Below are 55,613 nucleotides of genomic sequence, written 5' to 3'. Positions count from 1 at the left end.
CGAAGGTTCGATCACCGAATATCGCAGCACCTGCAAGGTGGGGATCGAGCATCCAGCCGGCGACGTAACCGCCGAGTTCGGCCAGCTCGCTCATTGGTGGAAGAACAACGGCACGGTGCCCGCCGTGCTCTATTCCGCCGACGTCCTGCCGCCTGCGATGCCGGACGACCACATGATGTGAGCCGCGCCTGCAGCGAGCAATTTCCAGCATCAGCAACTGAAAACGCGTCCTCGGGCGGTCGCCTGGGGACGTGTGGCCACGGAGCCCTGTCATGACGATGAGTGAACACACGCAACCGACTCGGCTGCGCATAGTGGCTGCCGACAGCTGGCGCTTCGGCCTCGTTGCACTGATAGCGTTTCTCACGCTCGTCGACCTGTTCGCCACGCAGGCAATCCTGCCTTCGTTGGTGATAAAATTCGGCGTCAGCCGCGCGACCATGGGCTTCGCCGTCAATGCCAGCACGTTCGGCATGGCGGTGGCCGGGATCGCGGTCGCTCTGTTCGGGCGCGGCATCGATCGCCGCAATGGCATCTGGATCAGCCTGGCCACCCTCGCCATCCCAACGACGCTGCTTTCGCAAACAGACAGCATTGTCGTCTTCGCCCTGTTGCGGGTGGCGCAAGGCCTTTGCATGTCGACCGCGTTCACGCTGACGATGGCCTATCTGGCCGAGCATTTTTCCGCGCGGCAGACGACCAGTGCGCTCGCCGCCTACGTGACGGGCAATGTCGCCAGCAATTTCTTCGGACGACTGATGTCGGCGGCCGTCGCCGACACGTTCGGCATCTCCACCAACTTCCTGACCTTCGCGGCCCTAAATCTGTCTGGCGCGGCGCTCGTCTGGTTCACGCTGCAAAAGACCTCTGCAACGATAGGGGCCGATACGGGCGGTCAACCTGCCCGCGCGTCCTGGAAAGGCCCGCTGGAGAATGCCGAACTGCGCGCTTGTTTCGTGATCGCCTTCCTGATCCTCTTCGTCTTCATCGGCACCTTCACCTATGTGAACTTCCAGCTCGTCGCTGCGCCGCTATCGTTGTCGCCGATGGCACTGGGGCTGGTGTATTTCGTCTTCCTGCCCTCCATGCTGACCACGCCACTCGCCGGACGTGTCGCTGCGGGCCTCGGCCCACGGATCGGCATCGGCGCTACGCTTGCGCTGGCGATCCTGGGTTTGCTTCTGCTGCTCACGCCCCGCCTGCCGATCGTTCTTGCCGGGATGGCGCTGGTCGCCATCGGCACCTTCCTGGCGCAGGCGTTAGCCACGGGGCACGTCAGCCGGACCGCCTCGCGCGACCGAGCCGCCGCAAGCGGCATCTACCTCGCCTCCTACTATGCGGGCGGGCTCGCCGGCAGCTTTGTCATCGGCCAAATCTACGACCGAATTGGCTGGACCGCATGTGTGGCTGTGCTCGCCGCGGTCCTCGCCGGTGCGATCGTGGTCGCGCGCATGCTGCAAACACCAAAGACCTAGCACCCCGAAATTTGACCATCCAACAAAGGAGACTGACATGACCACTTGCCTCAAAACCTTGCTTGCCGGCGCCGCCATGATCGTGGCGCTCGCCGTCCCGGCTGCCGCTTCGGACGGCGTCGTTACGGTGAAGAGCGACTATTCCGTCACTGAAACCGTCGCCCGCATCAAAAAAGATGTCCTCAAGAAGGGCATCAAATTCTTCGGCGTCATCGACCAGGCAAAGCTTGGCAACAATGCCGGCAACGATGTCAGGCCGTCGCGGCTGGTAATGTTCGGTAACCCGGCGCTCGGCACAACCTTCATCACATCCAATCCCGAAGCCGGTCTCGACTGGCCGGTGCGCGTGCTGGTCTACCAGACTGCGGATGGCGCGGTTTACGCCGCCTATAGCGATTTCGACTGGATCGCCAAGCGTCATGGCATCACCGACCGCACCCCGCAGTTCAAGATGGCAACCGAGGTCATCCAGTCCGTGACCTCGACAATCAGGAAGAACTGAGCGTGTGGACAGGTGCCGGAGGCTCATCGCCCCGGCCTGCGAAAGAACGTCCTGGGGCGCAGAGGCTATTCCGCGGCGGACAACGCCTTTGCGCGCTCGCCGAACCACTTCTTTTGCGTGGCCTCGCGCACGAGTGCGCCAACCGCCGGCGAATGCCTGCGGCCGCGCACCGTGACGAGATTGACCTCGCGCCAGAATTCCGGATCTGTGATCGGCAACGGCACCACTCCGGGGTGCTTGGCGGTATGCTCGGGCATGAACCCAAAACCAAGCCCGGCGGCGATCATAGCGAGTGTCCAATCGTCACGATCGCTCCAGTAGACGGGACTGACCGTGACGCCCTGGTCGGCCAGAATGGCATCAGCATAACCGGCAAACTCGCAATTGTTGCGGTGGATGTAGGTCTCATTGCTCATATCCGTCACCCGCACGCTGCGCTGGTTGGCCAGCCGATGGTTCAGATGAACGGCCATCACCATCTGCTCCTGAAACAGCGGCAAGGAGTGAACCTCCTCATCGGGCACATTTGACGGCAACGCGTAAATTGCTGCCTCTAGATCTCCTCCGAGCAGTCGTTTGCGCAAGCTCACGGCATCGGCATCGCAAAGATGAAGCTCCACGCCCGGATGGTGTGTGCGCACGGACGAGATGAGTTCGATGATTTCGTCCGGAGCAATCGTGCTCATTATGCCGACCCGGAGAGGCGTCTTCTTCAGGTGCACATATTGCTCGGCAATCTGCTTTGCCTGCCGGGAGTTCTCAAAAACGCCTTCGAGATAGGTCTCGACCATGCGACCGAGTTCCGTCAGATGGGTAAAGCGTCGCTCACGGTGAAAAAGCGCGCCGCCGAACTCGTCTTCGAGCAGCTTGATTGCGCGCGACAGTGCCGGCTGCGTAACGTTGCACAGCTCGGCCGCCCTGGTGAAATTCAGTTCCTTGGCGACGGCCAAGAAATACCTGACCTGGCTGATCTCCACTGCGCGCTCCCCCAGCGGCTGGCATACGGCACGACCCGCATTGCCGGGTGATCTTACTAGCTGCCCCAACGTCAAACAACCCGACCCGGCAATTGATATCCCAGGCGACAGTTGGCGATCTGACCGTGGGCTATCGAATCCATGTCTCAACGGCATTTCCGCTGTCCCGAGCCAGCCGCCATACTTGGCCCAGAAGTCGAGACCCGGGTGCTAATGCCCGTTGCTCGCAGCCGTTTGCAGGCCATTTCGGCTGCAGCTTCAACCGTAGGAAACAACGATGCTCAAAGGAAAGACGGCACTGATCACAGGCTCGACCAGCGGCATTGGCCAAGGCATTGCCGAGGCCTTCGCTGCGAAGGGCTGCAACATTGTTCTGAACGGTTTCGGCGATCCCGGCGAGATCGAGTTGCGGCGGGCAAAGCTTGCCGCGGACCATGGGGTGACTGTTCGCTACGACGGCGCGGACATGAGCAAGGGCAGCGCGATCACCGCGATGATGGACAAGGCAATCACCGAGTTCGGCGCGGTAGACATCCTCGTCAACAATGCCGGCATCCAGCATGTCGCACCGATTGACGACTTTCCGATCGAAAAATTTGAAACAGTCGTGGCGATCGATCTGATGTCGTCGTTTTACACGATCCGGCGCGCGCTGCAGGGCATGAAAGAGCGCAAATGGGGTCGCATCATCAATGTTGCATCTGCCCACGCGCTCGTCGCTTCACCGTATAAATCCGCTTATGTCGCTGCCAAGCACGGGGTCGCCGGTCTGACCAAGACGGTCGCGCTTGAAGTCGCTGAGCAAGGCATCACCGTCAATGCGGTCTGCCCAGGATACGTCCTCACCCCATTGGTCGAAAAGCAGATACCCGACACGGCCAAGGCGCGCGGGATCACGGAAAAACAGGTGATCAAGGACGTGCTCCTGGCAGCCCAGCCAACCAAACAGTTCGTCACAGTCGCTCAGGTCGCGGCGCTCTGCCTGTTCCTGGCCTCAGACGATGCGGCTTCGATCACCGGCGCGATCATGCCGATCGAAGGCGGCTGGACCGCCCATTGAATCCGGCAACGAGGAGCTGAACAACCATGAACAAGATCACCAGAAATCCTTCGGCGTCGGAACCTGTGCAAGCGGCCGCCAATGTGGCCGGTGGTTCGGTCCAGCGACAGACCGTGCTGGTCCTGCAGGGCGGCGGCGCGCTAGGCGCGTATCAGGCTGGCGTATACCAGGCGATGGTCGAAGGCGGTATCGAGCCGGACTGGGTGATTGGCACCTCGATCGGTGCAATCAACGCCGCGCTCATTGCCGGAAATGAACTACAAGACCGCCTGCCAAGACTGCGCGAATTCTGGGATGGGGTCGGCCGCAGCAGTCCGCTCGACGAGTTCTTCCGGATGATGGTTCCAAGCAACATTTTTGCCAATATGGGCACGGTGATACGTGGCATACCGGGATTCTTCGAGCCCAACCCAAGCGCCATGTTCGGGGTCAATCGGGAAGTGGGTGTGGAGAATGCCTCCTACTACACCACCGATCCGCTGAAGCGGACGCTAAACAACCTTATCGACTTCGATTGCCTCAACCGCCGTTACACGCGGCTGACAGTCGGCGCTGTCAACGTCAACACCAGCGAACTCAAATATTTTGATAGCAGCCTGATGCCGTTGTCGGTGGCCCACATCATGGCGTCGGGCGCCTTGCCGCCGGCCTTCCCGGCGGTCTGTATCGACGGCGAGCCTTACTGGGATGGTGGCATCTATTCGAACACGCCCATCGAGGTCGTGCTCGACGCGCGTCCGCGGCGCGACGCGCTGATCTTTGCCGTCAATATGTGGCAGCCTCGCGCCACCGAGCCGAAATCGATCTGGCAGGTCATGGGCCGGCAGAAGGACCTTCAATACGCCAGCCGGGGCCGGAGCCACGTTGCTAGGCAGGAGCAACTGCATCGCTTGCGCCACGTCGTGCGCGAAATGGGAAAGTTGGTCCCTGAAGAGCAGCGCGAGGATCCGATGTTCAAGGAGCTTGCGTCCTATGGATGTCCGTCGGTCATGCATCTCGTTCGGCTGCTGTCACCGCGCCTCGACGGCGAGGACCACACCAAGGACATCGACTTTACCCGCGCCGGCATCCGCACCCGCTGGCAGGCCGGATACGAACACGGGCAACGCGTCCTCTCGGAGAAGCCGTGGGAATGCGAAGTCGACATGCTCCAGGGCATCGTTATTCACGAATCGCCAGAGTGAGTTCTTCCAGCGGCGAGCCCGAGGAAAAGACGGAGACTACCGATGCAGATCATCACTCCTGGGATGCGGCTGGTTCCGGAAGCCGTGCTCGCCAACAACGCCGCGCTTTTCCGCACGATACCGGAGACGCCATCTCATGCCGACAGCTCACGGCATCGCGTAGTTATCGTCGGCGGAGGTGCCGGTGGACTCGAGTTGGCAACACGGCTCGGCAGGAAATTCGGCAAGCGGCGGCTTTCCATAACGCTCGTCGATCGCAATCGCACACATGTCTGGAAGCCACTTCTGCACGAGGTGGCATCCGGCACGTTGAATCCGTCGAGCGATGCTGTGGAATACATCGCACATGCCAGCAGGCACCACTATCGCTACCGGATCGGCGAAGTCGTCGGCCTTGACCGCGCCAAGCGCCAGGTTTTTGTGGCGCCGAGCTTCGACGACGACGGCAGACAGATCATTCCGCCGCGGGTGTTGGGCTACGACACGCTTGTGCTGGCCGTGGGCAGCGTCAGCAACGATTTCGGAACGCCGGGGGCGGCACGTCACGCCATCGCGCTCGACACGACCGGTCAGGCCTCCCGTTTCAACAAGCGCATGATCGACGCCTGCCTGCGTGCGAACGCCCAATACGAGAAGCTTTCACCAGGCCAACTCCATTGCGTCATCGTTGGCGCCGGGGCCACCGGCGTTGAACTGGCCGCCGAGTTGCATAAGTCGATGCGAGAAATCGCCTCGCACAATCTGGACAACATCGATTTCGAAAGGCTGATCCGCATCAGCATCGTCGAGGCAGGACCGCGCATCCTGCCGGCTTTGCCGGAACACCTTGCGCGCTCTTCCGCGCGCCGGCTTGTTGATCTCGGCGTCCAGATCCGATGCGGCATAAAGGTCACCGAAGTGACAGAAGACGGTATTAGGCTTGGCGAGAAGCTGTTCGTGCCAGCTGAACTCGTCGTATGGTCCGCGGGGATAAAGGCGCCGGATTTTCTGAAGAGGCTAGACGGCCTTGATACGGATCGCATCAACCGCCTGGTCGTGGATGCGACGCTACGGGCAAAGGGAGATGAAAGCGTGTTTGCGATCGGCGACTGCGCGAGTTGTGTGTTGCCCGGCAGCGAAGATCCCTTGCCGCCGCGCGCCCAGACAGCCCATCAGCAGGCCGATCATATGGTCAAGGTGATCGCGGCACGCCTCGAAGGGCAGGGGGCGCCGGCGTTCCGTTACCGCGACTACGGTTCTCTCGTTTCACTGGCCGACTACGGCACCTTTGGCAGCCTGGTGGGCGGGCTGAAGGTCGAGGGTTTGCTTGCCCGGCTGATGTATCATTCGCTCTACAAGATGCATCTCAAGGCGGTGCACGGGACCTTCAAGACCATGCGGGATACGATCGTGGGAATCCTGTCGCACCGCACCAAACCGCGGGTCAAATTGCATTGAATCTCGGTAGACCGGGACGGTGGAAAAATATGATGTCGCGATCCTCGGTGGCGGTGGTGCGGGGATGGCTGTGACAGTAGCCACACGCGATGCCTGGCTGCCGCTTTCAGACTTCCGCTTCGGAAGTCAGGAAATCTGATGTAACGATTCGAGCTGCAATACCGAACAGAAGATGAATCCGCATAGCTTCGATGCACGCAGGGCATCGACTCCATGCAAGAAAAGCATGGCCGTGCCCGTGGGGCTTCAATGTTAGGCTGCATGGAAATTGCGAAAGTGCAGAAATGGCCGCCGACGACCAGCCAATGACATTTGAACAGTCCGTCCAGGCTGCCATCGAACTCGATGCACCTCTCAACGAGAGGCTGGCGGTGATCGCGAGCGCAGTGCGCCGACTGAACTCGGAGTTCGCTGACGCGGTTGACCGGCTCGTGGCGCGCCTCAAGGAACAGGGAGCTGGTGCAAGTGCTCCCGCCCCCGGCGATGTTATGCCCGCATTCCTGCTGCCTGATGACGAGGGCAGGCTCGTGAGCCTATCTGAAATCCTTAGCCACGGGCCGGCTGTCATTACCTTTCAGCGCGGACATTGGTGTCCCTATTGTCGCTTGAATGCGATCGGCATCGTCGAAGCCCAGCAGGAGATTGCGACTCTCGGCGGCCAGGTCGTGGTGATCATGCCGGAGCGGCGCAAATTCGCGAAGGCGATGAAGGCTTCGGTTGGTGCGCAGTTTCCTTTCCTGACCGATATGGACAATGGCTACGCTTTGTCGCTCAACCTGGCGATCTGGGTGGGAGCCGAGATGGAGCGGCTGATGGGCCTTGGCCTCGATCTACCGAACTATCAGGGCAACAACAGCTGGTTCCTGCCGATCCCAGCCACTTTCGTTGTCGGGATTGATGGCATCATCACAGATCGGTTCGTCGATCCCGACTACCGTCGGCGGATGGACATCGACGACTTGATCGCGGCGCTCAGACGGGCTCGCTGACGCCAAATGTCGACCAGTCGGTTGATCGCAGGAGGTTGAGGAGCGTCATAGCCACCTGCGAGCGATGTCGGCCGGCGACTGCGTAGACGGCGACGATCCGAGAAACATCCAGATCACGCAGCTTGAGTCTGCGGACGTTGGGCGAGCGGGGTGCAGTCACCGAGACAAAGCCAACGCCGGCATTGGCTTCCAGCAGCGCCAGCAGATCCTGGTCGGTTTCAACCTCATGTGCGGTGCGAGGGGTAATTCCTTTGGCCGAGAGACCGCGCGACAGATCTTCGCTCGTTTCCCAGTCGATCCGACTGAGCACGGGTTCTGCGGCCAACTGGCTCAACGCGACGTCCGCCTCGTTTCGGCGAGCAAGAGGGTGATCGGAGTTCACAACCAGTTCGATCGCTTCCTGGAAAAGCGGCCACGTGTCGAGCCGATCCCAGGCCTGTCCCAGCGGGCCGGCAACCGCCAGTTCGACCTCACCCTTCTTAAGGGCTTCGATGACAGCGGTCGGCGAACCGCGACTGATCTTGAGATGCACGCCTGGGTAGGCTCGGAAAAGCTCGGTGAAGGGTGAAACCAGCAGCGCTATGTTGATGCTGTTGGAAATGGTGACGTTAAGTGGAGCGACGTCACTGCTTTGCACCGCCTTGGCAAGAGATTTTGCCGAAGTGGCAGCATCGTAACATTGTTGCAGCAGGGGCAGCATGCGCCGGCCAAGCTCGGTCAGATGGGAATGCTGGCGCTCGCGCCGAAGCAACTCCCCACCCAATTCGTCTTCAAGGGTCATGATTGCGCGCGTCAGAGCCGGCTGCGTGACATTGCACTCTTCCGCTGCTCTTGTGAAATTAAGCGTATTGGACAGGGCCAGAAAATAGCGGACCTGCTGCATCTCCATGAATCTTCGCCCCCTCAGCGAAATCCGATTCGTCAGCGATAGCTAATTTGTGCTCATGCTAACGCAACCGGGGGCCAAGGCAAAGCCGACGCCCAAATTCGTCTTTGAGGTCACAGGCGTCGGTCATTTTGTCGATCGTCACAATGTTACAAAGTATGTCGTAAGTCATTGATTTTGCTGGTGTCATTCAGAGTTCAGTCCTCTCTGGCAACGACCGCGGCAGCGAACCCGAACTTGAGCAAGAATGCTCCAAAATCAAAGGGGCGTTTCTCGAGGCTATCAGGCATAAGCGAAGTTGAGTGGCCGTAACAATTCGTGAAAGTAGCCGGTCGACTTATCGCTATAACCTCAAAGATGTTGAGGTTGCTCACCCCCGCTCAAGCTGCCGAATTGCTCGCCGTCACTCCGAAGCACCTGCTCGAGCTGACGAACGAAGGCGCTTTGCCCTGGGTGAACATTGGTCTTGAGGGCAAGAGGCCCACCCGTCGCTATAAACAAGACGACCTTGCCGAGTTCATTGCAAAGCGGAGCCAAAAAGCATGCCGGTATACCGAAAGCACGGCAAATCAGAATACACCTTTGACTTCCAATTTCACGGTCGTCGATTTTCCGGTCCCACGGGCACGAGCAACAAGCGCCAGGCGGAGCGCGTCCTAGAACTCAAGCGACAGGAAGCGCAAAGCAAGCTGAAGACGGCTGCCAGCTTCACCGCCGAAGGACCAATGACGCTCGAGATAGCTGCTTCTCGCTATTGGCTGGAGGTGGGGCAACACCTGGCCAATTCCGATAACTACTACCGCTTTATCGGGTGGCTCCTCGATCATTTTGGCAAGCACATCACGTTGGATCGGATCTCGGACTCCTTGGTGGCTGCGATGGTATCGCAGAGGCGCAGCGACGGCGTCAGCAACGCCACGGTCAATCGCACCGCTACAGTTCCTCTCCGCGGTATTATGACCCGTGCGAAGAAGACCTGGAAGGTGCCGGTCGGTGATATCGACTGGAGCAGGCATATGCTCAAAGAGCCGAAGGAACGCGTTCGTGAAGCCAGCCTAGACGAAGAGAAGCGCCTGCTGAAAGCGATGCGCGGGGACTACGAACCCGCTGTTCGGTTTGCGCTCCTAACCGGTTGCCGTCGCATGGAGATCGTGGACCTCGCGTGGTCCCGCATTGATTTCTTCGGCAGGACGATCACCGTCACTGGCAAGGGCGATAAGACCAGGGTCATCCCGATGACAGACGCGGTGCATGCCCTCTTGTGGGTCCTGAAGGACCACCATCCGGCGTCTGTCTTCACCTACATTGCCCGAAGAACAAACGAACGTCTCAAACTCGTTAGAGGGACCCGCTACCCGATCACGATGGAAGGCTTCAAGACAGCCTGGCGACGCTACAGAGACAAATCAGGCGTGGAGAACTTCCGGTTCCACGACACGCGCCATACAGCCGCGACGAGAACCCTGCGCAAGGGCAACATGAAGATCGTGCAGAGAATGCTGGGCCACGAGGACATCACCACCACGGCGAAATACGCCCATGCGATGATCGAGGACATGCGTATTGCCATGGAGGCAGCAAATCACACCGGGAGTCACACCGGAATTGAGAAGCGAGCTTCTAAAGCACTGAAAGATAGGAAGAAATTGGCCTGAGCAACCTTGACCCCCAGTCAAGTGCGCTACCGGGCTGCGCTACACTCCGGACCGCGCAAAGCCATATATTTTCAAGGGTTATGGTGCAAGCGCTAAAACGGCGCGTTGGACCGGAAAAGTCGCCAGGCATCCGGCCTTGTCGACGCTACGCCAAGGCGATATGGCTCGCCCATATCGATTAGAAGGATTGTGCGTGGCGAATTCCTGTTTTTTTCTAGCGGCTGACGCCAACTATTTTCCGTATGCATGCTTGGCGGCGCGCAGAATTCTGGACGTTTCGGGAGAAGCAACGCCAGGCTTCATCTTGCATGTCGGTGCACGCGATACCGATATGCGTGTTGCTGATCGCCTGCTGAAGAACGGCCTTCGCATAATGGACGTCTCGGCGTTGTTTGCGCAGGCCGGCCATACTTTCCGGCCGAGCAATGTCGGCACTTTTGTGCGGCTTTTCGCCGACCAATTGCCTCAGTTCACGGACTACGACCGAATCGCCCATGTCGATTGCGATGTTCTGTTCAATCGGGATATCGGTGACCTGGTGGGCCAGACTTTGAATGCGCCGTTGTTGGCCGCCCATGACGATTATATGTATTTCCGCCCTGGCTACCGGCAGAAGTTGTCGATGCAGCCGGGAGCGCCTTACTTCAATGCCGGTATCATCGTCTTCAATATGCCGTTGGTGCGTGAACAGGGCCTCTTGCACCGCGCCAGGGACGTGGCCGTTGCCGGGCAGATGAACGACCAGAACGCGCTGAACATCGTCTTCGAGGGCAAGTGGCAGACGATGCATCCGAACTGGAATTTGATGTCCAACGATACGAAGGAATTTCGGTTCGCCCAAGCCTATGCACGGCATTTCGCCGGCGGCAAGCCGTGGGGGAGCCAGGTCGACGTGGAGCCCGAGGCGCTTGCCGTCTGGCGCGGTCTGGCAAGGGATACGCCCTGGCTTCAGCCCTTTATGCAGCGCATTCCCTTCGAGCGGGGCGTCATGAGGCGCTTCGCCCGCAGGTTCGACGGCATCATGGGGATGCTGCCGAACAAGGATCGGTATCGGCGGCGCGCACGGTATGACGGCAGCAAGGTCCATAAGATGTATGCCGAGCATGCCCTTGCCGGTGCGATGGCCGTGCAATTTCCCGAAGTACTCGGCGGTTTCGCTTGAGATATCCGCGACCTCAATCCGTAAGGCGCAGGGCAGGAGAATTAGACTGTGTCGCAAACGTCATGCTTCTTTTTCGCCGCCGATCAAAGGTATTTTCCGTACACCTGCTTGGCAGCGCGCCGTGTGTTGGATCTATCCGGCCCAGTCGACGGCTTTATTTTGCACACCGGCATCATCCCCAGCGAAGACCGGTCTGCCGGCGAGCGTTTGCTCGGTGGGAGGATCAGCATCATCGACGTAACGAAGTTCATGGAGGCGACGAACTTCAATCGTGGAACGCATCCCACCCTTGCGACCTACATCAGGCTGTTCGCGGACAAATTGCCTGAATTCGAGCCATATGACCGCATCGCCTATTCCGACGCCGACGTGCTCTTCAACCGATCGATAGCCGATCTCTGCAACACACCGCTCAACGCGCCGTTGCTGGCCGCTCACGATGAGCAGACCTACTTCGACGTGAAGTACAGGCAACATCTGCCGATGCAGCCCGGTGCGCCGAAATTCAATGCTGGCGTTCTTCTCTTCAACATGCCGCTACTCAGGGCTGAGGGGCTCCTGGAGCGTACGCGGCAGCTGGCGTCGGAACATGTCTACGGAATGGATCAAGGCGCGTTGAACGTGGCCTTCGAAGGCCGGTGGCAGACGATGCATCCGTTCTGGAACGTGATGACCAACTACAGCAGCCAGATTCCGTTCAGCAGGTCCTACGCCCGCCACTTCGCCTGGGGCAAACCTTGGGAGCCTCGCCCGGTCGGTGTCGAGGTCGACGCCATGGCGATCTACCGCGATCTGGCGAAAGGCACGCCCTGGGCCGGCCGCTTCAGCCGCAGCTGGCCGATCAAGCGAGGCATCATGAAGAACCTCGGACGCAAGTTCGACGCCATCAGCGGCATTTTGCTGAACGATGAGAAGCGCAAACGCAGGGCGAGGTTCGACGCGGAAAAGGTCAGTGCAATCTTTGCCAGCCACGCCGACAATTCGATGCTGGCCGTGCAATACCCCGAACGGGTCGCCGGCATCGCGAGATAGGTGAAATATCTCTGCGATCCGTCAGCAGGGCGGAGTCATCCGAACTCGGCGGCTTTCCCACCGATTCGGATTGTCTCCGCCCTCAATTCCCGCTGATGCCGGTATTCCAGCGCAATCGCGCCCCAGATCAGGCCGAGCAGCAGGTAGACGTGGCGCCAGTGGTCGATGTCGATGAAGGTGCCGAGCCCGATGTTGCCGATGAAGGCGACATAGGCGCAAAGCAGATAGGGCTGCCAGGGCCGGTCGCGCAAAAGGATGCGGAAGCCGGCGGCCGTCGTCCACAGCGTCAGCGACAGGAATGAGACGAAGCCGAGCCAGCCATAATCCATCAGCGTCTTCAGCCAGATGTCGTGCGTGTCTTCGCCAAAAATGGTGCCGAACACCAGCGGTCCGATGCCGAGCGGATGCTCGAGCGCCATCTGGAAGCCGATCGTGTAGCGGGCGAAACGGCCAAGCCGCGCCGTGTCATAGCTCTGTTCCAGCTGGGCGCGGCTGGAAAACATCTCGCTGACGCCGGGCAGCTGCAGGATGACGATCATCGCGACCACCAGCAGCGTGACAGCCGCAATGGTCATGATGACGACGCGCAGCCGGAACTTGCCGCTGTTGCTCTGCAGGAACAGGGCGCTGGTAAGCAGGATCGCCGAAACAGCGAACATCCCCCAGGCGCCGCGCGAAAACGAAAAGAAGATGCCGGCGGTGATGATCAGCAGCGGCACCGCCAAAAGCGGCATGCGCGCGATCGACCCGGTCAACATGAGATAAAGCAGGTAGATGCCGGGCAGCACCAGGAACGGTCCGAACACGTTCGGATCCTGGAAGGCGCCCTGGGCGCGGTCGTATCTGGTGAAGATGTCGGCGCCGGGGAAGGCGTGGAAATAGCCGGCAATACCAAGCAGCGCTGTCGCCACGGCGGAGAAGACATAGGCGATGAAGATCAGCCGGTAGAGGCCAGGCTGCACTGCCGTCACCGAAGAGAAGAACACCGCGGTGAAGGCGAGGAACAGCGAGACGGCGAGATAGAGCGGCGTGTTGGCGAGATCGGCCATCTGCGTCATCGCAATCAAGCCGCCGATGTTCATCGTGATCAGCAGCACCAGCAGCGGCACGGCAGCGCGCGATATGCGCAGGCCAAACAGCGCCCACACGCCGATAAGCCCGACCATGAAGAGATCGTACGGCGCCGGTTCGTCGATGACGAAGCCCGAGAGGAAGACGCCAAAAAACACCGCGCCTGAGGATATCAGCGCGATCAGCTTGGCGTTGACCGCCGATGGCGGCAATGTGTTGACCGCCAAAGGCGGCAACGTGTTGACCGCAGCCTGCGGCACCTCATGGGAAATCGCGCTCAATAGGCGTTTTCCGTATTGAGCAGCCGCAGCGGCGTCAGGAACAGGATGCGCAAGTCGAACAGCATCGACCAGTTTTCGATATAGTAAAGGTCGTACTCCGTGCGCATGCGGATCTTCTCATTGGTATCCATCTCGCCGCGCCAGCCATTGATCTGTGCCCAGCCGGTGACGCCTGGCTTGACCTTGTGGCGGGCGAAATAGCCGTCGACCACCTCGTTGTAGAGCAGGTTGTGCGACTGCGCGGCGATCGCGTGCGGGCGCGGACCGACCAGCGACAGCGAGCCGAGCAACGAGTTGAAGAACTGCGGCAGTTCGTCGATCGAGCTCTTGCGGATGAAGCGGCCAACCCGGGTGACGCGCGGATCGTTCTTGGTCACCGTCTGCTTGGCGGTCGGGTCCGAGCGGTCGGTGTACATGGAGCGGAATTTATAGACTTCGACGATCTCGTTGTTGAAGCCGTGCCGCTTCTGCTTGAACAGCACCGGCCCCTTGCTGTCGAGCTTGATGGCGAGGGCCGTCACCAGCATCACCGGTGAAAACAGGATGATGCCGATCAGCGAAAAGACGATATCGAAAGCGCGCTTGGCGACCGAATCCCAGTCGTTGATCGGCCTGTCGAAGATATCGAGCATCGGCACCGAGCCGATGTAGGAATAGGCACGCGGGCGAAACTGCAGCGCGTTCGAATGCGCCGAGAGCCGGATGTCGACCGGCAGCACCCAGAGTTTTTTCAACAGCTGCAGCACCCGCGTTTCGGCAGTCAGTGGCAGTGACACGATTAGCATGTCGATGCGCGCGATGCGGGCGAATTCCATCAGCTCCGAAATGGTACCGAGCTTGGGGTAGCCGGCCACGATCGGCGGCGAGCGCTTGTCGCCGCGATCGTCGAAGATGCCGCAGATGCGGATGTCGTTGTAGGGCTGCTTTTCGACCGAGCGGATCAGCATCTCGGCCGCCTTGCCGCCGCCGACGATGACGGCGCGGCGTTCCATGCGGCCGTCGCGCGCCCAGCGTCGGATCAGCTTCGACATCACCAGGCGCAGGACAAACAGCAGAAGCAGGCCGATGACGAACCAGGTGCCGAACAGCAGGCGCGAATAGTCCTCCGACATCTTCATGATGAAGGCCGTCAGCGCCATCAGCGCGAAGGTGCCGGCCCAGACCGCCAGCACGCGGCCGAGGTTGGAGATCGGCCGCATCAAGGCGGAGATCTGGTAGCAATCGCTGACGTCGAGCAACACGACGGCCAGGAACGAGGCCGCGGCGATGGTCAGCGGATATTGCCAGGCGAGGTAAGTGAAGAAGCCGACAAAATGAAAGTAGAGCACGAGCCCCGACAGGAACAGCAAGGCGAATTCGACGATGCGCAGCACGCCGCTGACCATGACCGGCGACATCGTATCGCGCCGGTATTGCGAGGCAACCTGGCGGGCAACACTGTTCATGCCGCCGGGCGTGGGGCTCTCGGCAGGACCGTCGAATTTGCGCACCGCATCGGCCGAAAAGCGGCGCGTGGGGTCGGTCTCGTTCATCGGGTTTCCCACAAGCTTCCGCCATGACCATAGCAGAAGAGAGCTAAAAAAACCTTGAGACAACCTGTGGTTTTGGGAGGTAGCCTATTTGCTGAGCGCGGCGAAATAGGCCTTTTCGATTTCGGCAGCCATCACATCGGCGCCGAAGCGCGCCTTGAGGCTGGCGGTGTCGGGCATGGCGCGCCGATAGGCGTCGAGATCGCCTAGCGCCTCGCCCATCTTGTCGCCGAGGTCGCGCGAATCGGGACGGATCAGGGCAGGGGATCCCTCACCGAAGATTTCGGGTATGCCGCCGACCGCGGTGGCGATCATCGGCCTGCCGGCGGCCAGCGTCTCGAGTACGATATAAGGCATGGCTTCCGCGCGCGACGGCACGACCACGAGGTCGGCCAGTGCAAAGGCGTCCCTGGCCGGCATTGGCGGCAGGAAGCGAACCTGTTTTTCGAGCCCCAGCCGTTTCACCTGGGTGTGGTAGCGTGGCAGATCGTCGCCGTCGCCGACCATGACAGCGGTCAAGCGACGCTCAAGCTGCGTGCCGGCCAACGCCAGCGCGTCGATGAAGATGTCCGGGCCTTTGAGGTCACGCATCATGCCGATGTAGAGCAGGTCAGCGGCATCAGGCGCGGTTACCACCGGCTCGAACTCCGCAGCACGCAGGCCGTTATAGACCAGCGTGTTGGGGATCGGCGGCTCGCCGACCTTCCGCCGGTAGGTGCGCCGCTCATAGTCAGAGACGAACAGCAGGCAGTCGGTGAAGCGCGCCATGAAGCGCTCCAGCGCGAAGAACAGCTTCCCGGTCGTCGTCGTTTCGTCATAGTGGAGGGAGCCACCATGCGGCGAATAAAGGCGGGCTACGCGAGACCTTGATACCCGCAACAATGAGCCGAACAGACGGGCATAGGCGCCACCTTTGGCGCCGTGCCCGTGCAACACGTCCGGCCGCAATTCCTTGATGATTCGATAGGTGCGCCAGGCCGAGGCGAGGTCGCCCGGTCCGACATGGCGCTGCATTGGTGTGCGATGGATACCCAGCGCCAGGCTGTCCTTCATCTGGTCGAACAGGTGTTCCTCGTATTCGCCGCCTGTGGTCGAATCACAGACGATGCCGACAACGTGTCCGGCTGCGAGTTGTGCCTCCGTCAGGTCGCGCACATGCCGAAAGATCCCGCCGACGGGTGAGCGAAAGCAGTGGACGATCCTGAGCTGGTCCGCCACGTTGATGTCAGAACAGGCGTTCGCGAACGTAGACGGTATCGCCAGGCAGCAAGGGGTCGGAGGTGACCACCCTGCCGGTCATCACCTTGCCGTTGATGTCGCGGGTGATGTCGACGCTTTCCTGGTTGGCGCGCGGCGAGAAACCGCCGGCAATCGCAATCGCCTTCTGCACGGTAAGCCCCGGCACATAGGAATACTGGCCGGCAGCACCCACTTCGCCCATGACGAAGATCGGCCGGTAGCGGTCGATCTCGACCGACACATCGGGGTCACGCAGATAGCCCTGGCGCAGTTTGTCGGCGATCTCTTTTTCCAGCTGCTGGGCCGTGTGGCCACGTGCCGGCACGGCGCCGACGAGCGGGAAGGACATGTAGCCGGACTGGTCGACGCTATAGGTGTTGGTCAGCCCGTCCTGCTCGAACACGGTGACGCGGACACGGTCGCCGGCGCCGAGCCGGTAGGGCTGGTCGAGCACTTCGTGGAAGGCCGCCGGCGTCGGCCGGTAGCTGGAGCAGCCGGCGAGCATCGACACGGCCAGCAGAGCGCGAAACAGACCAGCAGCGCTTTTCATGATCGGACACACACCTTCGTCGCTGTGGCCGCCATGGCGCGGCGGCAAACCTTAAGGATCTGGGTTTGTTATCATCCTGTTAGGGTTAATGGCCGGTAAAGGGATGCGGCCGATTTGGCGGCAATCGACAAAAAGCCGAGTAGTTTCGCGGCCTTTGTTTACCCGCTGGTAGCAAACCCCAACGGCTGCTTACCGCCATCTTAACGCCTGAGTTACCATAGTTGTTTACGGTACTTCCTAGACTCATGTTCCGGAGCAGGAATGCATGTCCGTTCAGTCCGCGGCCGCAGATGTCGATGTCGACCTGAGACAGCTCTTCGCCAGCCTGGCGAGGAACTGGCTGCGCATCCTTGTGGTCACGCTCATCGTCACCGGTCTCGCCTTCGCCTTCGCCTGGCTTGCCACGCCGCATTACAAGGCGACGACGCAGCTGAAAATCCAGCTGAACGAATCGGCCTATACGCGGCCTGCCGGCACCAATGAAGACGACAAACCTGTGCTCGATGCGGAAGGTGTAGCAACCGAGGTTCAGGTCATTTCCTCGTCCGACATTCTCAACAAGGTGGCTCGCGATCTGAATCTGGGCGACAAGCCCGAGTTCAACGATGCGCTCGACATGTCGCCGGTAAGCTGGCTTCTGGTCACTGCTGGCCTGAAAAGCGATCCGGCAGAGATCCCGCTCGATGAGCGCGTACTGCAGAAGATGCGCGACAAGCTCAATGTCTATGGCGTGGAAAAGACGCGTGCCATCGCCGTCGAATTTTCCTCGGAAAGTGCCGAACTTGCCGCCAAAATCCCGAATGAGATCGCCAAGGCCTACCTGGCCTATCAGGCGGACGCAAAGACCAAGTCGAACGCTGCTGCGACCGCCTTCCTGGGGCCGGAGATCGACGAGTTGCAGAAGCAGGTCAGGGATGCCGAGGCCAAGGTCGCGGCCTTTCGTTCCGCGCAGTCGGACCTGTTGATGGGCGGCAACAATTCGGTGCTGGCGACACAGCAATTGTCCGAACTGTCGACCGAACTGTCGCGTGTGCGCGCCAACCGAGCCTCGGCCGAGGCAACGGCCGAAAGGGTGCGCCAGGCCTTGCAGGCCGGTGGCTCGCTGGACGCTGTACCCGAAGTGCTGTCTTCCGATCTGATCCAGCGGCTGCGTGAGCGTCAGATCGAGCTCAGAACCAACATCGCCGATCTTTCCACCACCTTGCTCGACAACCATCCGCGCCTGCGAGCGATGAGGTCGCAGCTTGCCGACCTCGACGGCCAGATACGCAACGAGGCGCAAAAGGTCATGCGAGGGTTGCTGACGCAGGCGCAGACCGCCCAGGCGCGCGAAAACCAGCTCATATCGGACGTCAACAAGCTGAAGGCGGCGTCGTCGCGCGCCGGCGAGGAGCAGGTCCAACTGGATGCGCTACAGCGCGAGGCGAATGTCCGGCGCCAGCAGCTTGAATCCTATATGACAAGTTTCCGCGAAGTGACCTCGCGCAAGAACTATCTGCCGGTCGATGCCAGCGTGTTTTCCGAGGCGCGCGTGCCTTCGGAGCCCTATTTCCCCAAACTCGTCCCGATCGTCGGCGCCGCTTTCGTCGGCTCGCTGCTGCTGATGTCGATCATCACACTTCTGCAGGAGCTGTTTTCGGGCCGCGCCATGCGTCAGGCCCCCGGCGCCCGATACGAGCGCATCGAACAGGTGGCAATGCCAGTCGCGTCGGTGCCGGTCGTCGAGCCGGAACCGGTGGCAGCTAAGACCGGGGAGGCGGAAGACCGGCCGGCGGACATGGAGCATGAACTGGAGCCGAAGGCGGTTCCCGAGTCGGCCCCCGCAGCGCTGGAAGAAGCAGCGGCCGCAGACGCGGAACCCGAACCGGTACGCTCCAGTCTCGGCGAAATCGACGTCGAGAAAGCGGCGGAAAAGCTGATCGCCAGCGGTGCTGCGCGCGCCATCTTCGTCTCGCCCGAAGGCGACGAGGCGGCAGCCTCGGCGGTGCTGGTGGCGCGCGAAGTCTCCGACGCCGGCCTGCGCGTGCTGCTGCTCGATCTCACCGCGTCAGGCGCTGCCTCGCGACCGATGCTGGACAGCGGACTGTTCCCCGGCATCACCAATCTGCTGGCTTCGGAAGCGCAGTTTAGCGATGTCATCCACGCCGACCTCTATTCCGACTGCCATGTCATTCCCGTCGGCACCGCCGACCCGGTTCGCGCCATGCGCGCCGCCGACCGGCTGCCGATCATCATGCAGTCGCTGACCACCGCCTATGATCTGGTCATCGTCGAATGCGGACCGGCCGACGCGCACAGCATCAGCCGACTGGTTGGCGACAGCACCGAGGTCTTCCTCTCCATGCTGCAAGCGGACGATGAGGTGGCGCAGGCCGCTGTCAAGCTGATCGAAAGCGGCTATCCCGACCTCACTCTGGTGACGCCGATTGGCCATGAGACGCCGGGACACCCCGTGCCGGGACGACGTAGCGCCGCCTGAGACATCAGACACTTCTACTTAGGCGGCGCTTCTACAGATTGGATCGTCCATCGCGCGCCGGTCCCCAAAAACCAAAGCCGTCAGCCGCGCCTCGCCAAGCCTGTCAGGCTGCGCCTGGATCTACCCTAACTCCAGGGTCGTCACGCCAAATATTCGGCGCGAGTCGACCTTCGGAGGCGTGCCTTTGTACATGCGGGTGGTGGTGAAGGTCGGCCTGAAACCAATCGCTGCAAGCGCCGCAGTGAAATCGATATTGTCGGCTGGAACGTCGATATGCAGGTCGCCGCCTTCGCATGCACCAGCCAGACTGCCCAACAGTTGCATCGCTGTCTCGGTGTCGTCGGCAAACAGCGGGCCGACCTTGTAACCCGAACGGCAGGGACGAGCCACGGCGTAGCCTATGGTGCCGAGCGAACTGATCGCAGCGAACCCGACATGCGGTGGTTGCGACCAACGGTGCAGGAAGGCCCGCCGAGGTGCGGGGAAACAGCGGGCGTCATAGGCGATGATGTCGGGCACGAGTTGCGTGCTTATCGCGCGCACCCCATCGCTTCGGACGGACGGTATCGCGGTACGGCCGCTGAAGCGGATCGTTTCGTAAGCTGGCCTGAATCCCTTACGCCGATAGTTGGCCAACTGTGCTGCGACGCCGTCGAGGCCAACTGTTCGGCCGGCCAGCCTGGCCATGCCGGCGCTCCAGACCGCTTTGCCGTGGCCTTGGCCGCGCATATCTGGTCGGCAGATGTAGAGACCGATGAAACCGAAATTGCCACCATACGCGACAGCCGAGATGGCGGCCACCAACTCGTTGCCGACGAAAGCGCCGATGAAGCCTTCAGGGTCGGTTGGCTGAAACGCGGCGGCATCGTCAAGGCCAGGGTTCCAGCCTTCGGCGGCCGCCCAGTCGATAAGAACGGCCAGTTCTTGCAGCGACAGCGCACGGATGGTCGGCTTCATGGCTCACTCCGCGGCGATAGTTCCGGGCGAGAAGGATTTCAGCACGCCGAGATAGGACTTGGCCAGCGGGCTGGCATAGGCACCGCGCTTCGAGGTCGACAAGCCCAATGCGATCAGCGCCTCGGCCTGCTTGACCGCCGCGCCGACGCCGTCGATGACCGGCAGGTCGAACTCGTCCTGCAACTGGTGGGCCAGGTCGGCCATGCCGGCGCAGCCGAGCACGATGGCTTCGGCGCGGTCTTGCTCGATGGCGCGGGCGATCTCGGCGCGCAGTTTCTCGACGGCGCCCGACGCCGGATCTTCGAGGGAGAGCACCGGAATGTCCGCGGCGCGCACGCGGGCGCGCCTGGCCATGCCGTAGCGCTGCACCAGCCCCTCGACAGGGACACGCGAGCGTTCGGTGGTGGTTACGACTGTGAAGCGCTGGGCAATGTAAGAGGCGACACTGAGTGCGGCCTCACAGATGCCGATGACCGGAATGGAGGCCATGGCGCGCGCAGCATCCAGTCCCGTATCGTCGAAGCAGGCGATGATGGCGGCCTGCGCCCCGGCGCGCTCACCGGCAGCGATTTCCATCAGCAGGCCAGGCACGGCGAGCGCCTCGTCGTAATAGCCCTCGATCGACGCCGGGCCCATGGAGGAGGTGACGGCCACCACCTCTGTCCAGGCGCCGGCGACGGCTCGCGCCGCTGCCGCGATCGTCTCAGTCATGCTCGCCGTCGTGTTGGGGTTCACCACCAGTATCTGCACGATCACGTTCTCGCCCGGCGGCGGCCGACATAGAGGATAGCGCCCAGCGTCGCCAGGATCACCAGGAAGGAGAACACGGTGGTCACCGTGCCCAGTGCGTAGAGCACCGGCGTCGTGACATTGGTGGTCATGCCGTAGATCTCGAGCGGCAGCGTGTTGAAGGTGCCCGACGTCATCAGCGTGCGGGCGAACTCGTCATAGGACAGCGTGAAACCGAACAGGCCGACGCCGATCAGGCTCGGCGCAATCATCGGCAGCACGACATGGGCAAAGGTCTGCCAGGAGGTGGCGCCAAGGTCACGCGCGGCTTCCTCATAGGCCGGCGAGAAGCGGTTGAAGACGGCGAACATGATGAGCACGCCGAAGGGCAAGGTCCAGGTCAGGTGCGCGCCGAAGGCCGACGTGTACCAGGCCGGGCGGAGGCCGACCTGCTGGAAGACGACGCCGATGCCCAGCGAAATGATGATCGAGGGCACGACGAGGCTGGCGACTGCCAGATAGAACAATGCGGTGGCGCCACGAAATTTCTGTCGGAAGGCGAGCCCTGCCAGCAGCGACACGACGACGGTGACGATCATCACCATCAGACCGAGCACGAGCGAGCGCTTGAAGCTGCCGCCGAAATCTCCGACCGCCTGGCGCTCGAACAGATTGGCGAACCAGTGCAGCGACACGCCATTGAGCGGGAAGGTGAGGCCGCCGGTCTCGCCCTGGAAAGAAAGGATCAGGATCGCCGACAGCGGACCATAGAGGAACAGAACGAACAGTGTGAAGAAGGCCGCAAGCACATAGAATTCGAGGGTGCGTTTTTCGTGGCTCACCTCAAAGCTCCTTGCGGATGTCGACGATGCGCAGGATGCCGGCGACCATCAACAGCACCAACACCAGCAACACCACGGCATTGGCGGCGGCGGCAGGATATTGCAGCAGCGACATCTGGTTCTTCATCATCAGTGCGACCGACGCGCTCTGGCCGCCCGACATCACCTGCACGGTGGAGAAATCGGCCATCACCAGTGTTACGACGAAGATGGTGCCGATCGCCATGCCGGGCTTGGCCAGCGGAATGATCACGTTCCACAACACCTGCCAGCCGGACGCGCCGGCATCACGCGCGGCCTCGAACAGCGAACGATCGATCCGCATCAGCGTGTTGAAAATCGGCGTTACCATGAACAGCGTATAGAGATGCACCATCGCCAGCACGACGGCGAATTCGGAATAGAGCAGCCATTCTATGGGTTTTGGCACCAGCCCCAGTTGCACCAGCGTCGAGTTGATCAAGCCGTTGCGGCCAAGAACCGGGATCCACGAGATCATGCGGATGATGTTGGAGGTCAGGAACGGTACGGTGCAAACCAGGAACAGCACCATCTGCATGGCCGTGGTGCGGATGTGGAAGGCAAGGAAATAGGCCACCCAGAAGCCGATGAACAAGGTCAGCGCCCAGACGATGGCAGCGAATTTGATGGTGTTGAGATAGGTCTTCCAGGTGACCCAGGAGCCAAGCACGTCTGAATAGTTCGTCGTCAGGAAATCCGGATACATGGCGGCGAAGTCGTAATCCCAGAAGGATACGACGGCGATCATGATGATAGGCAGCAGCAGGAACGCACCGAGGATGAGTGCCAGCGGTGCTGATTGCAAATAGGGCGTGACGGCACTGAGCGAGAAGCGGCCGCGCTTGGCGGGTTTGGCGGCGGCGGTTGCGGGACGATCGAGCGCGACGGTCATCAATGCTCTCGGGTTTGGCTATGCGGCGTCAACCGCGTTCCCTTCTCCCGCAAGGGGAGAAGGGGTGAGGAGGGCGCTGCTTGTTGCCTTACGCCGCTATGAACTCGTTCCAGCGCTTCACCATGTAGCGGTCCTCGTCCATGACCGAGTTCCAGCAGGCGACCTTCCCCATGCGTTCCTCGAACGAGCCGCCGTCGCGCACGGCGCCGGCCTTTTCCATGACTGTGCCGTCCGGCGCCTTGATCTCGCCCTTGGCGGGCTTGCCCTCGATCCAGTAGCCCCATTCGTCCTCGGACATGAACTTCTTGGCCGAGACCATGTTGGCGGAATAGTAGCCCTGACGATTGAGATAGCCGCCGACCCAGCCCGACGTGTACCAGTTGATGTATTCGTAGGCCGCGTCGAGCTCGGCGCCCTTGAGATGGGCGGCAAGGCCAAGGCCGCCGCCCCAGGAGCGGTAGCCTTCCTTGAGCGGCTGGAAGCGGCAGGCGATGCCCTTGGAGCGCACCGCGGCGACGGCCGGTGACCACATGGACTGGATGACCACTTCGCCCGATGCCATCAGGTTGACGCTCTCGTCGAACGACTTCCAGAAGGCGCGGAACTGGCCGGCCTGCTTGGCTTTGATCAGGAAGTCGATCGTCTTGTCGATCTCTTCCTTGGTCATGTTGCCCTTGTCGGCATATTTGATGTTGCCGGTAGCCTCCATGATCATGGCCGCATCCATGATGCCGATGGACGGGATGTTGAGGATCGCGGTCTTGCCCTTGAAGGCCGGGTCCATGATATCGGCCCAGGTGGTGATGTCGCGACCGACGAGGTCGGGGCGGATGCCCAACGTATCGGCATTGTAGATGGTAGGCACCATCGTGAACCAGTTGGTCGGCGCCTTGGCGAAGGTCTTTGAGTCCTGCGCCTCGACATAGCCGACCGTGTGCGGCGCGGTGCCCTGGGCGATGACGCTATCCGGAGTAAGCTTGCCGGTTTTGAACAGCGGCACCAGCTCGTCGTAATATTTCAACTTGCTGACATCCATCGGCTGAAGCACGCCGCTCGGGAACACCTTCTTGCAGATCCAGTACTCGATGTCGGCAATGTCGTAGCTGTCGGGCTGGGTGACGGCGCGCTGGGCGGCGGCGTCGGAATCGGTCGCCGTCATCTCAAGCGTGATGCCGAGGTCGGCCTTGCACTTGTCGGCGATGGCGTTGAGGTTCGAGACGCCGGTGCCGAACTGGCGCAGCGTGATGTTGGACTGCGCCCAGATGGTCGGGAACCCGGTGATGACGCCGGAGCCCGCGGCGAGGCCGACGGCGGCGGCACCGGTCTTGAGCAGCGAGCGGCGCGAAATGCCAGTCTTGGTTTGTAGTGTGTTTGTCATGCTTATTCCCCTGTTTTGTTTTGCTTCGTTGGATTCATGAATGAAGGCGCCCGAGGACGATGGCGTCTTCGGAATCCCAGGCGAGCGGTACGGCGTCGCCAATGGCGACGGGTTTGGCGAAAAAGTCGGAATCGTCGACGATGACCGTGAAATCGTCGATGCCGGCTCCGGCCACCGACAGCTTCACCGTGGCGCCGCGATATTCGATGTTGGAGACGATGCCGGTGAAGCCGAGGCCGGGCGAGGGTGGCTCGCCGATGCGCACATGGTCGGTGCGGATCGCGATTTCGATCGAGGCTCCCGCTTCCTGGCCTTGTCCGCAGGCAGCGAGCGAGCCGCCGCCATTGACGTCGAAAACGACCATGCCGTCGCGCGCGCCGCTGACCCGGCCGGAGATGACATTGTGGTCACCCATGAAGCGCGCGACAAAGGCCGTGGCCGGGCGTTCGAACACATTGCGCGGAGGTGCCGCCTGTTCGATGCGGCCGTCATTCATCACCACGATCAGGTCCGCCAGAGCCATGGCCTCCTCCTGGCTGTGGGTGACGTGGACGAAAGTGATGCCGAGCGAAGTCTGCAGCTTCTTCAGCTCGGCGCGCATGCGGATTTTCAGGAACGGGTCGAGCGCCGACAGCGGCTCGTCGAGCAGCAGCGCCTCCGGGTCAGTGATTAGTGCGCGGGCGAGTGCGACACGCTGCTGCTGGCCGCCGGAAAGCTGCGCGGGGCGGCGCGTCGCATAGGCCTCCATCTGCATCAGCTTGAGCATGTCGAGCGCCTTGGCGCGGCGCTTTTCCTTGTCGACCCCCTTCATCTTCAGACTGAAAGCGACATTGTCGATGAGGTCGAGATGCGGGAACAGCGCATAGGACTGGAACATCATCGCTGTGCCCCGCTTGGCGGGCGGCAGGTCGGTGACGACGGTGTTGCCAAGCCGGACATCGCCCGACGAAATGCTCTCGTGGCCGGCGATCATGCGCAGCGTCGAGGTCTTGCCGCAGCCGGAGGGGCCTAGCAGGCAGCAATAGGTGCCTGCCGGTATTTTCAGGCTGATGGCCTCGACGGCAGTCGTCGTTCCGTACACTTTCGAAACGGACACGATGTCGATCTCGGCGGCTTTGGACATTCAGGCTTCCCCGTTTGGTCGCATTAACCAAAGCATCATGCGTGCCAATTTGCGGGCCAGCGGCCAAGCGATTGAATTGTCTGAAAAATCAGGCTTCGGCAGTGCTGCCTATCTGGTAAGCTGCCTTGTGCATTGCACAAATTATGGGCGATTGTGCTCGATTTGCACAAGAATCGTATGCAATCTTTTTTAGCTTCGTGTCCACTTTGCCTCTCGTGTGCAGACGATGAGTCGCGCTAGAAGGGGGCGGGAACCATCATCGCCATGAACATTGCCGATCAGATCTATTCCGCAGCCGACAGCGCCAATCAGGATCGCGCCCAGGCGATCCGCGACAATCTGCGGGACGCCATCGTCGATCGTCGGCTGGCGCCGGGCACCAAGCTGTCGGAAGGCGAGGTCGGCACGTTGTTTGACGTCTCGCGCACCGTCGCGCGCGCGGCGCTGCAGATGCTGTCCTTCGAGGGGTTGGTGCGTACCGAGCGAAACCGTGGCGCCTTCGTTGCCAACCCGTCGCCCGAGGAAGCGCGCCAGGTGTTCGCCTCCCGCCGGCTGATCGAGCCGGGCCTTGCCACTGCCGCCTGCGGGCGGGTCACAGCCAGCGATATCGCCGCCTTCCGCGCCCAACTCGATGAGGAAGGCCGCTTCATCGCCGAACGCGGTCCGACCGCGCGGCGCTCCGAAATCAAGGCGTCAGGTGATTTCCATCTGCTGCTGGCCTCAGTCGCCGGCAACGCCATCCTGCAGCGCTTTATGGAGGAATTGGTTGCGCGCTCCTCACTCGTTATCGCCCTTTACGGCCGCTCTGGCGTGTCAGCCTGCGGGCATAGCGAGCACACGGGGATTGTCGGTGCGCTGGAGAGCGGCGATTGCGGGTTGGTGAGCCGTTTGATGCTGCACCATATCGACCACATAGAAGCAGATCTCGACCTGCGAGTGAGGGCCGGCCCGGCGCTGCGCGAAGCTCTCAATTTTTGACGCTAGTTTTCGTCGTCCGTGGGAGCGGGCGCCGCCTGCCCGGCCGCCTTGCGGCGCAGCATCTTGGTCAGCTTCCAGATCGTCGGGCTGTTCTTGATGAAGGCTTTCGCCCGCGCGCCTTGCCGCAGCGCCGACGCGAGGGCGCGTCCCTTCAGTGTCAAGGGCACCAGCACCTCGAAATGCTGGGTCTCGATATCGCACCAGAGGCGCTTATAGGGCTCGTCGCCGACCGAGAAATCATAGACTTCGAAACCGGTCTCGCAGGCTTCCTGGATGTTGTCGAAGAACAGGAAGTCGCCGGGGCTGGTGTGGCCGAGATCGTCGTCGGCGATGGCTCCGAATTCGCAGATCAGGCGCTTGCCCGAGCGGCTCGAGCCGGTGATGGCGCGCAGCTTGCCGGCCACTTCAAGCCCATGCAGCACAAAGGCCGGCTTTTCCGCAGCCAGCGCGCCGGCAAAAAGGGTGCGGAAGAAAGCACGCACCTCCGGTTCGCCGAAGACATTGGCGATGCCCATCTTGGCGAAGCGGAATTCCTTCATCTCGAAGAAAGCATCGAGCAGCCTGTTCACCTCTTCCGTCGTCCGCGCTTCGATGCGGCGATGACTGCCGACAGCCTCGAACTTGCGCGTCTGCGAACGGTGCTTCTTGCGTTTGCGCTTGCCGCTCGCGCGGGAGAGCAAAGCATCGAAACCACCATCGAGGTCGACGGCGAGCGACAAATTGGGGCTGGGGAAATGCGCGAATGCCACCAACGGATTGGCAACGCCATCGAGATCGGGCAGCAGCCTTTCCAGCGCAACGAGGTCGATGTCGGAATGCGCCTTGCCGATCGCCGTCACCAGCCTGCGGATCGCCCCGGCATCAGTCTTTGCCAGCCAGGCCTCATCGGCGGCGGCGAAATTGCCGTTGGCATGACGTCCGCCCATGAAGCGGGCGACGCGGAGTGGACCAGTTCGCGTGATTTCCAGTGCCAGCGAGAAGACCGGCCGGTCCTCGATTTTCAGCGTGGCGACGACGGCATCCGGATTGGCCTGCGTCGTCCAGGCGCGGGCCCAGGCGGCGCTCTGCGCCGGCGCAAATAGCGCGGAACGGCAGAATTCCCCGTAAGAGGCGAGCGCGGCAGCGTCGGCGATCGACACCGACAGGCTGGTCTGGTCGGCAGCCGTTGCGCGCGCGGACGCCTTGCTAGCGGCGAGCCGATTGCCGTCAAATGACGCGGTGGCGTCAACCATACCTCAATCCTTAAGGCGTATTCGTCGCGATCAGGGAGTTCGCGTCGGCGCGTTCCGTGCTTGGATTGAGCCTAGGCGCAAAAGGTGAATGAATGATCGACGGCGGGGAGGCAGTTCGGAAACTGGCGCTTAACATCGCCCGCTTTACCGGCCTTGCACCGCTGGCCAAGCCCTTCGTCGGCGGCATCGGCGCCATCCTGATGTTGCACCGGGTCACCGCCACGCCGGAGAAGCCCGACGGCGTCAACCGCCACCTCAACATCGCCCCGCGTTTCCTCGACACTCTTGTCGCCGACATGAAGGCGAGGGGCTATGCCTTCGTCACGCTCGACGAGGCGATCGAGCGCATCAAGGCCGGTGGCAAGGACGGCCAGTTCGCCACCATCACCGCCGACGACGCCTATCGCGACAACATGACCGAAGCGCTGCCGGTGCTGGAAAAGCACGACGCGCCGATCACCATCTATGTCGCGCCGGGCCTGATCGACGGCAGTGCCGACCTGTGGTGGGATGTGGTCGAGGACATCGTCAACGCGCGCGACCGGCTGACGCTGGCCACGCCGAAGGGGCCGGTGACGATCGACTGCTCTACCCACGGCAGAAAACTCCAGGCCAATGCGCGCCTGCACGCCTATCTGACGCTGGAAGTGCGCGAGGAGGACCAGCGCGCTGTGCTGCGCGATCTCGCGCGCTCGAACGGCATCGAACTCGATGGCTTGCGCTCAAGCACACTGATGACCTGGGACGATATCCGCGCCATGGCCGGGCACAGGTTGGTGACGATCGGCGCGCACACGGTCAACCATCGCAATCTGAAGCGGCTCGACGAAGCCGATGCGCGCCACGAGATCGGCGACGTCAGGCGCCAGCTGCAGGCGCAGCTCGGCGAAGAGCCGCGCCATCTCGCTTACCCCTATGGCTATGCAAGCGCTGTCGGCTGCCGCGAAGTCGGCTTTGCCCGCGACGCCGGCTACGCCTCGGCGGTGACGACCCGCCATGGCGTGCTGCATGCCGAGCATGCCGGCTTCCTGCACGCGCTGCCGCGCATCTCGGTCAATGGCCGCTACCAGAGCGTCGCCCATATCCGCACCATGCTGTCGGGTGTGACGACGCCGCTGGCCAATGCCGGCAAGATGGTGGTGACCATCTGAGATGGTTGTGACGATCTAGGGTGCGTCGATGTTCAACTGGCCTGCAAATGGCCCGCTTCAGCCCTTCGGCCGCGGCTCCAGGATCAGCCATTTGATGATGCCCATCGCCGGCAGCACCCAGAACAGGCCGCTGAACAGGAAGAACAGGAAATGCACCAGCGGGCCGGATTCCGACAGCTGTGCAACCGCTATGATCGACGCGACCAGCGCGTAGATGATGACCAGCGCCACCAGCAGGAAGGTTCCGATCAGCTTTTTCAGGCGGATGGGCATGAGGCGTTCTCGTTGATCGCCTTCGCTTAGGCCCAACGGGGCGCCTGTGCAACCCGCCAGAGCAATTCCAGGAAAAGTGTGAAACGGTTTTCCGTCCGGAATTGCGCCGAAAAACCAAAAGATAGAGCGGTTCGCCGTTTCCGTGTAACGGTGAAACGCTCTGCTTGCGGCGCGACGGCGTGCCGCGCCGTTCGGTCTTGTCAGCCGGGTTGCGATGGTTCACCAATCCGCCACTTGCAACCTGTCGGGACAAACACATGGCCGCCATATCAGCTGCCGCGCCCTACACGGCCCGCGACCGCGACCTCAACAACCGGGCGCTGGTGCGCGGCTGGCTCTATGTCGTGCTTTTGGTGCTGTTTGCGCTGGTGCTGATCGGCGGCGCCACAAGGCTCACCAATTCCGGCCTGTCGATCACTGAATGGAAGCCAATCCACGGCGTGATACCGCCCCTCAACGACGCGGAGTGGCAGGAGGAATTCCAGCTCTACCAAAAAATCCCGCAGTATGCCGAACTCAACAAGGGCATGAGCCTGGACGCCTTCAAGTCGATCTTCTGGTGGGAATGGGCGCACCGTATCCTGGCCCGCAGCGTCGGCCTGGTCTTCGGCCTGCCGCTGCTGGTCTTCTGGGCGACGCGCCGCATCGAGCGCGGCCTTGGGCCAAAGCTGCTCGGCATTCTGCTGCTCGGCGGACTGCAAGGCGCCATCGGCTGGTGGATGGTGGCCTCCGGCCTTGTCGACCGCGTCTCCGTCAGCCAGTACCGGTTGGCGACGCATCTGACGCTTGCCGCACTGATCTTCACCGCCACCATGGTGGTCGCGCGTGGGCTGGCGCCGCATTCCGAGCCCGCCGCCGACCGGTCGACGCAAAGATTGGCCGGTTTCATCGTGCTCCTGGCTCTCATCCAGATCTATCTCGGCGGCCTGGTCGCCGGGCTCGATGCCGGCCTGAGCTACAACACCTGGCCGCTGATGGACGGCAAGATCATCCCCAGCGACCTGCTGCTGCTCGAACCGGCCTGGCGCAATTTCTTCGAGAACCCGAAGACGGTGCAGTTCGTTCACCGGCTGGGCGCCTATACCGTCTTTGTCGTGGCACTCTGGCACATGATCGCGACACGGATGCGCCAGCCGGGAACGACGCATGCGCGACGCGCGACGCTGCTGTTTCTGCTGGTGCTGGTCCAGGCTTCGATCGGCATCGGTACGCTGTTGATGCAGGTGCCGTTGCACATGGCGCTGACCCATCAGGCCTTCGCGCTTATCCTGCTGGGGTTTGCCGCAGCGCACTGGCGCGGCACAAAGGGCGCCTATCCGCTGCCGCACGAGATAGAAGTCAGAAGCTGAGCCGCACCTTCCGGATCCCTTCGGCTACCGACAACTCGCGGTTTTCATCGACCGCATTCTCGTCTTCGTGGTGCCACGCGGCCGACAGGCAACCCCAGGCAATTGCGTGGTCCAGAATGGCGGGCGGCGTCTGGCCGAGCGTTGCGGCGAAGACTTCCGCCATATGCGCGATGCGCTCCGGATCGAGGCCGAGATCGTCGCGCTCGAGTGGGTTGTAGAACAGGTTGGCGGCGTCGAAGCCTGGATCGCCGAGCACGCCCTTCGGGTCGATCGCCAGCCAGCCGCGCGGTCCCTGCAGGATGTTGTCGTGGTGCAGATCGCCATGCAGCGGCCTGACCGCATGCGGGGCATCGAGCAGTCGGTCCGCGATTTCGGCGGCCTCGAGATAAAGGCTCGGTTTCCCCGCGTCGCGATCGGCTTTGGCCTTTTTGAACAGGCTGGCAAACCGTGTCCGCAGCGGCTACAGGTCCAGTGGAGCAGGGTGCTCTGACGGCGAGAACAGCCTTGCCATCACTTCGGCTGCGATTGCGGTGGCGGCGTTGTCGCCCTCTTTGTCGAGAACCTCGGCGCGGCGCTGTCCGGCCAGATCTTCTCGGTCTTGGCCAGCCATGCCCGCTGGTCGGCCAGGCCGGTCGTGCCGCCGTTCACCGCCTTGCAGACGCCAGTCGCGTCGTTCCTGTCGGCCCGGGCATTGATGTTACGGTTTTTCCAGAAGATCGTCGCCGCCTTGAGCGCGCCGGGGAAGGTGCGCAGCAGATCGGGCTGCGAGACGACAGGCACGCCAGTGTCGTTCTCGATCTCCTCGAAATTGTCGCGGCCGGTGGTCTGAAGGATGCCGGACCCGCGAAAGGCCCAGCCGTCGCCCGGCTTGTTGTTGCCGAGCCGTCCGCCATAGACCTTCTCAGCCAGCATCGCCGGGTTGTTTGCATAAGGCTTTGCAGAGGCGATGGTCGGGTATCGCTTCGACCAAACCTCTGTCATCCGCTTGGCGCTATAGGAGAGGTTCTCCTCGAGCGTGCGCATCCCGCCGGTTCGACGCAGACACGGGCGAAGAAATGCCGCAACCGGATCGGCGTGTTGCTTCCGGCCTCGTCCAGAAAATGCTGGTTCGCGACGATGCCGGCAATGATGGCCTTCGACGCACTGAGCGCCAGCCGTGCGAGGTCGGCCGCGAGGTTGCGGGACATGGCAGTTCCTTTCCGTGATCTCTGGCCGATTTACGTTCGGATTGCTCTTCTGTATTGTCTCGTCCGCCAACAGGACTTGCGGGGGAAGAATCTGTGCAAAGCAACAGTTTGCTGGCGATTACGGTGGGAGTCATCACCACCGGATTTGTAGCTGCAGATATTGCCTATGCAGCGGGATCGAACATTAGCCTTGACACGAGAAGCTACATCGAGTTCGCCAAGGTGATGGCAATGCTCGCCTTGATTTATATAATCCTAATATTGGTTGATCGTCGCATCGCGGGCGACAACGCGCCGATCGCCCGGTTCATCGCCGGCGGTTCCGACGGCGTGAAATCACTGGTCTGGAATGCCGGGTTGTTCATCCCGCTCGGCTTCGCCTCGGTCTATTTCATGTATCTGGCCGCCGCGACGAGCCAGCCTTTGATGGACCAGCCGCTGGCGGTGATCGATGGCGAGATCGGATTCCGCTGGCGTGCCTTCCTCGAATGGACCAATTCCTACCCGCTGGTCGCAAAGACGCTCGTCTTCGCCTACCACTCGGTCGGGCCGCAGATTCCGTTGCTGTTCCTTCTGCTGGCCTTCACCAGGCAGCATCTGCGGTTGACCGAATTCATGGCGATGCTGGCGATCTCGTCGGTCTTCACGGCAGCGGTGATGGCGGTCGTTCCGGCTGCTGGTGCCTATGCCTATTTCCAGCCGTTGCCGGCCGATTTCAGCAACTTCACCGCACGCGCCGGCATGTGGCATTTCAACGAGCTGATGCGGATCCGGTCCGGCGAGCCGTTCAGCCTATTGGTCACTCGAGCCGAGGGTCTGGTGACGTTCCCGTCCTACCATACCGCGCTCGGCATCATGGTCGTGTATGCGTTGCGCGACATGCGCTTCGTCATGTGGCCGGTCGCGCTTCTCAACGTAGTGATGGTTGTCTCGACGCTGCCCGAAGGCGGGCACCATCTGATCGATGTCATCGCCGGCGCCGGCGTCGGCCTGCTGACGATCGTTTCGGTGATGGCGCTGCAGACGCGCCGACGGACGTCGCTTCTACGCCTGGCGTCCGAAGATCAGCTATAGGTGTGCGTCGCGAATGCCTCAACATTGGCCGTTGATGTAGCCGCCAACGACCTTGCCGCATCTGCGGCAAGGTTGGTGACCGAACCGGCCGTCGCACGCATCGGCCCACCAAAGGTTTGGTCGTCATCTACGTTGGCACCGGTCAGAGTAATGGCCCCAATCGTGCCATCGCATGCCGCCGCCATCATGAATACGCAACCCGCATTGGCGACATTGATCGTGACGGCGGAGTCTCCTGTCTTCCACGATTTGGTATCGCCGGGTGTGTTCGATTCCTGCCCGGTGATGGTCCAGACATAAACTTCGGAGGCTACGACACCACCGCTATAAGTGGCCACAATCGTCACCGTCGTGCCGGTGGTGATCAGCTTTGAAGACATGCCGACGGTTCCGGAGACTGCTCCTGAGCCAACGCCAGTCGTGGTCGGCGTCGACAAGCAAGGTGTCGCCGGCATATTCAAGCAGCATGCGGTGGCCGTCGCGGCCGAGCAGCCGCACCGCGCCTTCGCCGCGCCGCCAGGCGAGATAGTGTTCGCCGCGCAGTTCGTCCTCGACATCGTCGAAGGGTTTTAATGCCTTGACGATCGCCGGCGAGCCATCCTCGCGGACAACCTTCCAGATACGGCTCGAAAACGTCTCGGCAATAAGCTCGGGCGCGCTGACCTTCCAGCGCTTTGGAAATGCCGGCGCGTCCATTAGAGCAATTCCAGAAAAAGTGTGAGCGGTTTTTCCGGGAAAAGCGCGTAGCGCTTTCCCTGGGGAATTTCTCCAAACAAAGAGATAGAGCGGTTCGCCGTTTCCACGAAACGGTGAAAGGCTCTAGAGGCCGAGCATCAGGTCCATGTTCTGCACGGCCGCACCTGAAGCGCCCTTGCCGAGATTGTCGTAGACGGCAATCAGCAGCGCCTGTGCCGTGTCGTCATTGGCAAAGACGTACACCTTCATGCGGTTGGTGCCGTTATACACCTCCGGATTGATCTCCGGCATGCGCTCCATATGCGCATAGGGCGCCACCTCGACCACGCCGCCCTTGATGGCGGCAAAATGGTCGGCGATCGCGGCGTGCAGTTCGGCACCGGTCGGCACGTGGTCGAGGCCGCCGAGCTGCAGCGGCACCACGGTGATCATGCCTTGGGCGAAATTGCCGACCGCCGGCTGCATGATCGGATCATGCGACAGCTTTGCGTAGGTCCTGAGCTCCGGCACATGCTTGTGCTGCAAGGTCAGCCCGTAGGGCAGGAATTCCGAGGCATCCTCGCCCTGGGCGACATAGTCCTCGATCATCGGCCGGCCGCCGCCCGAATAGCCCGAAATGCCATTGACCGTGACCGGGAAATCCGGCGGCAGCAGGCCGGCCGCCACCAGCGGCCGCAGCGTCGCGATCGGCCCTTGCGGCCAGCAGCCGGGATTGGCGACGCGCTTGGCGTTGGCGATGGTCTTGGCCTGACCCTTGTCCAGTTCGGCAAAACCGTATTCCCAGCCTGGCGCGACGCGATGCGCCGTCGAGGCGTCGATCACCTTGGTGGTGTCGTTGGCAATCAGCGACACGCTTTCCTTGGCGGCCGCATCCGGCAGGCACAGGATGGCGACATCGGCGGCATTGAGGAATTCGGCGCGCGCCGCCGTTTCCTTGCGGCGCTCGGTCGGGATCGAGATGATCTCGAGATCGCCGCGCTCGGCCAGCAGCGCCCTGATCTGCAGGCCGGTGGTGCCGTGTTCGCCGTCGATGAAGATTTTCGGTTTCATATCCCAGAATATTCCCTGCTAACTCGTCAAATTCGCTGCTAGTTCAAACCTATATGCCTTGGCCGTGGTTTGCCGCGCCATGGTTGCCATTGTTCAACTCTTCGGCCCGCGCCTTTCGTTCGGCCACCAGGCCGAGATAGTGCATGGCCACCATCGAGCCGGCGATCGCCGTTATATCGGCGTGATCATAGGCCGGCGCAACCTCGACGACGTCGGCGCCGACAATATCGACCTGGCCGAGCTGGCGCAGCGTCGACAGGATTTTCGCCGAGGACGGTCCGCCGGCAACCGGCGTGCCGGTGCCGGGCGCAAACGCCGGGTCGAGGCAGTCGATGTCGAAGGTGAGATAGGTCTTCCTGCCGCCGGTGCGGTCGACGATGGCATAGGCGATGTCGGACGCCCGCATCTCCTCGATCTCGTGGCCGTAGAGGATCTTGATGCCGAACGTATCGGGCGCATGGGTGCGGATGCCGATCTGGATCGAACGATCAGGGTCGATGATGCCTTCATTGACGGCGCGGCCGACGAACGAACCGTGGTCGATGCGCTTGCCGTCGTCCGGCCATGTGTCCTGGTGGGCGTCGAACTGCACCAGCGCCAGCGGCCCATGGATGGCGGCGTGCGCCTTGAGCAGCGGCCAGGTGACGAAATGGTCGCCGCCGAGCGACAATAGGAAAGCGCCCGATTTCAGGATCTTCGCCGCTTCGCGCTCGATCGTGCCTGGTGTCTTCTGGTGATTGCCCGAATCGAGCAGGCAGTCGCCATAGTCGACGACCGAGAGATGCTCGAACAGGTCGCGCGAGAACGGATATTGCGGGTCGTTGTCGAGGATCGCCGAAGCGCGGCGGATCGCCTGCGGCCCAAAGCGCGCGCCAGGCCGGTTGGTGACGGCGGCGTCGAAGGGAATGCCCCATACGACCGCGTCCGCGCCCTTTACGTCCTTGGTGTATTTGCGCCGCATGAACGACAGCGCGCCGGCATAGGTCGGCTCGAAGGATGCCCCCGTCTTGGAGCGGGCGGTGAAGGCGTTGTCGATGGTCTGGTTCGCCATTACGGGTCCTCTTTATTCATCGGGCTGCCACAACTATAGAACCGGCACGCAAGATGCCAGTCACAGCTTGGCGAAACGACGTGGCGCTCCAACGGGGCGACAACAGCATTGTGTCGCCAAGGCGCAAGGCCCTTCTCGATCCTGCTCCGGCGCGCTGCCGGCTTGGTTTCAGCACGACTTTGTTTGCAGCGGCGCGACAATCCACTAGCCGGCTTCGTTCACCGGCCTGTCACTGACGTCGCCTATCCCCGGGTCGATCCGGCAAGGAGCGATTCTCGATGCGGACCATATGCCTTCTGTTTTGCGCAGCACTTGCCGCCTTCACCGGCGAGGCCCAGGCAAGCGAAACCCGCGCCAGGCAAATTCTCGACCGCTTCGAGCACGCCAACCAGTGGCGCGACCATGTCATGGTCGCCGCGCATCGCGCCGGCAGCATGCAGGCCGGCAAGACGCTCTATGCCGAAAACTCGCTTGCCGCCGTCGAAGGCGCGATCGCGATCGGCGCCGAGATCGTCGAGGTCGACATCAGGCGCTCGAAGGACGGCGAATTCGTCGTCATGCATGACAGCTGGCTCGACCGAACCACGACTTGCAAGGGCGAGGTGACCAACTACACGCTGGCCGAGCTCAAGCACTGCAGGCTGGTGGTCGAAGGTACCGGCGCCGTCACCAGTGAGCCGGTTTCCACGCTGCGCGAAATGCTGCTGGCGACCAGGGACCGGATCCTGATCAACCTCGACAACAAGCTCGATGTCCAGGCTCTGCCCGGCATGATCGCCATCGCCCGCGATCTCGGCATGACCGAGCAGGTGATCGTCAAGGAGAACCTGTGGAACCAGCAGCGGATCGACACGGTCAAGGCAACGCTCGACGCCATTGGCGACGGCTTCCAGTTCATGCCGATCATCGCCGACGACGCGGTGCATGACGCCGCCTTTGCCGAGCAGGTCGGCAAGTCCTTTGCGCCCGGCGCCATCGAACTGATCAACTGGCGGGCAGGGGCGCAAACGCTAACCGAGACCGGCGGCCCGCTGTTCAGCACTCGCATGCGGGCGGTGTCGGTGCGGGGCGGCTGGCACATCTGGGCCGACACCTACGCTATCGTCAACAAGCCGGGCGGCTTCCTCTCCGGCGGCCGCGGCGACGAACTGGCGGTCGCGGCCAGCCTGCCGGCCGAAACCTACGGCTTCTGGGCCGACCGCGGCGCCACCATCATCCAGACCGATGAACCGAAGGCAGCGATTGCGTGGCTGGCGGCGAATGGGTTTCGCGTGCCTTATGCGGATGAGGCGCGGCCGGCCGAGCCGGCGAATACGGCGAGTATCAATTAGAGCGACGGCCGACGCTGCTGATCTCCCCCCTTGAGGGGGAGATCAGCAGCGTCGGCCAGAGGGGGTCGTCGCGCGTGGAGCGCTAACCTTCATCTGCCGCAGGAGGTCGAGTCCGGTCGGACCGACCCCCTCTGTCGCCTGCGGCGACATCTCCCCCTCGAGGGGGGAGATTACTCGCGCCTCACGCCGCCTTCGCGACCCCATCCAACTCGCTCAGCACATCAACCGACAGCTCCAGCTCCGCCGCCGCCAAATTCTCCCTCAAATGCCCAACCGACGATGTCCCCGGAATCAGCAGGATATTCGGCGAACGTTTGAGTAGCCATGCGAGCGCAACCTGCAACGGCGTGGCGCCGAGCCGCGCCGCCACATCCGACAAGGTCGACGACTGCAGCGGGCTGAAACCGCCGAGCGGGAAGAACGGCGTGTAGGCGATACCGTCGCGTGCCAGCTCGTCGATCAATCCGTCATCGTCCCGGTGCGCCAGATTGTACTGGTTCTGCACACAGACGATCTCGGCGATCCCACGGCCTTCCTCGACCTGCGCTGGGGTGACGTTGCTCAGGCCGATATGGCGCACCAGGCCCTTGCGCTGCAACTCGGCAAGCGCCGTCAGTTGCGCTTCGATCGAACCTTCGGCTGGGCCCATCACGCCGAACATGATGCGCAAATTGACGACGTCCAGAACCTCAAGTCCAAGGTTCCTCAGATTGTCGTGCACGGCTTGCTCAAGCTCCTTGGGCGAATAGGCAGGCAGCCAGGAGGCATCGTTGCCGCGCCGCGCGCCGATCTTAGTGACGATGACGAGGTCTTGCGGATAGGGGAACAGCGCTTCGCGGATCAGCTTGTTGGTGACATACGGGCCGTAGTAGTCGCTGGTGTCGATGTGGTTGACGCCGGATGCCACCGCTTCGCGCAGCACCGCAATGGCCGCGTCCCGATCCTTCGGCGGACCGAAAACGTGCGGGCCGGCAAGTTGCATGGCGCCGTAGCCGAGCCGCTTCACGGTGTGGCTGCCGAGGGTGAATGTGCCGGACTTTTGGATAGTGGACATGCTCGATCTCCTTTGAGGAGGCGAAGATAGGCGCTGCTCAACCTCGGGATAATCAGGTACAATCCGCACAGCTTGTGCGGATTGGCGAACAATGATGGACCTTGGTGATCTGAACGCCTTCGTGGCTGTGGCGCGTGCAGGCGGTTTTCGCGAAGGGGCTCGCGCCAGTGGCGGCAGCGCGTCGGGCTTGAGCGAGGCGGTGCGCCGGCTGGAGACGCAGCTTGGGGTCAGGCTGTTCAACCGCACGACGCGCAGCGTTGTCCCGACCGAGGCCGGCCTCAGCCTCTTGGGACGGCTTGGCCCGGCACTGTCGGAGGTGGAGGCGGCGCTCGACGTGGTCAATGGCTTTCGCGACCGGCCGGCCGGTTCGCTGCGCCTCAATGTGCCGGTCAGCGCCGCGCGGCTGATATTGCCTGACATCATTCCGGGCTTCCTCGCCGCTTATCCCGGTATCCGGCTGGAGGTGATCGCCGATGAGAACTTTGTCGACGTGCTGGCGGCCGGCTGTGACGCGGGCATCCGCTATGACGAACGGCTGGAGCAGGACATGATTGCGGTGCCGATCGGACCGCGCGTCCAGCATTTCGCCACAGCCGCCAGCCCCGCCTATCTCGATCGCCATGGGCGGCCGCAGCACCCGAGCGACCTGCTTGGCCACTCCTGCCTGCGCGGCCGCTTTGCCAGCGGTGCGATGCTGCCATGGGAGTTTGAGCGCGACGGCGAAGTGGTGCGGGTCGACACGACGGGGCCACTGATCGTGCGGATCGGCGGCGCGAGCGATCTTGCCGTCCATGCGGCGATTGCCGGCAGCGGCATCGTCGCGCTCTTCGAGGGCTGGCTTCGCCCGCACTTCGAGAGCGGCGCCCTCGAGCCCGTCCTCGAACCGTGGTGGCAGAGCTTTTCCGGACCGTTTCTCTACTATCCCGGGCGGCGCCTGGTGCCGGCGCCGCTGCGGGCGTTTATCGATTTCGTCAAGGCCGGTAAGTTCTGAGACTTGAACCGAAGCCGGCGCCGTCACCCCACCCGGCGCTGCGCGCCGACCTCCCCATCGAGGGGAGGTAGGCGTCAGGCCCCTTGCACTGCCGTTCCGTGCCCTGCCACCTTATTGAATGGCATCGGGCGAAACTGCCGCGACCTTCTACCTCCCCTCGATGGGGAGGTCGCACCGAAGGCGCGAGCGGGGTGACTGCCGAGACACAAAACAAAAAGGCCGCCCGGAGGCGGCCTTTTCGACATGGAAGTTCGATACGCTTAGCGCTTCGAGAACTGGAAGCTGCGGCGGGCCTTCGCCTTGCCGTACTTCTTGCGCTCGACGACGCGGCTGTCGCGGGTCAGGAAGCCGCCCTTCTTGAGCACGGCGCGCAGTGCCGGCTCGTAGTAGGTCAACGCCTTGGAGATGCCGTGACGAACCGCACCGGCCTGGCCGGACAGGCCACCGCCGACGACAGTGGCGACGATGTCATACTGGCCGGCGCGGTTGGAGGCGATGATCGGCTGGTTGAGGATCATCTGCAGGACCGGACGCGCGAAATAGGTCGCGAATTCCTTGTCGTTGACGACGATCTTGCCGGAACCCGGCTTCACCCAGACGCGCGCAATAGCGTTCTTGCGCTTGCCGGTGGCATAGGCGCGGCCCGACTTGTCGAGCTTCTGGACATGGACGGGAGCAGCCGGCTGCGTGTTGGTGTTGCCGGTAGCCGTTCCGAGTTCTGCGAGCGAGGAAAGCTCAGCCATCTTACGAAGCCTTCTTGTTCTTGGCGTTCAGCGCGCCGACGTCGAGGGTGACGGGCTGCTGGGCGACATGCGGATGTTCCGTGCCTGCATAGACGCGGAGGTTCTTCATCTGGCGACGGCCGAGGGGCCCGCGCGGGATCATGCGTTCGACGGCCTTCTCAACGACACGCTCGGGGAAACGGCCCTCGAGCAGCTGGCGCGCGGTGCGCTCCTTGATGCCGCCGGGGTGACCGGTGTGCCAGTAATAGACCTTGTCGGTGAACTTCTTGCCGGTGAACACCACCTTGTCGGCATTGATGACGATGACGTTGTCGCCGTCGTCGACATGCGGGGTGAAGGTGGGCTTGTGCTTGCCGCGAAGATGATTGGCGATGACAGTGGCGAGACGGCCGACGACGAGACCCTCGGCGTCGATCAGCACCCACTTCTTCACCACATCCGCAGGCTTCTGCGAAAAGGTTGCCATGGATTTCTGCTTTCGGTTAGGACCTACCCAAACGATCGGGAAGGCGTTTCTTGTTGCTTGGATTGGTGACAAGGCGCTTGTCCGCCACCAATAACAAAACGGCGGCCTTTGCGGGCCGCTGCTTCGGGAGGGCTTATAGGCGAGGGGGCTTTGCGCGTCAAGGCGCAGGAAAAGCCCGTCATCGCCAAAAATATAGTAAAAACAATTATTTGAGTAAAAGGTATTATTTTACCACATCATTTATCCGCTTCGGCGGGATCGAATAGGTGCCCGTTGCATGCGCCACCGTGTGTCCGTCTGGTCCGGCAACGATGTCGATGTCGAACACCATCAGGCTCTTGCCCAGCTTCAGGATGCGGCAATGGCCGTCGATCGGCCCGGCCTCGGCCTTGCGGACAAAGTTGATGTTGAGGTTGACGGTCACCGATAGCGCGTCCGGTCCGGCATGGCTGAGCACGCAGACATAGCCGCCAATATCGGCCAGCGTGAACAGCGACGGACCCGACACCGTGCCGCCGGGCCGCAAATGCCGCTCGTCGGCATTGAGCCGCACCGTGCAGCCGCCCGGGAACACATCCAGCGCTTCATAGAAGGTGAACTCGTCGTTGAGCTGCGGATAGACGCTGGCCATCAGCGCATTGATTTCAGCCGCATTCAGCACCGGCTTGAGATTGTCCTGGGCGGGCATGTCGGTCTCTCGTTCTATGCCGGGCTTGTATGAACGCAATGGCGCGTTTCTGGCAACACCTTCACCCGTCTGGCGCAAGCGATGGGTGTTGATGAAACCCGATCCGATATTAGATAGTCTGGCGGCGCCCAGCGGAATCGCGGAGACCTTATCATGGCCGAAATCCTTGCCATCAAACCTGCTGCCATAGATGGGCCGGTCATCGCCAGGCTGGACAAGGGTGTGCTGCGTCTGACGCTCGCCAACCCGCCTGCCAATGCCTTGTCGCTTGCCGTCATGGCGGCGCTGAGTGCCGAGCTCGACCATGCAAAAGCCAACAAATCCGTCCGCGTCATCGTCCTGGCGGCGGCCGGAAAGGTTTTCTGTGCGGGTCACGACCTCAAGGAAATGACCGCGCGCCGCGCCGACGCGGACAAGGGCAAGGCCTTCTTCGAGCAGACATTTTCGGCTTGTGCTGCCCTGATGCAGGCGATCGTGCGCCATCCGCTGCCGATAATCGCTGAGGTCGACGGCCTCGCCACCGCCGCCGGGCTGCAGCTGGTCGCCAGCTGCGACCTCGCCATCGCCTCGCATGAAGCGACGTTCTGCACGCCGGGCGTCAATATCGGCCTGTTCTGCTCGACGCCGATGGTGGCGCTGTCGCGCAACGTCTCGCGCAAGCACGCCATGGAGATGCTTCTGACCGGCGAGACCATCGATGCGGCAACCGCCAAGGAATTCGGCCTGGTCAATCGCGTCGTGCCGCGCGAATACCTGAATCAGATCGTCACCAAATACGCGCAAACCATTGCTTCCAAATCATCTCTGGTGGTCAAGACCGGGAAGGAAGCCTTTTACGCGCAGGTCGAAATGGGCTTGGCCGACGCCTATGCCTATACAGGCCGCGTCATGGTCGAGAACATGCTGGCACGCGATGCGGAAGAAGGCATCGGCGCCTTCATCAGCAAACGCAAGCCGGAATGGACGGACGAATAATCGTGGAACCGCGCATCTCCATCATCACCATCGCCACCGACGATCTCGACCGCGCGGTGCGCTTCTACGAGGCGATGGGCCTGAAACGGGATGCCGGCATCACCGACGGCGTTGCCTTCTTCCAGATGGGCGGCGTCATTCTCGGCCTGTTTCCGCGCCCAAGCGCCGAAGAAGATTCAGGCGTCACCTTCGCCAGGGCGCCGTCGGCGGTCTACCTCGCCTACAACACCCGCTCCGACGCCGAAGTCGATGAGGTGCTCGCCATGGCGTAGAAAGCCGGCGGCAGGATCGTCAAGCCAGCAGGGCGCGCCTTCTGGGGCGGCTGGTACGGTTATTTCGCCGATGCCGACGGCCATGTCTGGGAAGTCGCGCACAATCCGGCCTTTCCGATCGCGGATCACGGCACCATCTCGCTGCCGGACTGATCGGTCCGCATGGCCTATCGCAAGCAACTGACGCGACTGAAGGCGCCTTATCTCAAGCGCATCCTGCTCGACGCCACAAAGGTCGAGGACTGGGAGAAATATCCCTGGAACCTGCCACTGTTTCGCGGCCGTGAATTCGAGCTCGAATTCACCACACCGATCACCATCATTGTTGGCGAAAACGGCACCGGAAAATCGACGCTGCTTGAGGCCATCGGCGCGCTGGCCGGCTACGACGAGGCCGGCGGCGGCAAGGGTTACATGCCCGTCGACCATTCTCGTGCCATCGACAAGAGTGGCGCCGGGTTGGCGGACAATTTTCGGTGCCACTGGCTGCCGAAGGTTACCGCGGGCTGGTTCTTCCGCGCTGAATCCTTCTATTCCGTCGCCCGTTACCTCGACGAGGCGGCCAAGGAATCCGGCGGCACGCCGCCGGATTTCCTGTCCTGGTCGCATGGCGAGGGATTCATCCGCTTTTTCGAGGAGCGCTGCCGCCGGCAAGGCATCTACATCCTCGACGAGCCCGAAAGCGCGCTGTCGCCGTCGCGGCAGATCGAACTGCTCAAGATGCTGCGGCGCATGGACCAGTCGGGCACGGCGCAAGTGATCATGGCCACGCATTCGCCGCTGCTGATGGCTTGTCCCGGCGCGCGGCTGTTTCGCATCAGCCGCTTCGGCCTCGATCCGACCGATTTCAGCGACACCGATCATTTTCGCATGATGCGCGACTTCTGCACCGACCCGCAGGCGTTTATGGAAGAGGCGCTGCGGGAAGACGACGAGTGACATGCCGATGAGCCAAGCCGAAGAGGATCTGAACTGGCGGAGCGAACAGGCTTGCCGCGAAGCCTGGCCGGCGGTTGTCGAGACGGTTGTCGACGGCTGGCTTCTCAGGCGCTCCGGCGGCCGGACCCGGCGCAGCAATTCGGTCAATCCCTTGCGCGGCAAGCGCGGTGCGCCTGAGAGCGTGCTCGACGTCGCCGAGGCATTCTATGCCGGCCATGGCCAGACACCGTTGTTTCGGGTTCCCGGCATTGCCGCCGAAATGGACACGCTCCTCGACCGCCAAGGCTACGATCTCGAGGGCGGAACCATCCACCTCTATGGCGGGATTGATGAGTTGGTGGATACCAGCGACGAGCACGTCACCGTGTCGCCGACGCCCAGCGAGGACTGGTTCGCGGCACGGTTCCGCATGGGCGCCTATGACGATACGGATCGCCGCGTCTTTCGCGAGATGCCTGGGCTGATCATCGGCGACAAGGCGTTCGTATCCTGCGAGCGTGACAGCGAAATTGCCGCTTTGGCCTATGGCGTCATCCGTGATGGCCTGCTTGTGGTGGAGTCGGTCGAGACCGACAGCCGGTTCAGGCAGCAAGGCCTCGGCCGCAAGACCGTCGGCAGCCTGATCGGCTGGGCGCGGCGGGCAGGGGCCTCGGCGGCCTGCCTGCAGGTCGTCGCCGACAACGCGCCAGGTCGCGCGCTCTATGCCTCGCTTGGGTTCACCAAAGAACTCTACCGCTATCACTACCGCAGGAAAGCGATTGCCGCATGAACCACGACGCCTACGACAATGCCTATATCGGCGGCATCCTCAATTCGGTGAAGACCATCGCCATGGTCGGCGCGTCGGCCAATGACGTCAGGCCGAGCTTTTTCGTGCTGAAATACCTGCTGGCCAAGGGTTTTTTGGTCTTCCCGATCAATCCCGGACAGGCCGGCAAGGAAATCCTTGGCCGCATGACCTATGCCAGCCTTGCCCATCTGCCAGAGCCGGTCGACATGGTCGACATTTTTCGCGCGTCGGCGGCGGTGCCCGGCATTCTCGATGAGGTGCTGAAGCTGAACCCTTTGCCAAAAGTGCTCTGGATGCAGCTCGGCGTGCGCAATGACGAGGCAGCAGTCCGCGCCGAGGCGGCAGGCATCAAGGTGGTGATGAACCGCTGCCCCAAGATCGAATATGGCAAGCTTTCGGGCGAGATCGGCTGGACCGGTGTCAACTCGGGTGTGCTGTCATCGAAGAAGCCGCTGATGCGGTCGGGATTCCAGAGTTTTGGCGTGCGCCAGAAATAGACCGCGATCCCGAAAGCCATGCTCGGTTCCCAGGCGAGCAAAATTATTCCGGGAAGCGATGAAGTTCCCCGCGCGTTCATCGTAGATCGCTTGCCGAAAGGTATTTTCTTCTTTGCATTCGTGGCTGCGGTTCGCCAAGAATGCCCACGATTTTCAGAAGGTTCAGGAGAGGGAGGTTTCGATGACCCGTACGCCCGGTTTCAACACGCTCGCCGTCCATGCCGGCGCCAAGCCCGACCCGGCGACCGGCGCACGCGCCACGCCGATCTACCAGACGACCTCCTTCGTCTTCGACGATGCCGACCACGCCGCGTCGCTGTTCGGGCTGAAGGCCTTCGGCAACATCTACACCCGCATCATGAACCCGACCCAGGCGGTGCTGGAAGAGCGGATCGCAGCACTTGAAGGCGGCACGGCAGCACTTGCCGTCGCCTCCGGCCACGCCGCGCAGGTGCTGGTGTTCCACAATCTGCTGACGCCCGGCGACAATTTCGTCGCTGCGACAAGGCTTTACGGCGGCTCGATCAACCAGTTCGGCCATGCCTTCAAGAATTACGGCTGGGAAGTGCGCTGGGCCGACACCAACGACATCTCCACCTTCGAGAGCCAGATCGACGACAAGACCAAGGCGATCTTCATCGAGAGCCTGGCCAATCCGGGCGGCACTTTCGTCGATATCGAAAAGATCGGCGACATCGCCCGCAAGCACGGCCTGCCGCTGATCGTCGACAACACGCTGGCCTCACCCTATCTGGTGCGGCCGGTCGAGCATGGCGCCGACATCGTTGTCCATTCGCTGACCAAATTCATCGGCGGCCACGGCAATTCGATCGGCGGCGCCATTGTCGATGGCGGCACTTTCGACTGGTCGAAATCGGGCAAGTACCCGATGCTGTCGGAACCGCGCCCCGAATATGGCGGCCTCGTGCTGCACGAAACCTTCGGCAATTTCGCCTTCGCCATTGCCGCGCGCGTGCTCGGCCTGCGCGACCTTGGCCCGGCGATCTCGCCCTTCAACGCCTTCCTGATCCTGACCGGGCTGGAAACCTTGCCGCTCAGGATGCAGCGCCATTGCGACAATGCGGTTACCGTCGCGGGCTGGCTGTCCAACCATCCCAAGGTCGCCTGGGTGAACTATCCCGGCCTGCCCAGCGACAAGAACAACGCGCTGCAGAAGAAATACTCGCCGCAGGGCGCCGGCGCTGTCTTCACCTTCGGCCTGAAGGGCGGCTACGAGGCGGGCGTCAAATTCGTCGAGGCGCTGGAACTGTTCTCGCATCTGGCCAATGTCGGCGACACCAAGTCGCTGGTCATCCACCCGGCCTCGACCACGCATCGCCAGCTTTCCGACGAGCAGAAGGTCAAGGCCGGTGCTGGGCCGGACACGGTCCGGCTTTCCATCGGCATCGAGGATGTCAACGACATCGTCGCCGATCTGGAACAGGCCCTGGCCAAGGTTTGATCATGGCCGAGCCAAAATTCCTCTCCATAGGCATCGACTGCGTCGACGCCGAGCATGGTGCGCCGGCGCCGGATCGCCTGATTGCGGGCGATCCGAAATTCCGCACATGGAATGTCGAGGAGCGCGACGGCGGTCTATACGCCGGGATATGGGAAGCCACGCCCGGCAAGTGGCGCATCGTCTATGATGAGTGGGAGTTCTGCCACATCCTGGCGGGCGTGTCGGTGATCGCCGAGGATGGTGGTAAGGCGCGTTACTGTGCGGGCGGGCGACAGTTTCGTGCTGCGGCCCGGCTTTAGAGGCAGCTGGGAAGTGCTTGAAACGACTCGCAAGGAGTATGTGATCAAGCTCTAGCCAGCGGTCGAATTCACAGAAGGCGATCGATGTCGGCGCCGGAAAATCCGTGCTCGCCCATCATCTCGCGGTGCCAGGAACTGCCCAGCACATCGCCGAGGCAGGAATCGATGCGCCGCCGCAACGCCGCATTGCCCTTGGCGAGCGCAAAGGCACCAGCAGCCGGCCGTTTTTCCGCCGCGGGAACGTCGATGACGGTGAGCGGCGCATCGGGGTGCCTGCCGACATAGCCGCGATGCGCCATGGCGACGCTGGCATAGGCATGCACCGCACCGGCAGCGACGGCGGCAGCCGCTTCAGCCTGCGTGGCGAAGACCTTGATGCGCGCAGGCGGAACACCGTTTCGCAGGGCTGTCTGGTGTTGGATCTGGCCTGATATGATGCCGATCAAGGCTGCCGGATCGTTGGCAACGGACCGGTAGCCGTCGAAGGCACGCGGGTTGCCCTTGGCGACCAGAAGCCCGTCAGGCAGCATCCAGATCGGCCGGGTGAAGTCGACAAGCATCCTGCGCTCTTCCGACACGAACAGGCCCGTCGTCATGTCCCATCGACCATCGACCAGCCCGGGGAGCAGTTCGGCAAACTCAGTCTCGGCCGGCGAAAATGCCTCCGCCAGCAGTGCGCAGACTTTCTCCGCCAGCTTGGCGTCGCAACCGTTAGGTGCTCCGGAGGGGTCGGTAAAGCAGAAGGGAGGTTCTTGCAGGAACGCGAATCTCATCAGCTCGACCCTATCATTCCGGCGCTTGTAGCTGGCGGTCGACTATTTCGCCGGAAATTGGCTGAGGCATGCGTCGGAGGCCTTGTCGTGCTCGGCCAAGAGGTCGGCGTTTCCGGCATCGACATCACTGTCGGATATCTCATCGCGATAATATTGCGTCAGCAGGTCCAGCCCTTCCTGCTTCACACCTTGCGTTGGCATTTCGCGGGCCAGGCAGCCGCAGAGTCCAAGCGCCCGGTCCGGCGAGCCGACCTTGCGGTTGCTCAGGATGAAATCCTGCGTCGGGCAGGCACTGATGAACTCATTGAATTCGAGTTTCTCTTGCGTCTGGTCGCCATGGTTGAAGTAGGCCGGCTGCCACTGGCTCTTGCCGCCGATGATATCGCAGCCGGTTGCGGTGTCGCTTGCGCTGGTGGCGATGGCCTGCCAGGCCTTCTCCTTGTCGCCTGTCGGATAGTCGAACTTCTCGCCGAGCGAGGCGGCATATTGATCGAGGTCGGCCTGTGTGAAACCGATCGCCTGAAAGCGATTGAACTGGCACTGACATTCGCCGGCGACCCTTTCGGCCTCGCCCTCTTCGGGCTGCTCGTTTGACCTGCTTTTCTGGCAGGCAGCGATGAAGCCGGCACCGTCGAGCGAGGTGGCAGGGAAGGTCGAGACATCAGCATAGCGATCGCCCGTCCAGCCAAACAGCTTCTGGTCGAGCTGCAGGTCGATGAAGCTGTTGCGTTTGAAAGCGCCGAGCCCGACCCTGTCCGGGGGCGTCAGCCTGGCACCCGGAATGTCGCCGAGAACCTCGCGATAGCTGTCGCCTTCCAGCACGAACAGGAACAGTCCGCACTTCACCCCGTCGCAGACGGGATCCGAGACATAGACATAGACATAGAGCTCGGAGAACCCGTCGAGATTGAAATCGACCTCATAGGCCCAGAACTTGTCCGCGGGCACCGCGGCACCTGTCTGGCGTTCCAGCAGACCGGCCGCCATTGCCCGTGCCACGGCGTCGCTGTTTTCCTGCGGGATGTTTTGTTGCTGCGCCGATGCGCTGGCGATGCTGGCGCACAGCAAGGCGAGGGCGAATGCTATCGTCCGGGTCGAAAACAGTCTCATTTTAGCACCCCGGCCTCGCGTCAGAACCTGACGGCGAGCCTTTCCAGCCCATGGAAGTGGTAAGTGTCGCGGAAGCGCGGCTCCTCCGCAAGATGGAGTTGCGGCTGCCGCTCGAACAGTGTTTTCAGCGATACCTGCAATTCCAGCCGCGCCAGCGGCGCGCCGATGCAGAAATGAATGCCGGCGCCGAACGAGACGTTCTTCTGGTCGGCGCGGCCGGGCCGGAAGACCTCGGGTTCGGCAAAGGCAAGCGGGTCATGGTTGGCCATGCCGAGCAGCAGGCCGATCGTCTCGCCCGGTTGTACGACAACCCCTGATGTCACCTCGATCTCATGAGAGGCGTAGCGGGTGAACATGTGCAGCGGCGCGTCGAAGCGCAGGCATTCCTCGACCGTGGCCGCGGTAGCCTCCGGCGAGGTGAAGAAACGGCCGGGATCGCCGCCTTGCGCGAGCAGGGCACGCACGGCGTTGCCGGTCTGGTGGACCGTTGCTTCGTGGCCGGCATTGAGCAAAAGGATGGCGGACGAGACCAGTTCGTCCTCCGAGAGTTTCTGGCCATCCTCCTGCGCCGCGATCAGCAGCGACAACAGATCGTCGCCGGGCTTTTTGCGCCGCTCGGTGACGTAGCCGCGCAAAAAGTCGGAAAAATCGTGCGCGGCGCGATTGGCCGTCTCCTCTGTCTCGCGGGTGCGGCCGTGCATGTACATGGCCACCATCTGGTGCGACCAGTCGAGCAGTTGCGGCCCCATCTCGACCGGCACGCCGAGCATTTCGGCAATGATGGTGATCGGCAAGGGTGCGGCGAAGGCAGGCAGCAGATCGACCTGGCCCGGTTCGAACCGGTCGATAAGCTCATTTGCGAGCGTTTCGACGCGCGGCCGCAGCCGCTCGACCTGCCGCGAGACGAAGGCGCGGTTGACCAGCGTCCGCAGCCTGGTGTGCACCGGCGGCTCCAGCTCCAGCATCGAATTCACCTCGATGCCGTCGAAGGCGGCGAGATGCGAGCGATCCTCGCCGATGCCGCGGCTGTCGGGAATGCCGGCCGGATTCTGGCGGCCGAAACGGCGGTCGCGCAGCAGCCGGTTGACGTCGTCGAAGCCGCCAAAACACCAGAAGCCGAATTCTTCCCAGAAGTAGGCGTTCGATGCGCGATGCAGGAAGGCGTAGGCGTCGTAAGGGTTCTGGAAAAACGCCGGTTCGTGCGGATCGAGCCGCAGGCGGCGCGCGGCTGGATCAAAGGAGAGGTAGTGCGGCATGGATTTGGTCATGCCAGACCATTAGCGCGGCTTGCCAGCTTGGTGCCAGACCGTATGTTGGCCACCGACGGGCCTATGGATTGAGCCAGCCGGGACGGCTCTCGACGACGTGCCGAAGTCTAATCCTGGCAATGGCGCGCAATATGCACGCGGCGCCAGCTGGTCGAGCCTTCCTGCACCACCACCCGGCGCGCCACCCGCTGGTATGACGGCGCAATCTCAGTGATGTGCCGCCGCTCGGGCCGCACCAGCACTTCATGCGCAACGCTCTCATATTCGGCCGGCAGCACGACCCGGCGGGTACGCGCGGGTTCAATCTCTACCGTTTCGGCGACACGCGCATAGCGCGCCTTGCGCCAGATCTTGCACAGCACCCGGCGGCCATGGATGACGCGCCATTCCCAGGCATAGCCGCCATCGTTGACCTTGACCGTGTGATAGACGGTGCGGGTGACGGCCGGCACGACCTCATAGGTGACGCGGGGCGGCGCGATCTGCTCGACGCGCTCAAGCGTGCCGTAGATCGGCGGGTCGTAATCGACCAACTGCCCGCCGGGGCTGACCATGACGTCTTCATAGACGGTGTCATAGAGCGCGGGCCTGTGCACCGGCTCGTAGCATTCGACGGCGCGGCCGCCGGCGACCGCTTCGGACACCATGCCGAGGCCGGCCAGGCCGGAAATGGCGAGGCAAGCTGTTTTCCTGATCATGGCACTCCCCCTGTTTGAACGCGAAAACGCAGGTTCAACATTGAATTGTAGGGTATGGTTCTCTTGGGGAAAGCGGTTTCGCCGCATTTCGTTAAGCGATGCGGTTAAGGAATTGCTACACCCGAAAGCACGGCCGACCGCGTGCGGGCTTCCCCTTGCGCGGAAACCTTGATTCGACTTAACCAGATGGCTAGGAGAAGGCGGCCTTGCGCTAGGGTGAGCCGGCATCCTATTTACATCCTAACCGTCCAGAACCGATTCTGCCCGATTGCTAATGTTTCCGGCGCCGGAATCCCCATCTCCAAAAAGGGATAGTCCATGAAGAACCCCGTCGAAACCTACATGAACCTCGTTCCGATGGTGGTCGAGCAGACCAATCGCGGCGAGCGGGCTTACGACATTTTCTCGCGGCTCTTGAAGGAGCGCATCATTTTCATCACCGGCCCGGTCGAAGACGGCATGGCGACGCTGGTTTGTGCACAGCTTTTGTTCCTCGAGGCCGAGAACCCGAAGAAAGAGATCAACCTCTACATCAACTCGCCAGGTGGCGTGGTGACCTCGGGCATGGCGATCTACGACACCATGCAGTTCATCAAGCCAGCGGTGTCGACGCTGTGCATCGGCCAGGCCGCTTCGATGGGCTCGCTGCTTCTGACCGCCGGCCACAAGGATATGCGTTTTGCCACGCCGAACGCCCGCATCATGGTGCACCAGCCTTCCGGCGGCTTCCAGGGCCAGGCTTCCGACATCGAGCGCCACGCCCAGGACATCATCAAGCTGAAGCGCCGCCTCAACGAGGTCTATGTCAAGCACACCGGCAAGAGCTACGAAGAGATCGAAAAGACGCTTGACCGCGACCATTTCATGACCGCCGACGAAGCCAGGGATTTCGGCCTCATCGACAAGGTCATTTCGTCGCGCGAGCCGGTCGAAGGCGCTGCCGCATAAGGCTGCATGGCAGTTGGATGGCGGTATAACGCGCTTTTGCTGGGATTTGCGGCATTTCGGCCACAATTGGCTGTTCCCTCGGCGGATGGGATTGCCTACGTTAATGCTATGTTGATTTTCGACGGCTTAGCTTTGTGCGGGGTTGGCGCGAATCATTGCTACGTTTTCTGATTTGTGTTTCGTACGGATTGCGTTGCGGGAGCCGGGACACTGGCGGCGGCGAATTCCCGCGATAGATAGAATATGCGCCGTTCCAGCCAGACCATCGGCGGGCGGCGATGAAAGGACAGGAAAATGAGCAAGGTCGGCAACAACAGCGGTGATTCCAAGAACACGCTTTATTGCTCGTTTTGCGGCAAAAGCCAGCACGAGGTGCGCAAGCTGATCGCCGGCCCGACGGTGTTCATCTGCGACGAGTGCGTCGAGCTCTGCATGGACATCATCCGCGAGGAGAACAAAACCTCGATGGTGAAGTCGCGCGAAGGCGTGCCGACACCGCAGGAGATCCTCAAGGTCCTCGACGACTATGTCATCGGCCAGCCCTACGCCAAGCGCGTGCTGTCGGTGGCCGTGCACAACCACTACAAGCGCCTGGCGCATGCCGGCAAGAACAACGACGTCGAGTTGGCGAAGTCCAACATCCTGCTGATCGGCCCGACCGGCTGCGGCAAGACGCTTCTTGCGCAGACGCTGGCCCGCATCATCGACGTTCCCTTCACCATGGCCGACGCCACGACGCTGACCGAAGCCGGTTATGTCGGTGAGGACGTCGAAAACATCATCCTGAAGCTGCTGCAGTCGGCCGACTACAATGTGGAGCGCGCCCAGCGCGGCATCGTCTACATCGACGAAATCGACAAGATTTCGCGGAAGTCCGACAACCCCTCGATCACCCGCGACGTGTCGGGCGAGGGCGTGCAGCAGGCGCTTCTGAAAATCATGGAAGGCACGGTCGCCTCCGTGCCGCCGCAAGGCGGCAGGAAGCATCCGCAGCAGGAATTCCTGCAGGTCGACACCGCCAACATCCTGTTCATCTGCGGCGGCGCCTTCGCCGGGCTGGACAAGATCATCTCGGATCGCGGCAGGAAAACCTCGATCGGCTTCGGCGCCATCGTCGCTTCGCCCGAGGATCGTCGCACCGGCGACGTCTTCCGCTTGGTCGAGCCCGAGGATCTCCTAAAGTTCGGCCTCATTCCAGAGTTTGTCGGCCGTCTGCCGGTTCTGGCGACGCTTGAAGACCTCGACGAGCCGGCGCTGATCCAGATCCTGACCGAGCCGAAGAACGCGCTCGTCAAGCAGTATCAGCGGCTGTTCGAGATGGAGAGTGTCGACCTGACCTTCCACGAGAATGCGCTGTCGGCGATCGCCAAGCGTGCCATCGAGCGCAAGACAGGCGCCCGCGGCCTGCGCTCTATCATGGAAGCGATCCTGCTCGACACAATGTTCGAACTGCCCGCGCTGGAAGGCGTGCGCGAAGTGGTGATTTCGGAAGAAGTGGTGACCGGCAGCGCCCGGCCGCTCTACATCTATTCCGAGCAGAAGGAAAAGAAGGGCAACGTCAGCGCCTGACATGGCATCTGGCCCAACCTTTTTATGGAACGGCGCCCCTTGGGCGCCGTTTTGCTGTGGTGAGGTATCAGACCTAGTGCTGGAGTGGACGAACGGCCCGTGTTGACCCTTGATCTTTGCCCCTTGTACATCCAACTAACACTGGAAGGCCGTGGTGCCGAATTCTGTGCTGTAAAACTCCCGTCACAAACGGTGGTAGGCGGAACGACCAACGGTCGTTAATATGAGATTCGCGGTTGGCTCAATTAGCGGCCGCGACATGAAAGGTTGGACAATGGCCAAAATATCCAAGGCTCCCAGCGACGGCGTCTTCGCAGTCCTCCCACTGCGCGACATCGTGGTGTTCCCGCACATGATCGTTCCGCTCTTTGTCGGGCGTGAAAAGTCGATCAAGGCGCTGGAAGAGGTTATGGGTCAGGAAAAGCAGATCCTGCTTGCCACCCAGATGAATGCCGCCGATGACGATCCTGAGCCCGATGCGATTTTCGACATCGGCACGCTCGCCAATGTGCTGCAATTGCTGAAGCTGCCCGACGGCACCGTCAAGGTGCTGGTCGAAGGTGCTTCGCGTGCCAAAATCGTCTCGTTCACCGACCGTCCGGACTTCCACGAAGCCCGCGCTGCCGCGCTGGTAGAGCCGGAAGAGGAAGAGGTTGAGGTCGAGGCACTCGCCCGTTCGGTCGTCACCGACTTCGAAAACTACGTCAAGCTGAACAAGAAGATCTCGCCCGAAGTGGTGGGCGCTGCCAGCCAGATCGACGACTATTCCAAGCTCGCCGATACGGTCGCTTCGCATCTCGCCATCAAGATCCCTGAAAAGCAGGAGATGCTGGCAACGCTTTCCGTCAAGGAGCGGCTGGAAAAGGCGATGGGCTTCATGGAAGCCGAAATCTCCGTCCTGCAGGTCGAGAAGCGCATCCGCTCGCGCGTCAAGCGCCAGATGGAGAAGACGCAGCGCGAATACTACCTCAACGAGCAGATGAAGGCGATCCAGAAGGAGCTCGGCGAAGGCGAGGACGGCCGCGACGAGGCAGCCGAGATCGAGGCGCGCATCAAGAAGACCAAGCTCTCCAAGGAGGCCCGCGAAAAGGCGGAAGCCGAGTTGAAGAAGCTGCGGACGATGTCGCCGATGTCGGCTGAATCGACCGTCGTGCGCAACTATCTCGACTGGATCCTGTCGATCCCGTGGGGCAAGAACTCCAAGGTCAAGCAGGACCTGGCTTTCGCGCAGAACGTGCTCGATACCGATCATTTCGGCCTCGACAAGGTCAAGGACCGCATCGTCGAGTATCTCGCCGTGCAGAGCCGCCAGAAGAAGCTGAAGGGGCCGATCCTGTGCCTCGTCGGCCCTCCTGGCGTCGGCAAGACCTCGCTCGGCAAGTCGATCGCCAAGGCGACCGGCCGCGAGTTCATCCGCATGGCGCTCGGCGGCGTGCGTGACGAGGCCGAGATCCGTGGTCACCGCCGCACCTATATCGGTTCGATGCCCGGCAAGGTCATCCAGTCGATGAAGAAGGCCAAGAAGTCCAACCCGCTCTTCCTGCTCGACGAGATCGACAAGATGGGCCAGGACTTCCGTGGCGATCCGTCATCGGCCTTGCTCGAGGTGCTCGATCCCGAGCAGAACTCGACGTTCATGGACCATTACCTCGAAGTCGAATACGACCTTTCGAGCGTGATGTTCGTGACGACGGCGAACACGCTGAACATCCCTGCGCCCTTGATGGACCGCATGGAGATCATCCGTATCGCCGGCTACACCGAGGACGAGAAGATCGAGATCGCCAAGCGTCACCTGATGCCCAAGGTGGTTCGCGACCACGCGCTGCAGCCGAAGGAATTTTCGGTCAGCGAGGACGCGATCCGCGGCATCATCCAGACCTACACCCGTGAAGCGGGCGTCAGAAGCCTGGAGCGCGAGCTGATGAAGCTCGGGCGCAAGGCGGTGACCGAGATCCTGAAGACCAAGAAGAAGACGGTGAGCATCACGGCGGCGAACCTCGCCGACTACCTCGGTGTTCAGCGCTTCCGTTTCGGTCAGGTCGAGGCTGACGATCAGGTCGGTGTCGTCACCGGTCTTGCCTGGACGGAAGTCGGCGGCGAACTGCTGACGGTCGAAGGCGTCATGATGCCCGGCAAGGGCCGCATGACGGTGACCGGCAATTTGCGCGACGTGATGAAGGAATCGATTTCGGCGGCGGCCTCCTATGTCCGCTCAAGAGCCGTCGATTTCGGCATCGAGCCGCCGCTGTTCGACAAGCGCGATATCCACGTGCACTTGCCGGAGGGCGCCACGCCGAAGGACGGACCGTCCGCAGGTGCCGCCATGGCGACAGCCATTGTGTCGATACTGACGGGTATTCCGGTTCGGGCCGATGTGGCGATGACTGGCGAGATAACGCTTCGCGGCCGCATCTTGCCGATCGGCGGCCTCAAGGAGAAGTTGCTTGCCGCACTGCGCGGCGGCATCAAGAAGGTGCTGATCCCGGAAGACAACGCCAAGGATCTGGCGGAGATTCCGGACAATGTGAAGAACGGCATGGAGATCATTCCGGTCTCACGCGTCGGCGAGGTTCTGAGGCATGCGCTGGTGCGCATGCCGGAGCCGATCGAGTGGGTCGAACCGGTCAATCCGCCGGCCACGACCGACAGCGCCGACGATGCTGGAAAGTCGCTTGCACATTAGTTTTTGCTAAGGGTGCAGTGCACAAATGGAAAGCCGGGCCTTGAGCCCGGCTTTTTCATGTGAAAAACCCACCTTTTCCGGGCTTTTTCGCACTTTTTCCGCGCTTTTCGACTTGGTTGCGGGAACGCTTCTTTCTAAAGTCCGTTTCCTGCCGGACGAGTCGAAGAGTTCCGGTTTTTCTCATGGAAGGGAATTTTTATGAACAAGAACGAACTGGTTTCCGCTGTCGCTGAATCCGCGAGCATTTCGAAGGGTGACGCACAGTCGGCGGTCGATGCGGTGTTCTCCGTCATCACTGGCGAACTGAAGAAGGGCGGCGATGTACGGCTCGTCGGCTTCGGAAATTTCACCGTCTCCAAGCGTGCGGCGTCGACTGGCCGCAACCCGCAGACTGGCGCGGAAGTGAAGATTCCGGCGCGTACCGTGCCGAAGTTCTCGGCCGGCAAAGGCCTCAAGGACGCGGTCAACTAAGACCATTTTTTCTTTTCAGAGAATCTTGAAAAGCCGGGTTCGCCCGGCTTTTCTTTTGCCTCGACGGCAACGCGACACGGCAGGCCGTCAGC

Annotated in this window: 55 protein-coding genes and 4 pseudogenes (2 of these 59 running past the window's edge); 29 read left to right on the top strand and 30 right to left on the bottom strand. The window is 62.0% G+C overall.

Annotated elements, in window-relative coordinates; all coding sequences use genetic code 11:
• From AC1D1N_RS15475 to AC1D1N_RS15465, 3 genes are all read left to right on the top strand, one after another.
• On the top strand, positions 1 to 181 hold the end of the coding sequence (locus AC1D1N_RS15475; protein ID WP_477349458.1) for a cupin domain-containing protein. Its footprint begins 302 nt before the window's first position; 181 of the gene's 483 nt are visible here — the last part of the coding sequence; its start codon lies beyond the left edge, outside the window; the stop codon is at positions 179 to 181.
• A 91-nt stretch (positions 182 to 272) separates the two neighbouring features.
• Positions 273 to 1,475: an MFS transporter gene (locus AC1D1N_RS15470; RefSeq protein WP_352558677.1), complete on the top strand. Its 1,203-nt coding sequence runs from the start codon at positions 273 to 275 to the stop codon at positions 1,473 to 1,475.
• Positions 1,476 to 1,512: 37 nt separating this feature from the next.
• Entirely contained in the window at positions 1,513 to 1,977 is a 465-nt protein-coding gene (locus AC1D1N_RS15465; protein WP_477349456.1) for a DUF302 domain-containing protein, read from the top strand.
• A gap of 65 nt (positions 1,978 to 2,042) precedes the next feature.
• Here the strand turns inward: AC1D1N_RS15465 and AC1D1N_RS15460 are convergent, their stop codons facing one another.
• A complete protein-coding gene (locus tag AC1D1N_RS15460) occupies positions 2,043 to 2,954 on the bottom strand; it encodes a LysR family transcriptional regulator (RefSeq protein ID WP_477349532.1) in 912 nt (303 codons plus the stop codon).
• A gap of 277 nt (positions 2,955 to 3,231) precedes the next feature.
• On the opposite strand from AC1D1N_RS15460, the gene AC1D1N_RS15455 reads away from it, so the two are divergent.
• From AC1D1N_RS15455 to AC1D1N_RS15440, 4 genes are all read left to right on the top strand, one after another.
• Positions 3,232 to 4,014, top strand: coding sequence for a 3-hydroxybutyrate dehydrogenase (locus AC1D1N_RS15455; RefSeq protein WP_477349454.1), 783 nt, complete (start codon positions 3,232 to 3,234; stop codon positions 4,012 to 4,014).
• Between the two features lie 26 nt (positions 4,015 to 4,040).
• The gene (locus AC1D1N_RS15450; RefSeq protein ID WP_477349452.1) at positions 4,041 to 5,198 is read left to right on the top strand and encodes a patatin-like phospholipase family protein; all 1,158 of its coding nucleotides are present in this window, start codon (positions 4,041 to 4,043) and stop codon (positions 5,196 to 5,198) included.
• 42 nt (positions 5,199 to 5,240) lie between these two features.
• Positions 5,241 to 6,635: an NAD(P)/FAD-dependent oxidoreductase gene (locus AC1D1N_RS15445; protein WP_477349450.1), complete on the top strand. Its 1,395-nt coding sequence runs from the start codon at positions 5,241 to 5,243 to the stop codon at positions 6,633 to 6,635.
• Between the two features lie 284 nt (positions 6,636 to 6,919).
• Positions 6,920 to 7,624, top strand: a complete 705-nt coding sequence (locus AC1D1N_RS15440) for a peroxiredoxin-like family protein (RefSeq protein ID WP_477349448.1) — start codon at positions 6,920 to 6,922, stop codon at positions 7,622 to 7,624.
• On the opposite strand, the gene AC1D1N_RS15435 is transcribed toward AC1D1N_RS15440, so the two are convergent.
• Positions 7,608 to 8,513, bottom strand: a complete 906-nt coding sequence (locus AC1D1N_RS15435; protein WP_477349446.1) for a LysR family transcriptional regulator — start codon at positions 8,511 to 8,513, stop codon at positions 7,608 to 7,610. The genes AC1D1N_RS15440 and AC1D1N_RS15435 overlap by 17 nt on opposite strands.
• A 354-nt stretch (positions 8,514 to 8,867) precedes the next feature.
• On the opposite strand from AC1D1N_RS15435, the gene AC1D1N_RS15430 reads away from it, so the two are divergent.
• The 4 genes from AC1D1N_RS15430 (at position 8,868) to AC1D1N_RS15415 (ending at position 12,359) form a co-directional block, all read left to right on the top strand.
• Complete coding sequence (locus AC1D1N_RS15430; RefSeq protein WP_477349530.1) at positions 8,868 to 9,170, top strand: helix-turn-helix domain-containing protein; 303 nt, start codon at positions 8,868 to 8,870, stop codon at positions 9,168 to 9,170.
• Positions 9,053 to 10,165, top strand: a complete 1,113-nt coding sequence (locus tag AC1D1N_RS15425; protein WP_477349444.1) for a tyrosine-type recombinase/integrase — start codon at positions 9,053 to 9,055, stop codon at positions 10,163 to 10,165. Before AC1D1N_RS15430 ends, AC1D1N_RS15425 begins: the two co-directional genes overlap by 118 nt.
• Before the next feature lie 193 nt (positions 10,166 to 10,358).
• Positions 10,359 to 11,327: a glycosyltransferase family 8 protein gene (locus AC1D1N_RS15420; RefSeq protein ID WP_477349442.1), complete on the top strand. Its 969-nt coding sequence runs from the start codon at positions 10,359 to 10,361 to the stop codon at positions 11,325 to 11,327.
• 48 nt (positions 11,328 to 11,375) lie between these two features.
• The gene (locus AC1D1N_RS15415; RefSeq protein WP_477349440.1) at positions 11,376 to 12,359 is read left to right on the top strand and encodes a glycosyltransferase family 8 protein; all 984 of its coding nucleotides are present in this window, start codon (positions 11,376 to 11,378) and stop codon (positions 12,357 to 12,359) included.
• A 35-nt stretch (positions 12,360 to 12,394) separates the two neighbouring features.
• Here AC1D1N_RS15415 and AC1D1N_RS15410 read toward each other — a convergent pair whose 3' ends face one another.
• The 4 genes from AC1D1N_RS15410 to AC1D1N_RS15395 all read right to left on the bottom strand — a co-directional run bounded on the left by AC1D1N_RS15410 (position 12,395) and on the right by AC1D1N_RS15395 (position 17,029).
• Positions 12,395 to 13,711, bottom strand: coding sequence for an O-antigen ligase family protein (locus AC1D1N_RS15410; protein ID WP_477349438.1), 1,317 nt, complete (start codon positions 13,709 to 13,711; stop codon positions 12,395 to 12,397).
• Entirely contained in the window at positions 13,708 to 15,243 is a 1,536-nt protein-coding gene (locus tag AC1D1N_RS15405; protein WP_436259626.1) for an undecaprenyl-phosphate glucose phosphotransferase, read from the bottom strand. The genes AC1D1N_RS15410 and AC1D1N_RS15405 overlap by 4 nt, the downstream gene beginning before the upstream one ends.
• A gap of 84 nt (positions 15,244 to 15,327) precedes the next feature.
• The gene (locus AC1D1N_RS15400) at positions 15,328 to 16,458 is read right to left on the bottom strand and encodes a glycosyltransferase (protein ID WP_352560358.1); all 1,131 of its coding nucleotides are present in this window, start codon (positions 16,456 to 16,458) and stop codon (positions 15,328 to 15,330) included.
• Positions 16,459 to 16,465: 7 nt separating this feature from the next.
• Positions 16,466 to 17,029: a polysaccharide biosynthesis/export family protein gene (locus AC1D1N_RS15395; protein ID WP_112561792.1), complete on the bottom strand. Its 564-nt coding sequence runs from the start codon at positions 17,027 to 17,029 to the stop codon at positions 16,466 to 16,468.
• Between the two features lie 265 nt (positions 17,030 to 17,294).
• Between AC1D1N_RS15395 and AC1D1N_RS15390 the strand changes: the two genes are divergently transcribed.
• Positions 17,295 to 19,508 (top strand): GumC family protein, encoded by a 2,214-nt coding sequence (locus AC1D1N_RS15390; protein ID WP_477349436.1) that lies wholly within the window; start codon positions 17,295 to 17,297, stop codon positions 19,506 to 19,508.
• A gap of 120 nt (positions 19,509 to 19,628) precedes the next feature.
• Here the strand turns inward: AC1D1N_RS15390 and AC1D1N_RS15385 are convergent, their stop codons facing one another.
• The 6 genes from AC1D1N_RS15385 to AC1D1N_RS15360 all read right to left on the bottom strand — a co-directional run bounded on the left by AC1D1N_RS15385 (position 19,629) and on the right by AC1D1N_RS15360 (position 25,450).
• Positions 19,629 to 20,465, bottom strand: coding sequence for a GNAT family N-acetyltransferase (locus AC1D1N_RS15385; protein WP_112561344.1), 837 nt, complete (start codon positions 20,463 to 20,465; stop codon positions 19,629 to 19,631).
• Between the two features lie 3 nt (positions 20,466 to 20,468).
• Positions 20,469 to 21,215, bottom strand: coding sequence for an aspartate/glutamate racemase family protein (locus tag AC1D1N_RS15380; protein WP_477349528.1), 747 nt, complete (start codon positions 21,213 to 21,215; stop codon positions 20,469 to 20,471).
• A 2-nt stretch (positions 21,216 to 21,217) separates the two neighbouring features.
• Complete coding sequence (locus AC1D1N_RS15375) at positions 21,218 to 22,036, bottom strand: ABC transporter permease (protein WP_477349433.1); 819 nt, start codon at positions 22,034 to 22,036, stop codon at positions 21,218 to 21,220.
• Position 22,037: 1 nt separating this feature from the next.
• Positions 22,038 to 22,949 (bottom strand): ABC transporter permease, encoded by a 912-nt coding sequence (locus tag AC1D1N_RS15370; protein WP_436259630.1) that lies wholly within the window; start codon positions 22,947 to 22,949, stop codon positions 22,038 to 22,040.
• 88 nt (positions 22,950 to 23,037) lie between these two features.
• Positions 23,038 to 24,327 (bottom strand): ABC transporter substrate-binding protein, encoded by a 1,290-nt coding sequence (locus AC1D1N_RS15365; protein ID WP_436259631.1) that lies wholly within the window; start codon positions 24,325 to 24,327, stop codon positions 23,038 to 23,040.
• A 34-nt stretch (positions 24,328 to 24,361) separates the two neighbouring features.
• A complete protein-coding gene (locus AC1D1N_RS15360; protein WP_436259632.1) occupies positions 24,362 to 25,450 on the bottom strand; it encodes an ABC transporter ATP-binding protein in 1,089 nt (362 codons plus the stop codon).
• Positions 25,451 to 25,714: 264 nt separating this feature from the next.
• On the opposite strand from AC1D1N_RS15360, the gene AC1D1N_RS15355 reads away from it, so the two are divergent.
• Complete coding sequence (locus AC1D1N_RS15355; protein WP_477349430.1) at positions 25,715 to 26,428, top strand: GntR family transcriptional regulator; 714 nt, start codon at positions 25,715 to 25,717, stop codon at positions 26,426 to 26,428.
• A gap of 2 nt (positions 26,429 to 26,430) precedes the next feature.
• Here the strand turns inward: AC1D1N_RS15355 and AC1D1N_RS15350 are convergent, their stop codons facing one another.
• Complete coding sequence (locus AC1D1N_RS15350; RefSeq protein WP_477349428.1) at positions 26,431 to 27,660, bottom strand: GNAT family N-acetyltransferase; 1,230 nt, start codon at positions 27,658 to 27,660, stop codon at positions 26,431 to 26,433.
• 92 nt (positions 27,661 to 27,752) lie between these two features.
• Here AC1D1N_RS15350 and AC1D1N_RS15345 point away from each other — a divergent pair, with 92 nt between their 5' ends.
• Positions 27,753 to 28,811, top strand: coding sequence for a polysaccharide deacetylase family protein (locus AC1D1N_RS15345; RefSeq protein WP_477349426.1), 1,059 nt, complete (start codon positions 27,753 to 27,755; stop codon positions 28,809 to 28,811).
• 57 nt (positions 28,812 to 28,868) lie between these two features.
• Here the strand turns inward: AC1D1N_RS15345 and AC1D1N_RS15340 are convergent, their stop codons facing one another.
• Positions 28,869 to 29,084: a DUF2842 domain-containing protein gene (locus AC1D1N_RS15340; protein ID WP_142868027.1), complete on the bottom strand. Its 216-nt coding sequence runs from the start codon at positions 29,082 to 29,084 to the stop codon at positions 28,869 to 28,871.
• 257 nt (positions 29,085 to 29,341) lie between these two features.
• On the opposite strand from AC1D1N_RS15340, the gene AC1D1N_RS15335 reads away from it, so the two are divergent.
• Positions 29,342 to 30,433 carry a COX15/CtaA family protein gene (locus AC1D1N_RS15335; protein WP_112561355.1) on the top strand — a complete coding sequence of 364 codons (1,092 nt, stop codon included), beginning with the start codon at positions 29,342 to 29,344 and terminating at the stop codon, positions 30,431 to 30,433.
• Here AC1D1N_RS15335 and AC1D1N_RS15330 read toward each other — a convergent pair.
• The 3 genes and pseudogenes from AC1D1N_RS15330 to AC1D1N_RS15320 all read right to left on the bottom strand — a co-directional run.
• Positions 30,423 to 30,998 (bottom strand): annotated as a pseudogene (locus tag AC1D1N_RS15330) (aminoglycoside phosphotransferase family protein); the annotation flags it as partial. The gene AC1D1N_RS15335 and the pseudogene AC1D1N_RS15330 overlap by 11 nt on opposite strands.
• On the bottom strand, positions 30,944 to 31,456 hold the full coding sequence (locus tag AC1D1N_RS15325; RefSeq protein ID WP_436259635.1) for a glycoside hydrolase family 19 protein: 513 nt from the start codon (positions 31,454 to 31,456) through the stop codon (positions 30,944 to 30,946). The gene AC1D1N_RS15325 and the pseudogene AC1D1N_RS15330, both read right to left, overlap by 55 nt.
• Positions 31,411 to 31,620, bottom strand: a complete 210-nt coding sequence (locus tag AC1D1N_RS15320) for a hypothetical protein (protein ID WP_436259636.1) — start codon at positions 31,618 to 31,620, stop codon at positions 31,411 to 31,413. Before AC1D1N_RS15320 ends, AC1D1N_RS15325 begins: the two co-directional genes overlap by 46 nt.
• A 231-nt stretch (positions 31,621 to 31,851) precedes the next feature.
• Between AC1D1N_RS15320 and AC1D1N_RS15315 the strand changes: the two genes are divergently transcribed.
• Positions 31,852 to 32,694, top strand: a complete 843-nt coding sequence (locus AC1D1N_RS15315; protein WP_477349423.1) for a phosphatase PAP2 family protein — start codon at positions 31,852 to 31,854, stop codon at positions 32,692 to 32,694.
• On the opposite strand, the gene AC1D1N_RS15310 is transcribed toward AC1D1N_RS15315, so the two are convergent.
• From AC1D1N_RS15310 to speB, 4 genes and pseudogenes are all read right to left on the bottom strand, one after another.
• Positions 32,685 to 33,074: a hypothetical protein gene (locus AC1D1N_RS15310; protein ID WP_477349421.1), complete on the bottom strand. Its 390-nt coding sequence runs from the start codon at positions 33,072 to 33,074 to the stop codon at positions 32,685 to 32,687. The genes AC1D1N_RS15315 and AC1D1N_RS15310 overlap by 10 nt on opposite strands.
• 55 nt (positions 33,075 to 33,129) lie before the next feature.
• Positions 33,130 to 33,390, bottom strand: a pseudogene (locus AC1D1N_RS15305) (aminoglycoside phosphotransferase family protein); the annotation flags it as partial.
• 123 nt (positions 33,391 to 33,513) lie between these two features.
• Entirely contained in the window at positions 33,514 to 34,440 is a 927-nt protein-coding gene (gene argC / locus AC1D1N_RS15300) for an N-acetyl-gamma-glutamyl-phosphate reductase (RefSeq protein WP_477349419.1), read from the bottom strand.
• 49 nt (positions 34,441 to 34,489) lie between these two features.
• The gene (gene speB, locus AC1D1N_RS15295) at positions 34,490 to 35,491 is read right to left on the bottom strand and encodes an agmatinase (protein WP_352560339.1); all 1,002 of its coding nucleotides are present in this window, start codon (positions 35,489 to 35,491) and stop codon (positions 34,490 to 34,492) included.
• A 278-nt stretch (positions 35,492 to 35,769) separates the two neighbouring features.
• Here speB and AC1D1N_RS15290 point away from each other — a divergent pair, with 278 nt between their 5' ends.
• On the top strand, positions 35,770 to 36,822 hold the full coding sequence (locus AC1D1N_RS15290) for a glycerophosphodiester phosphodiesterase family protein (protein ID WP_477349417.1): 1,053 nt from the start codon (positions 35,770 to 35,772) through the stop codon (positions 36,820 to 36,822).
• A 181-nt stretch (positions 36,823 to 37,003) separates the two neighbouring features.
• On the opposite strand, the gene AC1D1N_RS15285 is transcribed toward AC1D1N_RS15290, so the two are convergent.
• A complete protein-coding gene (locus AC1D1N_RS15285) occupies positions 37,004 to 37,876 on the bottom strand; it encodes an aldo/keto reductase family oxidoreductase (protein ID WP_477349415.1) in 873 nt (290 codons plus the stop codon).
• A 91-nt stretch (positions 37,877 to 37,967) separates the two neighbouring features.
• Between AC1D1N_RS15285 and AC1D1N_RS15280 the strand changes: the two genes are divergently transcribed.
• A complete protein-coding gene (locus tag AC1D1N_RS15280) occupies positions 37,968 to 38,867 on the top strand; it encodes a LysR family transcriptional regulator (RefSeq protein ID WP_192253378.1) in 900 nt (299 codons plus the stop codon).
• A gap of 260 nt (positions 38,868 to 39,127) precedes the next feature.
• Here AC1D1N_RS15280 and rpsI read toward each other — a convergent pair whose 3' ends face one another.
• The 3 genes from rpsI to AC1D1N_RS15265 form a co-directional block, all read right to left on the bottom strand.
• Positions 39,128 to 39,610, bottom strand: coding sequence for a 30S ribosomal protein S9 (rpsI, locus tag AC1D1N_RS15275; protein ID WP_112561361.1), 483 nt, complete (start codon positions 39,608 to 39,610; stop codon positions 39,128 to 39,130).
• 1 nt (position 39,611) lies between these two features.
• Positions 39,612 to 40,076, bottom strand: a complete 465-nt coding sequence (gene rplM, locus AC1D1N_RS15270) for a 50S ribosomal protein L13 (RefSeq protein ID WP_112561362.1) — start codon at positions 40,074 to 40,076, stop codon at positions 39,612 to 39,614.
• Positions 40,077 to 40,299: 223 nt separating this feature from the next.
• Positions 40,300 to 40,764, bottom strand: a complete 465-nt coding sequence (locus tag AC1D1N_RS15265) for a PaaI family thioesterase (protein WP_477349413.1) — start codon at positions 40,762 to 40,764, stop codon at positions 40,300 to 40,302.
• Positions 40,765 to 40,917: 153 nt separating this feature from the next.
• Between AC1D1N_RS15265 and AC1D1N_RS15260 the strand changes: the two genes are divergently transcribed.
• The 7 genes and pseudogenes from AC1D1N_RS15260 (at position 40,918) to AC1D1N_RS15230 (ending at position 46,053) form a co-directional block, all read left to right on the top strand.
• Entirely contained in the window at positions 40,918 to 41,739 is an 822-nt protein-coding gene (locus AC1D1N_RS15260) for an enoyl-CoA hydratase (RefSeq protein ID WP_477349411.1), read from the top strand.
• 2 nt (positions 41,740 to 41,741) lie between these two features.
• Positions 41,742 to 42,164: pseudogene (locus AC1D1N_RS15255) on the top strand (VOC family protein).
• A gap of 9 nt (positions 42,165 to 42,173) precedes the next feature.
• The gene (locus AC1D1N_RS15250; protein WP_112561366.1) at positions 42,174 to 42,950 is read left to right on the top strand and encodes an AAA family ATPase; all 777 of its coding nucleotides are present in this window, start codon (positions 42,174 to 42,176) and stop codon (positions 42,948 to 42,950) included.
• Between the two features lie 7 nt (positions 42,951 to 42,957).
• Positions 42,958 to 43,719 carry a GNAT family N-acetyltransferase gene (locus tag AC1D1N_RS15245; protein WP_477349408.1) on the top strand — a complete coding sequence of 254 codons (762 nt, stop codon included), beginning with the start codon at positions 42,958 to 42,960 and terminating at the stop codon, positions 43,717 to 43,719.
• On the top strand, positions 43,716 to 44,237 hold the full coding sequence (locus tag AC1D1N_RS15240; protein ID WP_112561367.1) for a CoA-binding protein: 522 nt from the start codon (positions 43,716 to 43,718) through the stop codon (positions 44,235 to 44,237). The genes AC1D1N_RS15245 and AC1D1N_RS15240 overlap by 4 nt, the downstream gene beginning before the upstream one ends.
• Before the next feature lie 181 nt (positions 44,238 to 44,418).
• A complete protein-coding gene (locus AC1D1N_RS15235) occupies positions 44,419 to 45,699 on the top strand; it encodes an O-acetylhomoserine aminocarboxypropyltransferase (RefSeq protein WP_477349406.1) in 1,281 nt (426 codons plus the stop codon).
• A gap of 2 nt (positions 45,700 to 45,701) precedes the next feature.
• Positions 45,702 to 46,053: pseudogene (locus tag AC1D1N_RS15230) on the top strand (cupin domain-containing protein).
• A 13-nt stretch (positions 46,054 to 46,066) separates the two neighbouring features.
• Here AC1D1N_RS15230 and AC1D1N_RS15225 read toward each other — a convergent pair.
• From AC1D1N_RS15225 to AC1D1N_RS15210, 4 genes are all read right to left on the bottom strand, one after another.
• A complete protein-coding gene (locus AC1D1N_RS15225) occupies positions 46,067 to 46,771 on the bottom strand; it encodes a transporter substrate-binding domain-containing protein (RefSeq protein ID WP_477349404.1) in 705 nt (234 codons plus the stop codon).
• Between the two features lie 42 nt (positions 46,772 to 46,813).
• Positions 46,814 to 47,881, bottom strand: a complete 1,068-nt coding sequence (locus tag AC1D1N_RS15220; protein ID WP_477349402.1) for a hypothetical protein — start codon at positions 47,879 to 47,881, stop codon at positions 46,814 to 46,816.
• 20 nt (positions 47,882 to 47,901) lie between these two features.
• Complete coding sequence (locus AC1D1N_RS15215; RefSeq protein ID WP_477349400.1) at positions 47,902 to 49,149, bottom strand: cytochrome P450; 1,248 nt, start codon at positions 49,147 to 49,149, stop codon at positions 47,902 to 47,904.
• 107 nt (positions 49,150 to 49,256) lie between these two features.
• On the bottom strand, positions 49,257 to 49,847 hold the full coding sequence (locus AC1D1N_RS15210) for a hypothetical protein (protein WP_477349398.1): 591 nt from the start codon (positions 49,845 to 49,847) through the stop codon (positions 49,257 to 49,259).
• Positions 49,848 to 50,165: 318 nt separating this feature from the next.
• Between AC1D1N_RS15210 and clpP the strand changes: the two genes are divergently transcribed.
• The 4 genes from clpP (at position 50,166) to AC1D1N_RS15190 (ending at position 55,521) form a co-directional block, all read left to right on the top strand.
• On the top strand, positions 50,166 to 50,795 hold the full coding sequence (gene clpP / locus AC1D1N_RS15205; RefSeq protein WP_436259655.1) for an ATP-dependent Clp endopeptidase proteolytic subunit ClpP: 630 nt from the start codon (positions 50,166 to 50,168) through the stop codon (positions 50,793 to 50,795).
• Positions 50,796 to 51,089: 294 nt separating this feature from the next.
• Positions 51,090 to 52,364: an ATP-dependent Clp protease ATP-binding subunit ClpX gene (gene clpX, locus AC1D1N_RS15200; protein WP_023682305.1), complete on the top strand. Its 1,275-nt coding sequence runs from the start codon at positions 51,090 to 51,092 to the stop codon at positions 52,362 to 52,364.
• Positions 52,365 to 52,638: 274 nt separating this feature from the next.
• A complete protein-coding gene (gene lon / locus AC1D1N_RS15195) occupies positions 52,639 to 55,050 on the top strand; it encodes an endopeptidase La (protein WP_112561374.1) in 2,412 nt (803 codons plus the stop codon).
• A gap of 198 nt (positions 55,051 to 55,248) precedes the next feature.
• Complete coding sequence (locus AC1D1N_RS15190) at positions 55,249 to 55,521, top strand: HU family DNA-binding protein (protein WP_112392385.1); 273 nt, start codon at positions 55,249 to 55,251, stop codon at positions 55,519 to 55,521.
• An 87-nt stretch (positions 55,522 to 55,608) separates the two neighbouring features.
• On the opposite strand, the gene AC1D1N_RS15185 is transcribed toward AC1D1N_RS15190, so the two are convergent.
• A protein-coding gene (locus AC1D1N_RS15185) for an aldo/keto reductase (RefSeq protein WP_477349526.1) crosses the window boundary here: on the bottom strand, positions 55,609 to 55,613 show its end. The gene runs 1,018 nt beyond the window's last position; 5 of the gene's 1,023 nt are visible here — the last part of the coding sequence; the start codon falls outside the window, past its right edge; its stop codon occupies positions 55,609 to 55,611.

It is taken from the genome of Mesorhizobium sp. P2_B5 (assembly GCF_056404775.1).
Note: the sequence above shows the minus strand (reverse complement) of the source record. Positions and strands in the feature narration are given on the sequence as shown.

Coding starts and splice junctions, on each gene's coding strand:
- AC1D1N_RS15260 (WP_477349411.1), top strand. CDS start 40,918: ATGGCCGAAATCCTTGCCATCAAACCTGCTGCCATAGATGGGCCGGTC.
- AC1D1N_RS15445 (WP_477349450.1), top strand. CDS start 5,241: ATGCAGATCATCACTCCTGGGATGCGGCTGGTTCCGGAAGCCGTGCTC.
- argC (WP_477349419.1), bottom strand. CDS start 34,440: ATGAAACCGAAAATCTTCATCGACGGCGAACACGGCACCACCGGCCTG.
- AC1D1N_RS15405 (WP_436259626.1), bottom strand. CDS start 15,243: ATGAACGAGACCGACCCCACGCGCCGCTTTTCGGCCGATGCGGTGCGC.
- AC1D1N_RS15370 (WP_436259630.1), bottom strand. CDS start 22,949: ATGACCGTCGCGCTCGATCGTCCCGCAACCGCCGCCGCCAAACCCGCC.
- rpsI (WP_112561361.1), bottom strand. CDS start 39,610: ATGGCTGAGCTTTCCTCGCTCGCAGAACTCGGAACGGCTACCGGCAAC.
- AC1D1N_RS15320 (WP_436259636.1), bottom strand. CDS start 31,620: ATGTCCCGCAACCTCGCGGCCGACCTCGCACGGCTGGCGCTCAGTGCG.
- AC1D1N_RS15210 (WP_477349398.1), bottom strand. CDS start 49,847: ATGATCAGGAAAACAGCTTGCCTCGCCATTTCCGGCCTGGCCGGCCTC.
- AC1D1N_RS15365 (WP_436259631.1), bottom strand. CDS start 24,327: ATGACAAACACACTACAAACCAAGACTGGCATTTCGCGCCGCTCGCTG.
- AC1D1N_RS15440 (WP_477349448.1), top strand. CDS start 6,920: ATGGCCGCCGACGACCAGCCAATGACATTTGAACAGTCCGTCCAGGCT.
- AC1D1N_RS15355 (WP_477349430.1), top strand. CDS start 25,715: ATGAACATTGCCGATCAGATCTATTCCGCAGCCGACAGCGCCAATCAG.
- AC1D1N_RS15325 (WP_436259635.1), bottom strand. CDS start 31,456: ATGCGCACGCTCGAGGAGAACCTCTCCTATAGCGCCAAGCGGATGACA.
- AC1D1N_RS15240 (WP_112561367.1), top strand. CDS start 43,716: ATGAACCACGACGCCTACGACAATGCCTATATCGGCGGCATCCTCAAT.
- AC1D1N_RS15310 (WP_477349421.1), bottom strand. CDS start 33,074: ATGTCTTCAAAGCTGATCACCACCGGCACGACGGTGACGATTGTGGCC.
- AC1D1N_RS15285 (WP_477349415.1), bottom strand. CDS start 37,876: ATGTCCACTATCCAAAAGTCCGGCACATTCACCCTCGGCAGCCACACC.
- AC1D1N_RS15225 (WP_477349404.1), bottom strand. CDS start 46,771: ATGAGATTCGCGTTCCTGCAAGAACCTCCCTTCTGCTTTACCGACCCC.
- AC1D1N_RS15435 (WP_477349446.1), bottom strand. CDS start 8,513: ATGGAGATGCAGCAGGTCCGCTATTTTCTGGCCCTGTCCAATACGCTT.
- AC1D1N_RS15315 (WP_477349423.1), top strand. CDS start 31,852: ATGCTCGCCTTGATTTATATAATCCTAATATTGGTTGATCGTCGCATC.
- AC1D1N_RS15470 (WP_352558677.1), top strand. CDS start 273: ATGACGATGAGTGAACACACGCAACCGACTCGGCTGCGCATAGTGGCT.
- AC1D1N_RS15265 (WP_477349413.1), bottom strand. CDS start 40,764: ATGCCCGCCCAGGACAATCTCAAGCCGGTGCTGAATGCGGCTGAAATC.
- speB (WP_352560339.1), bottom strand. CDS start 35,491: ATGGCGAACCAGACCATCGACAACGCCTTCACCGCCCGCTCCAAGACG.
- lon (WP_112561374.1), top strand. CDS start 52,639: ATGGCCAAAATATCCAAGGCTCCCAGCGACGGCGTCTTCGCAGTCCTC.
- AC1D1N_RS15425 (WP_477349444.1), top strand. CDS start 9,053: ATGCCGGTATACCGAAAGCACGGCAAATCAGAATACACCTTTGACTTC.
- AC1D1N_RS15340 (WP_142868027.1), bottom strand. CDS start 29,084: ATGCCCATCCGCCTGAAAAAGCTGATCGGAACCTTCCTGCTGGTGGCG.
- AC1D1N_RS15215 (WP_477349400.1), bottom strand. CDS start 49,149: ATGACCAAATCCATGCCGCACTACCTCTCCTTTGATCCAGCCGCGCGC.
- AC1D1N_RS15280 (WP_192253378.1), top strand. CDS start 37,968: ATGATGGACCTTGGTGATCTGAACGCCTTCGTGGCTGTGGCGCGTGCA.
- AC1D1N_RS15345 (WP_477349426.1), top strand. CDS start 27,753: ATGATCGACGGCGGGGAGGCAGTTCGGAAACTGGCGCTTAACATCGCC.
- AC1D1N_RS15385 (WP_112561344.1), bottom strand. CDS start 20,465: ATGAAGCCGACCATCCGTGCGCTGTCGCTGCAAGAACTGGCCGTTCTT.
- AC1D1N_RS15360 (WP_436259632.1), bottom strand. CDS start 25,450: ATGTCCAAAGCCGCCGAGATCGACATCGTGTCCGTTTCGAAAGTGTAC.
- AC1D1N_RS15250 (WP_112561366.1), top strand. CDS start 42,174: ATGGCCTATCGCAAGCAACTGACGCGACTGAAGGCGCCTTATCTCAAG.
- AC1D1N_RS15245 (WP_477349408.1), top strand. CDS start 42,958: ATGAGCCAAGCCGAAGAGGATCTGAACTGGCGGAGCGAACAGGCTTGC.
- AC1D1N_RS15390 (WP_477349436.1), top strand. CDS start 17,295: ATGTCCGTTCAGTCCGCGGCCGCAGATGTCGATGTCGACCTGAGACAG.
- AC1D1N_RS15190 (WP_112392385.1), top strand. CDS start 55,249: ATGAACAAGAACGAACTGGTTTCCGCTGTCGCTGAATCCGCGAGCATT.
- AC1D1N_RS15350 (WP_477349428.1), bottom strand. CDS start 27,660: ATGGTTGACGCCACCGCGTCATTTGACGGCAATCGGCTCGCCGCTAGC.
- rplM (WP_112561362.1), bottom strand. CDS start 40,076: ATGGCAACCTTTTCGCAGAAGCCTGCGGATGTGGTGAAGAAGTGGGTG.
- clpX (WP_023682305.1), top strand. CDS start 51,090: ATGAGCAAGGTCGGCAACAACAGCGGTGATTCCAAGAACACGCTTTAT.
- AC1D1N_RS15220 (WP_477349402.1), bottom strand. CDS start 47,881: ATGAGACTGTTTTCGACCCGGACGATAGCATTCGCCCTCGCCTTGCTG.
- AC1D1N_RS15235 (WP_477349406.1), top strand. CDS start 44,419: ATGACCCGTACGCCCGGTTTCAACACGCTCGCCGTCCATGCCGGCGCC.
- AC1D1N_RS15395 (WP_112561792.1), bottom strand. CDS start 17,029: ATGAAAAGCGCTGCTGGTCTGTTTCGCGCTCTGCTGGCCGTGTCGATG.
- AC1D1N_RS15335 (WP_112561355.1), top strand. CDS start 29,342: ATGGCCGCCATATCAGCTGCCGCGCCCTACACGGCCCGCGACCGCGAC.
- AC1D1N_RS15455 (WP_477349454.1), top strand. CDS start 3,232: ATGCTCAAAGGAAAGACGGCACTGATCACAGGCTCGACCAGCGGCATT.
- AC1D1N_RS15465 (WP_477349456.1), top strand. CDS start 1,513: ATGACCACTTGCCTCAAAACCTTGCTTGCCGGCGCCGCCATGATCGTG.
- AC1D1N_RS15430 (WP_477349530.1), top strand. CDS start 8,868: ATGTTGAGGTTGCTCACCCCCGCTCAAGCTGCCGAATTGCTCGCCGTC.
- clpP (WP_436259655.1), top strand. CDS start 50,166: ATGAAGAACCCCGTCGAAACCTACATGAACCTCGTTCCGATGGTGGTC.
- AC1D1N_RS15450 (WP_477349452.1), top strand. CDS start 4,041: ATGAACAAGATCACCAGAAATCCTTCGGCGTCGGAACCTGTGCAAGCG.
- AC1D1N_RS15290 (WP_477349417.1), top strand. CDS start 35,770: ATGCGGACCATATGCCTTCTGTTTTGCGCAGCACTTGCCGCCTTCACC.